The 55,125-nt window shown below is 58.5% G+C and carries 56 protein-coding genes, 2 tRNA genes and 1 pseudogene (2 of these 59 cut by a window edge); 29 read left to right on the top strand and 30 right to left on the bottom strand.

Going from position 1 to position 55,125, the window contains the following annotated elements; genetic code table 11:
* Positions 1-816 carry the 5' portion of a 4-hydroxyphenylpyruvate dioxygenase gene (gene hppD, locus ACYZUD_RS07765; protein WP_462023412.1) on the bottom strand. 261 nt of this gene lie to the left of the window's left edge, so only the first 816 of its 1,077 coding nucleotides appear in the window; it begins with the start codon at positions 814-816; the stop codon falls past the left edge of the window.
* 252 nt (positions 817-1,068) lie between these two features.
* The gene (locus ACYZUD_RS07770; RefSeq protein ID WP_462023413.1) at positions 1,069-2,007 is read right to left on the bottom strand and encodes a DMT family transporter; all 939 of its coding nucleotides are present in this window, start codon (positions 2,005-2,007) and stop codon (positions 1,069-1,071) included.
* Between the two features lie 77 nt (positions 2,008-2,084).
* Here ACYZUD_RS07770 and ACYZUD_RS07775 point away from each other — a divergent pair, with 77 nt between their 5' ends.
* The 3 genes from ACYZUD_RS07775 (at position 2,085) to ACYZUD_RS07785 (ending at position 5,206) form a co-directional block, all read left to right on the top strand.
* The gene (locus ACYZUD_RS07775) at positions 2,085-2,957 is read left to right on the top strand and encodes a LysR family transcriptional regulator (RefSeq protein WP_462023414.1); all 873 of its coding nucleotides are present in this window, start codon (positions 2,085-2,087) and stop codon (positions 2,955-2,957) included.
* 115 nt (positions 2,958-3,072) lie between these two features.
* Positions 3,073-4,608 carry an EAL domain-containing protein gene (locus ACYZUD_RS07780; protein ID WP_462023415.1) on the top strand — a complete coding sequence of 512 codons (1,536 nt, stop codon included), beginning with the start codon at positions 3,073-3,075 and terminating at the stop codon, positions 4,606-4,608.
* Between the two features lie 232 nt (positions 4,609-4,840).
* Positions 4,841-5,206 (top strand): histone-like nucleoid-structuring protein, MvaT/MvaU family, encoded by a 366-nt coding sequence (locus ACYZUD_RS07785; RefSeq protein ID WP_008075430.1) that lies wholly within the window; start codon positions 4,841-4,843, stop codon positions 5,204-5,206.
* A gap of 176 nt (positions 5,207-5,382) precedes the next feature.
* Here ACYZUD_RS07785 and ACYZUD_RS07790 read toward each other — a convergent pair whose 3' ends face one another.
* Complete coding sequence (locus ACYZUD_RS07790) at positions 5,383-5,907, bottom strand: DUF4946 domain-containing protein (protein WP_462023416.1); 525 nt, start codon at positions 5,905-5,907, stop codon at positions 5,383-5,385.
* Between the two features lie 145 nt (positions 5,908-6,052).
* On the opposite strand from ACYZUD_RS07790, the gene gloA reads away from it, so the two are divergent.
* The gene (gene gloA, locus ACYZUD_RS07795) at positions 6,053-6,574 is read left to right on the top strand and encodes a lactoylglutathione lyase (RefSeq protein ID WP_033055156.1); all 522 of its coding nucleotides are present in this window, start codon (positions 6,053-6,055) and stop codon (positions 6,572-6,574) included.
* Between the two features lie 149 nt (positions 6,575-6,723).
* Here the strand turns inward: gloA and ahpF are convergent, their stop codons facing one another.
* From ahpF to ACYZUD_RS07810, 3 genes are all read right to left on the bottom strand, one after another.
* The gene (ahpF, locus tag ACYZUD_RS07800; RefSeq protein WP_462023417.1) at positions 6,724-8,289 is read right to left on the bottom strand and encodes an alkyl hydroperoxide reductase subunit F; all 1,566 of its coding nucleotides are present in this window, start codon (positions 8,287-8,289) and stop codon (positions 6,724-6,726) included.
* A 123-nt stretch (positions 8,290-8,412) separates the two neighbouring features.
* Positions 8,413-8,976, bottom strand: a complete 564-nt coding sequence (gene ahpC / locus ACYZUD_RS07805; RefSeq protein ID WP_008155117.1) for an alkyl hydroperoxide reductase subunit C — start codon at positions 8,974-8,976, stop codon at positions 8,413-8,415.
* Between the two features lie 138 nt (positions 8,977-9,114).
* Positions 9,115-10,053 (bottom strand): site-specific integrase, encoded by a 939-nt coding sequence (locus ACYZUD_RS07810; RefSeq protein WP_462023418.1) that lies wholly within the window; start codon positions 10,051-10,053, stop codon positions 9,115-9,117.
* A 288-nt stretch (positions 10,054-10,341) separates the two neighbouring features.
* Between ACYZUD_RS07810 and ACYZUD_RS07815 the strand changes: the two genes are divergently transcribed.
* On the top strand, positions 10,342-11,352 hold the full coding sequence (locus tag ACYZUD_RS07815; RefSeq protein WP_462023419.1) for a DNA-binding protein: 1,011 nt from the start codon (positions 10,342-10,344) through the stop codon (positions 11,350-11,352).
* Here the strand turns inward: ACYZUD_RS07815 and gorA are convergent.
* Both gorA and galU read right to left on the bottom strand, forming a co-directional pair.
* Positions 11,349-12,707 (bottom strand): glutathione-disulfide reductase, encoded by a 1,359-nt coding sequence (gene gorA, locus ACYZUD_RS07820; RefSeq protein ID WP_462023420.1) that lies wholly within the window; start codon positions 12,705-12,707, stop codon positions 11,349-11,351. The genes ACYZUD_RS07815 and gorA overlap by 4 nt on opposite strands.
* 130 nt (positions 12,708-12,837) lie before the next feature.
* Entirely contained in the window at positions 12,838-13,677 is an 840-nt protein-coding gene (gene galU / locus ACYZUD_RS07825) for a UTP--glucose-1-phosphate uridylyltransferase GalU (RefSeq protein ID WP_010460715.1), read from the bottom strand.
* A gap of 270 nt (positions 13,678-13,947) precedes the next feature.
* On the opposite strand from galU, the gene ACYZUD_RS07830 reads away from it, so the two are divergent.
* Together ACYZUD_RS07830 and ACYZUD_RS07835 are read left to right on the top strand one after the other, a co-directional pair.
* Positions 13,948-14,136 carry a hypothetical protein gene (locus ACYZUD_RS07830; RefSeq protein WP_462023421.1) on the top strand — a complete coding sequence of 63 codons (189 nt, stop codon included), beginning with the start codon at positions 13,948-13,950 and terminating at the stop codon, positions 14,134-14,136.
* A 142-nt stretch (positions 14,137-14,278) separates the two neighbouring features.
* Positions 14,279-14,560, top strand: coding sequence for a hypothetical protein (locus ACYZUD_RS07835; protein ID WP_462023422.1), 282 nt, complete (start codon positions 14,279-14,281; stop codon positions 14,558-14,560).
* 11 nt (positions 14,561-14,571) lie between these two features.
* On the opposite strand, the gene ACYZUD_RS07840 is transcribed toward ACYZUD_RS07835, so the two are convergent.
* Together ACYZUD_RS07840 and ACYZUD_RS07845 are read right to left on the bottom strand one after the other, a co-directional pair.
* Entirely contained in the window at positions 14,572-14,802 is a 231-nt protein-coding gene (locus tag ACYZUD_RS07840; protein WP_462023423.1) for a hypothetical protein, read from the bottom strand.
* Between the two features lie 71 nt (positions 14,803-14,873).
* Complete coding sequence (locus ACYZUD_RS07845) at positions 14,874-15,233, bottom strand: hypothetical protein (protein WP_462023424.1); 360 nt, start codon at positions 15,231-15,233, stop codon at positions 14,874-14,876.
* A gap of 213 nt (positions 15,234-15,446) precedes the next feature.
* Here ACYZUD_RS07845 and ACYZUD_RS07850 point away from each other — a divergent pair, with 213 nt between their 5' ends.
* From ACYZUD_RS07850 to ada, 6 genes and pseudogenes are all read left to right on the top strand, one after another.
* Positions 15,447-15,749: a DUF1883 domain-containing protein gene (locus ACYZUD_RS07850; RefSeq protein ID WP_008065357.1), complete on the top strand. Its 303-nt coding sequence runs from the start codon at positions 15,447-15,449 to the stop codon at positions 15,747-15,749.
* Positions 15,750-15,785: 36 nt separating this feature from the next.
* Positions 15,786-15,956 (top strand): hypothetical protein, encoded by a 171-nt coding sequence (locus ACYZUD_RS07855; protein ID WP_462023425.1) that lies wholly within the window; start codon positions 15,786-15,788, stop codon positions 15,954-15,956.
* A gap of 126 nt (positions 15,957-16,082) precedes the next feature.
* Positions 16,083-16,589: a methylated-DNA--[protein]-cysteine S-methyltransferase gene (locus ACYZUD_RS07860; RefSeq protein WP_462023426.1), complete on the top strand. Its 507-nt coding sequence runs from the start codon at positions 16,083-16,085 to the stop codon at positions 16,587-16,589.
* Positions 16,586-17,290: a 2OG-Fe(II) oxygenase gene (locus ACYZUD_RS07865; RefSeq protein WP_462023427.1), complete on the top strand. Its 705-nt coding sequence runs from the start codon at positions 16,586-16,588 to the stop codon at positions 17,288-17,290. Before ACYZUD_RS07860 ends, ACYZUD_RS07865 begins: the two co-directional genes overlap by 4 nt.
* Positions 17,280-17,959, top strand: a pseudogene (gene alkB, locus ACYZUD_RS07870) (DNA oxidative demethylase AlkB). Before ACYZUD_RS07865 ends, alkB begins: the two are co-directional and overlap by 11 nt.
* Before the next feature lie 87 nt (positions 17,960-18,046).
* Complete coding sequence (gene ada / locus ACYZUD_RS07875; RefSeq protein WP_462023428.1) at positions 18,047-19,111, top strand: bifunctional DNA-binding transcriptional regulator/O6-methylguanine-DNA methyltransferase Ada; 1,065 nt, start codon at positions 18,047-18,049, stop codon at positions 19,109-19,111.
* Positions 19,112-19,194: 83 nt separating this feature from the next.
* On the opposite strand, the gene acuI is transcribed toward ada, so the two are convergent.
* Positions 19,195-20,178: an acrylyl-CoA reductase (NADPH) gene (gene acuI, locus ACYZUD_RS07880; protein WP_462023429.1), complete on the bottom strand. Its 984-nt coding sequence runs from the start codon at positions 20,176-20,178 to the stop codon at positions 19,195-19,197.
* A 296-nt stretch (positions 20,179-20,474) separates the two neighbouring features.
* Here acuI and ACYZUD_RS07885 point away from each other — a divergent pair, with 296 nt between their 5' ends.
* The 8 genes from ACYZUD_RS07885 to ACYZUD_RS07920 all read left to right on the top strand — a co-directional run bounded on the left by ACYZUD_RS07885 (position 20,475) and on the right by ACYZUD_RS07920 (position 26,704).
* A complete protein-coding gene (locus ACYZUD_RS07885) occupies positions 20,475-21,539 on the top strand; it encodes an NAD(P)H-dependent flavin oxidoreductase (RefSeq protein ID WP_462023430.1) in 1,065 nt (354 codons plus the stop codon).
* A 250-nt stretch (positions 21,540-21,789) separates the two neighbouring features.
* Positions 21,790-22,557 (top strand): molybdate ABC transporter substrate-binding protein, encoded by a 768-nt coding sequence (modA, locus tag ACYZUD_RS07890; RefSeq protein ID WP_462023431.1) that lies wholly within the window; start codon positions 21,790-21,792, stop codon positions 22,555-22,557.
* Positions 22,558-23,238 carry a molybdate ABC transporter permease subunit gene (gene modB, locus ACYZUD_RS07895; RefSeq protein ID WP_462023432.1) on the top strand — a complete coding sequence of 227 codons (681 nt, stop codon included), beginning with the start codon at positions 22,558-22,560 and terminating at the stop codon, positions 23,236-23,238.
* Positions 23,239-23,241: 3 nt separating this feature from the next.
* Positions 23,242-24,321, top strand: coding sequence for a molybdenum ABC transporter ATP-binding protein (modC, locus tag ACYZUD_RS07900; RefSeq protein ID WP_462023433.1), 1,080 nt, complete (start codon positions 23,242-23,244; stop codon positions 24,319-24,321).
* A 75-nt stretch (positions 24,322-24,396) separates the two neighbouring features.
* Positions 24,397-25,467, top strand: coding sequence for a DNA topoisomerase IB (locus ACYZUD_RS07905; protein WP_462023434.1), 1,071 nt, complete (start codon positions 24,397-24,399; stop codon positions 25,465-25,467).
* 72 nt (positions 25,468-25,539) lie between these two features.
* Entirely contained in the window at positions 25,540-25,761 is a 222-nt protein-coding gene (locus tag ACYZUD_RS07910; RefSeq protein ID WP_462023436.1) for a hypothetical protein, read from the top strand.
* A 115-nt stretch (positions 25,762-25,876) separates the two neighbouring features.
* Entirely contained in the window at positions 25,877-26,107 is a 231-nt protein-coding gene (locus ACYZUD_RS07915; protein WP_462023437.1) for a hypothetical protein, read from the top strand.
* Between the two features lie 312 nt (positions 26,108-26,419).
* Positions 26,420-26,704: a hypothetical protein gene (locus ACYZUD_RS07920; protein ID WP_462023438.1), complete on the top strand. Its 285-nt coding sequence runs from the start codon at positions 26,420-26,422 to the stop codon at positions 26,702-26,704.
* Here the strand turns inward: ACYZUD_RS07920 and ACYZUD_RS07925 are convergent.
* On the bottom strand, positions 26,682-27,392 hold the full coding sequence (locus ACYZUD_RS07925; protein ID WP_462023439.1) for a TetR/AcrR family transcriptional regulator: 711 nt from the start codon (positions 27,390-27,392) through the stop codon (positions 26,682-26,684). The genes ACYZUD_RS07920 and ACYZUD_RS07925 overlap by 23 nt on opposite strands.
* A gap of 154 nt (positions 27,393-27,546) precedes the next feature.
* On the opposite strand from ACYZUD_RS07925, the gene ACYZUD_RS07930 reads away from it, so the two are divergent.
* Positions 27,547-28,383 (top strand): NAD(P)H-binding protein, encoded by an 837-nt coding sequence (locus ACYZUD_RS07930; protein ID WP_462023440.1) that lies wholly within the window; start codon positions 27,547-27,549, stop codon positions 28,381-28,383.
* 54 nt (positions 28,384-28,437) lie between these two features.
* Here the strand turns inward: ACYZUD_RS07930 and ACYZUD_RS07935 are convergent, their stop codons facing one another.
* Positions 28,438-28,833 carry a hypothetical protein gene (locus ACYZUD_RS07935; RefSeq protein WP_462023441.1) on the bottom strand — a complete coding sequence of 132 codons (396 nt, stop codon included), beginning with the start codon at positions 28,831-28,833 and terminating at the stop codon, positions 28,438-28,440.
* Positions 28,834-29,058: 225 nt separating this feature from the next.
* Between ACYZUD_RS07935 and ACYZUD_RS07940 the strand changes: the two genes are divergently transcribed.
* Positions 29,059-29,268 carry a hypothetical protein gene (locus ACYZUD_RS07940; protein WP_462023442.1) on the top strand — a complete coding sequence of 70 codons (210 nt, stop codon included), beginning with the start codon at positions 29,059-29,061 and terminating at the stop codon, positions 29,266-29,268.
* Between the two features lie 392 nt (positions 29,269-29,660).
* On the opposite strand, the gene ACYZUD_RS07945 is transcribed toward ACYZUD_RS07940, so the two are convergent.
* Positions 29,661-30,263 carry a histidine phosphatase family protein gene (locus tag ACYZUD_RS07945; protein ID WP_462023443.1) on the bottom strand — a complete coding sequence of 201 codons (603 nt, stop codon included), beginning with the start codon at positions 30,261-30,263 and terminating at the stop codon, positions 29,661-29,663.
* A 323-nt stretch (positions 30,264-30,586) separates the two neighbouring features.
* Here ACYZUD_RS07945 and ACYZUD_RS07950 point away from each other — a divergent pair, with 323 nt between their 5' ends.
* Positions 30,587-32,038: a DUF4403 family protein gene (locus tag ACYZUD_RS07950; RefSeq protein WP_462023444.1), complete on the top strand. Its 1,452-nt coding sequence runs from the start codon at positions 30,587-30,589 to the stop codon at positions 32,036-32,038.
* Positions 32,039-32,162: 124 nt separating this feature from the next.
* Here ACYZUD_RS07950 and ACYZUD_RS07955 read toward each other — a convergent pair whose 3' ends face one another.
* The 4 genes from ACYZUD_RS07955 to ACYZUD_RS07970 all read right to left on the bottom strand — a co-directional run bounded on the left by ACYZUD_RS07955 (position 32,163) and on the right by ACYZUD_RS07970 (position 33,238).
* Positions 32,163-32,375: a hypothetical protein gene (locus tag ACYZUD_RS07955; RefSeq protein ID WP_462023445.1), complete on the bottom strand. Its 213-nt coding sequence runs from the start codon at positions 32,373-32,375 to the stop codon at positions 32,163-32,165.
* A gap of 82 nt (positions 32,376-32,457) precedes the next feature.
* Positions 32,458-32,544, bottom strand: a tRNA-Leu gene (locus ACYZUD_RS07960).
* 194 nt (positions 32,545-32,738) lie between these two features.
* A tRNA-Cys gene (locus tag ACYZUD_RS07965) sits at positions 32,739-32,812 on the bottom strand.
* Positions 32,813-33,016: 204 nt separating this feature from the next.
* Positions 33,017-33,238, bottom strand: a complete 222-nt coding sequence (locus ACYZUD_RS07970; protein WP_462023446.1) for a DUF3079 domain-containing protein — start codon at positions 33,236-33,238, stop codon at positions 33,017-33,019.
* A gap of 198 nt (positions 33,239-33,436) precedes the next feature.
* On the opposite strand from ACYZUD_RS07970, the gene ACYZUD_RS07975 reads away from it, so the two are divergent.
* Genes ACYZUD_RS07975 through ACYZUD_RS07990 form a run of 4 tightly spaced genes read left to right on the top strand, consistent with a single transcriptional unit; the run spans position 33,437 to position 36,544 of the window.
* Positions 33,437-33,967 carry an iron transporter gene (locus ACYZUD_RS07975; RefSeq protein WP_462023447.1) on the top strand — a complete coding sequence of 177 codons (531 nt, stop codon included), beginning with the start codon at positions 33,437-33,439 and terminating at the stop codon, positions 33,965-33,967.
* The gene (locus ACYZUD_RS07980; protein ID WP_462023448.1) at positions 33,968-34,300 is read left to right on the top strand and encodes a cupredoxin domain-containing protein; all 333 of its coding nucleotides are present in this window, start codon (positions 33,968-33,970) and stop codon (positions 34,298-34,300) included.
* A 22-nt stretch (positions 34,301-34,322) separates the two neighbouring features.
* Positions 34,323-35,177: an FTR1 family iron permease gene (locus ACYZUD_RS07985; protein WP_462023449.1), complete on the top strand. Its 855-nt coding sequence runs from the start codon at positions 34,323-34,325 to the stop codon at positions 35,175-35,177.
* Positions 35,165-36,544 (top strand): 4Fe-4S binding protein, encoded by a 1,380-nt coding sequence (locus ACYZUD_RS07990; RefSeq protein ID WP_462023450.1) that lies wholly within the window; start codon positions 35,165-35,167, stop codon positions 36,542-36,544. Before ACYZUD_RS07985 ends, ACYZUD_RS07990 begins: the two co-directional genes overlap by 13 nt.
* A gap of 34 nt (positions 36,545-36,578) precedes the next feature.
* Here ACYZUD_RS07990 and ACYZUD_RS07995 read toward each other — a convergent pair whose 3' ends face one another.
* The 12 genes from ACYZUD_RS07995 to ACYZUD_RS08050 form a co-directional block, all read right to left on the bottom strand.
* A complete protein-coding gene (locus tag ACYZUD_RS07995) occupies positions 36,579-38,198 on the bottom strand; it encodes a methyl-accepting chemotaxis protein (RefSeq protein ID WP_462023451.1) in 1,620 nt (539 codons plus the stop codon).
* A gap of 91 nt (positions 38,199-38,289) precedes the next feature.
* Complete coding sequence (locus ACYZUD_RS08000) at positions 38,290-38,985, bottom strand: anaerobic ribonucleoside-triphosphate reductase activating protein (protein WP_462023452.1); 696 nt, start codon at positions 38,983-38,985, stop codon at positions 38,290-38,292.
* Positions 38,982-39,152, bottom strand: coding sequence for an anaerobic ribonucleoside-triphosphate reductase (gene nrdD, locus ACYZUD_RS08005; protein ID WP_462023453.1), 171 nt, complete (start codon positions 39,150-39,152; stop codon positions 38,982-38,984). Before nrdD ends, ACYZUD_RS08000 begins: the two co-directional genes overlap by 4 nt.
* A 156-nt stretch (positions 39,153-39,308) precedes the next feature.
* Positions 39,309-41,324, bottom strand: coding sequence for a ribonucleoside triphosphate reductase (locus ACYZUD_RS08010; RefSeq protein WP_462023454.1), 2,016 nt, complete (start codon positions 41,322-41,324; stop codon positions 39,309-39,311).
* Positions 41,325-41,581: 257 nt separating this feature from the next.
* Positions 41,582-42,574 (bottom strand): GTP 3',8-cyclase MoaA, encoded by a 993-nt coding sequence (gene moaA / locus ACYZUD_RS08015; RefSeq protein ID WP_462023455.1) that lies wholly within the window; start codon positions 42,572-42,574, stop codon positions 41,582-41,584.
* Positions 42,575-42,599: 25 nt separating this feature from the next.
* Positions 42,600-43,559: a peptidylprolyl isomerase gene (locus ACYZUD_RS08020; RefSeq protein WP_462023456.1), complete on the bottom strand. Its 960-nt coding sequence runs from the start codon at positions 43,557-43,559 to the stop codon at positions 42,600-42,602.
* Positions 43,560-43,569: 10 nt separating this feature from the next.
* Positions 43,570-44,250 (bottom strand): respiratory nitrate reductase subunit gamma, encoded by a 681-nt coding sequence (gene narI, locus ACYZUD_RS08025; protein ID WP_462023457.1) that lies wholly within the window; start codon positions 44,248-44,250, stop codon positions 43,570-43,572.
* Entirely contained in the window at positions 44,243-44,998 is a 756-nt protein-coding gene (gene narJ / locus ACYZUD_RS08030) for a nitrate reductase molybdenum cofactor assembly chaperone (protein WP_462023458.1), read from the bottom strand. The genes narI and narJ overlap by 8 nt, the downstream gene beginning before the upstream one ends.
* A 2-nt stretch (positions 44,999-45,000) precedes the next feature.
* Entirely contained in the window at positions 45,001-46,539 is a 1,539-nt protein-coding gene (gene narH, locus ACYZUD_RS08035) for a nitrate reductase subunit beta (RefSeq protein ID WP_462023459.1), read from the bottom strand.
* A gap of 1 nt (position 46,540) precedes the next feature.
* The gene (locus ACYZUD_RS08040) at positions 46,541-50,314 is read right to left on the bottom strand and encodes a nitrate reductase subunit alpha (protein WP_462023460.1); all 3,774 of its coding nucleotides are present in this window, start codon (positions 50,312-50,314) and stop codon (positions 46,541-46,543) included.
* Between the two features lie 69 nt (positions 50,315-50,383).
* Complete coding sequence (locus tag ACYZUD_RS08045; RefSeq protein WP_462023461.1) at positions 50,384-51,781, bottom strand: NarK family nitrate/nitrite MFS transporter; 1,398 nt, start codon at positions 51,779-51,781, stop codon at positions 50,384-50,386.
* Entirely contained in the window at positions 51,759-53,063 is a 1,305-nt protein-coding gene (locus tag ACYZUD_RS08050) for an MFS transporter (RefSeq protein ID WP_462023462.1), read from the bottom strand. Before ACYZUD_RS08050 ends, ACYZUD_RS08045 begins: the two co-directional genes overlap by 23 nt.
* Before the next feature lie 304 nt (positions 53,064-53,367).
* Here ACYZUD_RS08050 and ACYZUD_RS08055 point away from each other — a divergent pair, with 304 nt between their 5' ends.
* Positions 53,368-55,125, top strand: the 5' portion of a protein-coding gene (locus ACYZUD_RS08055; protein ID WP_462023463.1) for a HAMP domain-containing protein. It continues 45 nt past the right edge of the window; the window shows 1,758 of its 1,803 coding nt (coding positions 1-1,758); the start codon lies at positions 53,368-53,370; the stop codon falls past the right edge of the window.

Genomic DNA, 55,125 nt, shown 5'->3' on the forward strand with positions numbered 1-55,125 from the left:
GTAGTAGGTTTCCGGCGGCGCCGTCATGAAGCGCATGCCGATGCTTTTCAGGTGATCCCAGGTCTTGATCAGGTCATCGCTGAGGAAGGCAACGTGCTGGATGCCCTCGCCGTTGAACTGCATCAGGAACTCTTCGATCTGACCGGCGCCCTTGGACGATTCTTCGTTCAACGGGATGCGGATCATGCCGTCCGGTGCGGTCATCGCCTTGGACGTCAGGCCGGTGTATTCGCCCTTGATGTCGAAGTAACGGATTTCGCGGAAGTTGAACAGCTTCTCGTAGAAGTTCGCCCAGTAGGCCATGCGTCCGCGATAAACGTTGTGGGTCAGGTGGTCGATGATTTTCAGGCCTGCCCCAACCGGGTTGCGGTCAACGCCTTCGATGAACACGAAGTCGATGTCGTAGATCGAACTGCCTTCGCCGAAACGGTCAATCAGGTACAGCGGCGCGCCGCCGATGCCTTTGATCGCCGGCAGGTTCAGCTCCATCGGGCCGGTCTCGATGTGGATCGGCTGGGCACCGAGTTCCAGGGCACGGGCAAACGCCTGTTGGGCGTTCTTGACGCGAAACGCCATGCCACACACCGACGGACCGTGCTCGGCCGCGAAGTACGAAGCGACGCTGTGCGGTTCGTTGTTGAGGATCAGGTTGATCTGGCCCTGACGATACAGGTGCACGTCTTTGGAGCGGTGGGTCGCAACCTTGGTGAAGCCCATGATCTCGAAGATCGGCTCCAGGGTATTGGGGGTCGGCGATGCGAACTCGATGAACTCAAAGCCCATCAGGCCCATTGGGTTTTCGTATAAATCTGCCATGGTTGGCGCCTCATCATTTTCTTGTCAATTAACGGATCGTTAGTTGCTAGCAATGCTGAGACCGGCGGGTGGCGCGCAGGAGATGCCCCGCACGCTGCGGGCGAGGAAGTCACCGTAGATCAATTGAAACCCAAATATCTTCATGGTCGACCCAAGGCTCTTGCGGGCGAGGCTTCTGCTGCCAGAAGACGATTATTCTTATATGCGTAACCCGATTCTACACAGCGTAAAACAGTTTGTCCGCCTTCTGTATCAAATCCCCTTTTTCCCTGCTCGCGCAAGGGGTTTGTTGCACAGGTAAATCCCCAGCAGAATCAGCCCGCCGCCCAGGCACATCGCCAGGGTCAACTGCTCGTCCAGCAGCAGTGCACCAAGGATCACCGCCGTCAGCGGGTTCAAGGCAATGAACACGCCGGAACGGGTCGCGCCGATTTTGCGAATGCCGTCGTAATAGGCGATGTAGGCCAGCGCCGAACCCAATACGCCGAGGTACATCAGGCTCAGCCATTGCTGCGGCCCTAAGCTGACGAGTGCCGCGACACTCAACTCTCCCCTGACAGCACTGGTCACCCAGAGCATCACCGTGCCCAGCAAAATCGAATACGTCACTGTTTGCACCGGCCCCAGGGTTTGATTCAAATCCTTGGAGAACAGTGAATAGATGCCCCAACCGAGTACGCAGCCGAAAATCAACAGATCGCCGATCCAGGCATCGGCATGACCTGCCAGCCACTGCGGGTTACGGCTGACGATCACCAGGCTCGCCCCGGCAATGCAGATTGCGATACCGATGACTTTCACCCGACTCAAGCGCTCCTTGAACAGTAGGCACGACGCCAACCCGATCACGGCCGGGTTCAGCGCCACAATCAATGACGCCCGTGACGCATTGATGTAATGCAGCCCGTAAAAAAAGCAGAGGTTGTAGAAAAAGATCCCGAAAAACCCCAGCAGCGCCAATTGCAGCCATTGCCTGGGACTGGGTCGGGCGAGAGGTACGCGGGCCAGCAGTAAAAACAGCAGCAGCGCCGCACTGGCCAGCAGGAATCGCAGGCTGGCGGCAAATAAAGGACTGAGGCTGTCAGCCAGAAACCGGCCAGCCACGAAGGTTCCGCCCCAAATCATCGTGACAGCGGCAAGTTTCAGGTAAACCGGCACATCCGATGAGGTCGTTTGTACATAGATAGTCATAGCTCGTCAGAACCGGAATCAGGCAGATGACGTATCATTTCACTAATGCCAGATCATCGTAAAATGAGTAATCACTCATGACCCTCACCCAACTGGAAATTTTCTCACTCGTGGCCGAGCTTCACGGCTTCACGGCGGCGGCCAATCGTTTGGGGATTTCTCAATCTGCGGTGTCTCACGCCCTCAAATCGCTGGAACAGGAATTGGGCGTTGAGTTACTGCACCGACATCAGTCCCACGTTGAACTCAGCGACATCGGCCAACAGCTGTTGCTGCGTGCCCGGGCGATGCTGGGACTGGCCAACACCTTGCGCCAGGAAGCGGCGGATGCTCGCGGAATGAAACGCGGCACGTTGCGCATCGGCTCGTTCGGCCCGACCTCGTCGATCAAGCTGCTGCCGATGATCCTGCAGCACTACCGGGCCGCTCACCCTGGCATTGAAGTGCACATTGACGAAGGTCCGGACCGGCAGGTGATCCAGTGGTTGGAGGAACGGCGTATCGATATCGGCTTCGTGGTGTTGCCCGAGGAACGCTTCGACACCTTTGCGCTGATCGAAGACCAGATGGTCGCGCTGCTGCCTATCGGTCATCCGCTGGCAGGTCGCGACAGCCTGAACTTGAGCGAGTTGTGCCACGACCCTTTTGTGCTGACCGAAGCCGGCTCCTCGGAACTGGTCTCACGGTTGTTCAATGCGGCGCGACTGACACCGAACATCCGCTATCGCTGCTCGCAGCTGCTGAGCACGCTGGATACCGTCGGCCGGGGCGACGCCTTGACCGTGGTCGCCGAAAGCTCGTTGCCTGACCACAGCGACAGCCGCTACGTGAAAAAACCGCTGTCGCCGCCGGTCACACGCCAGGTCGGCCTGGCGGTGCTCGACCAGCGCCAGTCTTCACCCGCCACACTGGCCTTTATCAAACTGGCCTCAAGTCTGGAATATCGGTGAGCGGCATAAGTATCGAAGGCCAACTATCATGGCCTCTGACTGAACTCTTTTTGGGAGGCGCGCTGTTGTCCTGCCAGCATTTGAGAGCCCTATTTCATCGTGACAGGTTTCGCGAATGCCACTGAACATCAAATCCCGCCGCAAACGCAGCCTCAGGATGACTGTCACCGTATTGAGCGGATTACTCCCGATGTTACTGGGGTTCGCCATTCTTTACATGCAGGCTGAACGTGCACTCAAACACAGCACCGAACAGACTGCCGAAGAGGCCATTCGCCAGTTCGAACTGATGCTCGACAACACCGCCCAGGCCGCGCGCGAATTGCTGCCGCTGGCCGGGCAAAGTTGTATCGACGTCAATCTGAAGTTGCGTGAACAGGTCACTCGTCGCCCCTTCGTGCGCTCGACCAACCTTGTGTGGGACAACACCATTTATTGCAGTTCGTTATTTGGCGACTATCACGAAAAAATCGTTTCGGGAGACTACACCCAAGGCCAGTTGTTGCTGATGAAAGGTAACCCGGTCACACCCGATACGGCGCTGTTGGTCTATCGGCTCAGCGAAGGCAAACAGGGAGCGATGAGTACCCTGGACGGCTATCACTTGAGCAACGCACTGCGCATGATCGGCCGCAAGACGTTGTTGGTATTGCAAGTCGGCCCCCACTGGCTGTCTGCCGATGGCAAGTTCCACGAAGACGCCCTACCGGTGTTCCCGGTGGCGCAAAGCGAACTGACTTCGTCACGCTATCCCTTTGCTGTCACGGCCGGCTTTCCCGAAGGAGCGACCTGGCGTTACATGACCAGCGAGTATCCGTCGTTGTTCAGTTTGCTGATCTTTTTTGGGGTGATTTCCGGTTCGATCGGTCATTTCCTGCAGAAGCGCTCTTCGTCGCCAAGCCATGAAATGCGGCGTGCGCTGGAAGCTGAAGAGTTCGTTCCGTATTTTCAACCGGTGGTCCATGGCGACACCAAGAGATGGTCCGGCATCGAGGTGCTGATGCGCTGGAATCACCCCAAGGAAGGCCTGGTACGCCCGGATCTGTTCATTCCGTTTGCCGAACATTCCGGACTGATTGTGCCGATGACCCGCTCATTGATGCGACAAACCGCAGCGTTACTGGCGCCCCAATCGGCGTTGTTCGATGAGCCGTTTCACGTCGGTATCAACATCACCGCCGGCCATTGCAAGGACCTGGAACTGGTTGCCGATTGCCGTGAGTTCCTCGGTGCCTTCGCCCCCGGCACCATTAACCTGGTGCTTGAGTTGACCGAGCGTCAACTCATCGAGCCTACGCCCGTCACCCACCAATTGTTCGAGCAGCTGCATGAACTCGGCGTGATGATCGCGATCGACGACTTTGGCACCGGTCACTCGAGCCTCGGTTATCTGCGCCAGTTCAATGTGGACTTCCTGAAAATCGACCAGAGCTTTGTGGCCATGATCGGTGTCGACGCCCTGTCCCGGCACATCCTGGACAGCATCATCGAGCTTTCGGCCAAACTCGATCTGAGTATTGTTGCCGAAGGTGTCGAAACCGTGGAGCAAAGTGATTATCTGACGGCCCACGGCGTGAACTTCCTGCAAGGTTATCTGTTCGGCCGGCCGATGCCCGGGGCAGACTTCATTAATGCATTAAGTCACCATTAACTAGCCGCTTTAAGCGACGAACCACGGCGCGGCGCACCAATTTGAATCAAAAGACTACTCTTGTTACATGAAGAAAAAGTCAGGATTTACTCTTGGCCAATTAACTACTACAATTTTTCATGCCTGTGCAAAATTGGCAGGTGAGCCACTATCACCGAGTCGCTTCAAGGCTCTTGGCTTATAGCTTTGTTTGCGGTTGGTATCAGCCAAACACACTATTGGAGTAAAGATATTGTCCAGACTCGCTGAATTTCGTGCAGCTGAAAAGGCCCTTCAAGAGCAGCTCAAGCAGCTGGAATCCCTGAAGAACGATGCCGGGCTCAAGAAAGAAATCGAATTCGAAGAAAAGCTCCAGGGGCTGATGAAAACCTACGGCAAGAGCCTGCGCGACATCATCGCCATTCTCGATCCGAACCCGGCAAAATCCGGCCTGCAACAGGCAGCGGCGCCTAAAACCCGCCGCGCTCGCGTGGTCAAGGTTTATCAGAATCCGCACACCGGTGAACTGATTGAAACCAAGGGTGGCAACCACCGTGGCCTGAAAGCCTGGAAGGAACAATACGGCGCTGCTACCGTTGATTCCTGGCTGCGCGGCTAATCACTCGCGGTGACAAAAAAAGCCCTGCCAATGCAGGGCTTTTTTCATGGATACCCTCTAAATGCAACGAATGGAATCGATCAACTCGCTACTTGTTGATTAACTTTGTGCTTAATCCCTTTGGGTATCTAAAGATTACGCAACGAGCTGAAATCGGCGACGGCGCAAACCTTCAACTAAAGTTTCAGGCTGTTACGAGCTGCCTCTATTTCAACCTGACTTGCCTTATAAACCTCGGCTTGCCCCGCGTACGAAAGAACATAGGCCTTATCGGCGTCCACGGCCGCGACCAATGTTTGAGAAAGCACATGCCGACCGTTCTGCGTGATCGTGCAGGTAGTTTCCAGCGCCGATAAGCGGCTCAAAGTGGTCGGGTGGATTTTGGTGCAGACACTTTGATAGCCGCCTTGAAAGAAGTCCTTCTGTACCGACTTGCGCATCTCCAGCAACACGCCTTGCAGATTCACCTGATGACCGCTTTGCACCTGAGTCATGGTCAACTCCATCACCATCACCGGCGTCCCGCCCTGATCGTTTTTCACCGCACGCTGGCGCGACACCTGGGTGTTGGCGTTATCTTGCGGAACGGCTTCGACCTCCCAGCCGTCGGGCCATGTCACGAGCGGTGCGTCTGCATGAGCACTGGTAACACCTGAAAGCACGCAGATCAGGACGAACATCGACTTACAGAATCGAATCATTGCAATGAATACTCGCGGATTGAACCGTAAAGTCTGAGCCTCGCCCGCCTGTCAGGCAATAGCAGACGGTTTTGGTTTGGTGATGCCTGCGCCCTTGCGTATCATTGTCGTCATTCGTTAGCCCCACTTATTTTCCGGAGGGCCCATGAGCCTGCACGAATTGAACACCTTCCCAGGCGTTACCGCCCAACCTGACACCGCCACCCAGAAGTTCGTCTTCAACCACACAATGCTGCGGGTCAAGGACATCACCAAGTCCCTGGATTTCTACACACGTATCCTGGGTTTCTCGTTGGTGGAAAAGCGCGACTTTCCGGAAGCCGAATTCAGCCTGTACTTCCTGGCGCTGGTCGATAAAAACCAGATCCCGGCCGACGCGGCCGCGCGCACCGAGTGGATGAAGTCGATCCCCGGCATTCTAGAACTGACCCACAACCACGGCACCGAGAACGACGCGGACTTCGCCTACCACAACGGCAATACCGACCCGCGAGGTTTCGGCCACATCTGCATCTCGGTGCCGGACATCGTCGCCGCGTGTGAGCGCTTCGAAGCCCTGGGCTGCGATTTCCAGAAACGCCTGAACGACGGCCGCATGAAGAGCCTGGCGTTCATCAAGGACCCGGATGCCTACTGGGTCGAGATCATTCAGCCAGCCCCGATGTAAATCAAAAAATCAAAAGATCGCAGCCTTCGGCAGCTCCTACAGGGTGTAAGTCATCCCAAGGTAGGAGCTGCCGAAGGCTGCGATCTTTTGATCCAGACACAAAAAACCCCATGATCACTCATGGGGTTTTGTGTTTTCAGCGTCCGGTTTTATGCGGGGGCCGATGTCCGGATCAAGTGATCGAACGCGCTCAGGGAAGCCTTGGCGCCCTCGCCCACCGCAATCACGATCTGCTTGTACGGCACGGTAGTCACATCACCGGCCGCGAACACGCCAGGCATCGAGGTTTCACCACGGGCATCGACGATGATCTCGCCACGCGGCGACAGCTCGATGGTGCCTTTGAGCCAGTCGGTGTTCGGCAGCAGACCGATCTGCACGAAGATGCCTTCGAGGTTGATCGTGTTGAACTCACCCGAATCGCGATCCTTGTACACCAGACCGCTCACCTTCTGGCCGTCGCCCTTCACTTCACTGGTCAGTGCGCTGGTGATGACATCGACGTTGGGCAGGCTGAACAACTTGCGTTGCAGCACCGCATCGGCGCGCAGCTTGCTGTCGAACTCCAGCAGCGTGACGTGGCTGACAATCCCCGCCAGATCGATAGCTGCCTCAACGCCGGAGTTACCGCCGCCAATCACCGCTACGCGCTTGCCTTTAAACAACGGACCGTCACAGTGCGGGCAGAAACACACGCCTTTGGCTTTGTATTCCTGCTCGCCTGGCACGCCCATTTCGCGCCAGCGGGCGCCAGTGGCGAGAATCAGCGCCTTGGTTTTCAGGGTGGCGCCGCTTTCGAAGCGAACTTCGTGCAGCTCGCCGGGGTTCTTCGCCGGAATCAGCGCAGTGGCCCGTTGCAAGTTCATGATATCGACGTCGTATTGCTTGACGTGCTCTTCGAGGGCACTGGCCAGTTTCGGCCCTTCGGTTTCCTGCACGGAGATGAAGTTCTCGATGGCCATGGTGTCCAGCACCTGCCCACCAAAACGCTCAGCCGCCACACCGGTGCGAATGCCTTTACGGGCAGCGTAGATCGCGGCCGAAGCACCGGCCGGGCCACCGCCGACGACCAACACGTCAAAAGCTTCTTTGGCGCTGATTTTCTCGGCTTGGCGTTCGGCGCCGCTGGTGTCGACCTTGGCGAGGATTTCTTCCAGGCCCATACGCCCCTGGCCGAAAATCTCGCCGTTCAAGTAAATGCTTGGCACCGCCATGATCTTGCGATCATCAACTTCGGCCTGGAACAGCGCGCCGTCAATCGCGACGTGGCGGATGTTCGGGTTCAGCACCGCCATCAGGTTCAACGCCTGGACCACGTCCGGGCAGTTCTGGCAGGACAGCGAGAAGTAAGTCTCGAAGCTGAACTCGCCTTTGAGCGAGCGGATCTGTTCGATCACTTCAACACTGGCTTTCGATGGATGGCCGCCGACTTGCAACAAGGCCAACACCAGGGATGTGAATTCGTGGCCCATCGGGATGCCGGCGAAACGCAGGCTGATATCGGCACCCGGGCGATTGATCGAGAACGATGGTTTACGTGCATCGTCACCGTTGTCGAGCAAAGTAATCTGACTGGAAAGACTGGCAACGTCTTGCAGGAGTTCGAGCATTTCCTGGGATTTCGCACCGTCGTCGAGGGATGCAACGATCTCGATCGGCTGGGTGACCCGTTCCAGGTACGATTTCAACTGGGCTTTAAGATTGGCGTCCAACATACGGGCGATTTCCTTTGTTCGTATCGAAAAAAAACGCCCGAGCGAATCTCGCCCGGGCGTTTTTGAGGGCGGTTGCAGCTTACTTAGGTGCGGAAACCCGCCCTGATGATGCTATTCACAGACTTAGATCTTGCCGACCAGGTCCAGGGACGGAGCCAGAGTAGCCTCGCCTTCTTTCCACTTGGCTGGGCAAACCTGGCCTGGGTGAGCAGCGACGTACTGGGCAGCCTTGATTTTGCGCAGCAGTTCGGAAGCGTCACGACCCACACCACCGTCGTTCAGCTCGACGATTTTGATCTGGCCTTCAGGGTTGATCACGAAGGTGCCACGGTCAGCCAGACCGGCTTCTTCGATCAGCACGTCGAAGTTGCGGGAGATAGCGTGAGTCGGGTCGCCGATCATGGTGTACTGGATTTTGCCGATGGCTGGCGAAGTGTTGTGCCAGGCAGCGTGGGCAAAGTGGGTATCGGTGGAAACGCTGTAGATCTCGACGCCCAGCTTCTGGAACGCGTCGTAGTTGTCAGCCAGGTCTTCCAGTTCGGTCGGGCAAACGAAGGTGAAATCGGCTGGGTAGAAGAACACGACAGACCACTTGCCTTTCAGGTCAGCGTCCGACACTTGTACGAAGTCGCCATTTTTGTAGGCGGTAGCTTTGAACGGTTTAACTTGGCTGTTGATGATAGGCATCGTTGACTCTCCGTCAGGGGTTAAGAAGTTGATGGAGTGAACTCTACCCACTCGACGGACGTATGGCTCATTGGCAAACCTCATGCTGCTGATTGGTTTTCGCTATTAGCGGACAGTATTAATAGAAGAAAACGGTCTCTAGAGCGTCAACGACTTCTCAGCGATGCGAGTCATCCCGAGAAACGGGCTGGCTTCCACATAGCGCATGGCCGACTTCATGTCCTTCCAGCCCACGTAACTCATCAACGACTTCAAATCCCAACCGCTCTGATGCGCCCAGGTGGCAAAGCCGCGCCGCAAGGAGTGGCTGGTGTAATGCTCGGCCGGGATGCCGGCGCGCTCCAGCGCCTGGCGCAACAACGGAATCACGCTGTTGGCGTGCAGGCCTTCCTCGCTCAAATTGCCCCAGCGATCGATACCACGAAACACCGGACCACGGACCAAGGCCGCTTCGGTGATCCAGGCGATGTACGCCTGCACCGGACACAAACGCTGCAGCGCTGGCGTCTGGTAAGTCTTACCGAGGTTTTCGCGATCGCTCTTGCTGCGTGGCAGGTAGAGCGTGATGCCCGAACCGGCGCTCGCTTGAACGTGTTCAATCTGTACGCGGCACAACTCATCGCTGCGAAAGCCGCGCCAGAAGCCCAGCAGGATCAGCGCCGTGTCGCGCCTTGCCCGCAGAAGAGCCGGTCGGTCATTTTCGGATTTTGCGGTTTGCGCTTCCTGCTCCAGCCAGGCCACCACTTGTTCGAGATGCTGAAGCTGCAACGGCTCGGCCTGTTTTTCCTGGGCCGGGTGCAACGCACGAATACCCTTGAAGACCTTGCGCACCACCGGTGCCTTGGTGGGATCGGCAAACCCCTGGCTGTTGTGCCATTGCGCCAGTGCAGACAGGCGCAACTTCAACGTGTTGATCGACAGCACGCCCGCATGCGCCACCAGATAGCGGGCGACGCTATCGCTGGTTGCCGGCAAAAAACCACCCCAACTGACTTCGAAATGCTCGATCGCCGCCCGATAGCTACGCCGGGTGTTGTCGCGCGTGGCAGCTTGCAGGTAACGATCCAGATCGCTCATGGGAAATGACCTTGCTGTGACTGTAGGAGCGGGCTTGCTCGCGATGAACGTAAACGATGGCGCTATCTGCCTGGGTGCACGCAGCGCCCTCAGGTTCTTCGCGAGCAAGCTCGCTCCTACAGGGTGTTGCGTACGGAAATGGCACGAGGAATACCTCGGAACCGTTTTGACACGGGGTAATACCAGTATATCCCGTATTACGATTTGAGAAATTTAAACTTACTTTTCAACGTGGTACACTATAAATATCAGTGGTACGTACCACAGTACGAAATCGTAGGAGAGAACATGGCTCGTGGCGGCATCAACAAAGCAGTGGTTCAAACGGCGCGTCTGGCAATCCTCGCCCGTGGCGAACACCCAAGCATCGATGCCGTACGGATCGAGATGGGCAATACCGGCTCTAAAACCACCATTCACCGGTACTTGAAGGAGCTGGATGATGGCGTCGAACCCACAGCCCCCTCTTCCGAGCCCATCGATGACGAGCTGGCAGGACTGGTTTCCCGCCTGGCTCAGCGCCTCAAGGAACAGGCGCAGAAACCCATCGACCTGGCACGCGAGCAGTACGAGCAACAACGAAAAGCGCTGGAAAGCCAGCTGACCGATGCTCAAGAAGCCAACAGCGAATTACAGCAGCAGTACGAAATCCAGAGCCTGGCGCTGGTGCAGGAATCTGACACCCTGCAAAACACCCTCTCCATGCTCCAGACCGAGCAAACCCGCAATGCCGGGCTGAACCAGGCGCTGGCCGACTTCGAATTACGCTTGCAAGACAAGGACGAGCAGATCCGCTCCCTCGAAGAAAAACACCTGCACGCCCGTGATGCCCTGGAGCACTACCGCAACGCCGTTAAAGAGCAGCGCGAGCAGGAGCAACGCCGCCACGAAGGCCAGGTGCAGCAGATTCAGATGGAGTTGCGCCAGGCCCAGCAAAGCGCCCTCGTACGTCAGGATGAAATCACCCAGTTGCATCGCGACAACGAGCGCCTGCTGACCGAAAACCGCGGCACGTTGCGGGAACTGGGCCTGATGCAGGAACAACTCAAGCAAACCCATATCCGTCAGGATCAACTGCTGGAACAGGTCAACCGGATCGATAGCGAACGCACCCTCCTCCAGGAACGCCTGCGCGCAGCACTGCTGGAAAGCCAGTCGCAGAAGCAGAACGTCGAGGAGCAGTCGCAGATCAATAAAGCGCTGGAAGTTGAATTACTGAAGACTCAGGCGAACCTGGAAGAAAGCGTGCGCCTGGCGGCTGTCATTGCAACAGCGCCAGACGCAGCCAAGGCCGATTAACCCGCCACCGGCGTACGCATGGTGACGAACTCCTCGGCGGCCGTCGGGTGCACGCCGATGGTTTCATCAAAGTCGCGCTTGGTGGCACCAGCCTTCAAGGCAATCGCCAGGCCCTGGACGATTTCGCCGGCATCCGGCCCAACCATGTGGCAACCCAGCACTTTGTCGGTCTTGGCATCCACCACCAGTTTCATCAGCGTGCGCTCCTGGCAATCGGTCAGGGTCAGCTTCATCGGGCGGAAACGGCTTTCGAAAATCTGCACGTCGTGGCCGGCTTCCCTGGCCTCTTCCTCGGTCAAACCGACAGTGCCGATATTCGGCAAGCTGAACACTGCCGTCGGGATCATTTTGTAATCCACCGGGCGATATTGCTCAGGCTTGAACAAACGACGCGCCACGGCCATGCCTTCTGCCAGCGCGACCGGTGTCAGTTGAACCCGGCCGATGACATCGCCAAGGGCCAGGATCGACGGCTCGGCGGTCTGGTACTGCGCGTCGACCTCGACGAAGCCTTTCTTGTCGAGTTTGACGCCGGTGTTTTCCAGCCCCAGGTTGTCCAGCATCGGACGTCGGCCAGTGGCGTAGAACACGCAGTCGGCCTCCAGCTCGCGACCATCTTTGAGCGTTGCTTTCAGGCTGCCGTCGGCCAGTTTTTCAATGCGCTCGATGTCGGCATTGAACTGCAGGCTCATGCCGCGCTTGGTCAACTCTTCCTGCAAATGCTTGCGCACTGCACCGTCGAAGCCGCGCAGGAACAGGTCACCGCGATACAGCAGCGTCGTCTCGGCACCCAGTCCATGGAAGATCCCGGCGAATTCGACCGCGATGTAACCGCCACCGACCACCAGAACACGCTTGGGCAGTTCTTTGAGGAAGAATGCCTGGTTGGAGCTGATCGCGTGCTCGTGCCCCGGAATCTCCGGAATCTGCGGCCAGCCGCCCGTAGCAATCAGGATGTTCTTGGCGGTAAAGCGTTCGCCATTAATCTCGACAGTATTTGGATCGACAATCCTGGCGTGACCTTCATGCAACGTCACACCGCTGTTGACCAGCAGGTTGCGATAGATGCCGTTCAGGCGGTTGATCTCGCGATCCTTGTTGGCGATCAGCGTCGCCCAATCGAACTTCGCCTCGCCCGGGATCCAGCCAAAACCGGAAGACTGCTCGAAGTCTTCGGCGAAGTGCGCGCCGTAGACCAGCAATTTTTTTGGTACACAGCCAACGTTCACACACGTACCACCCAAGTAGCGGCTCTCGGCCACGGCCACTTTGGCGCCAAACCCGGCAGCAAAACGCGCAGCCCGTACACCGCCAGAACCGGCGCCAACCACATAAAGGTCAAAATCGTAGGCCATTTTCAATCTCCTCGGCAGGCCACCAGCATACCCGCAGACGTCCGTTGGGCAAGCGCTGCACACTATCTGGGGGCAGAAAATGAAAAAGCCACCCGAAGGTGGCTTTTCAGTACAAGCAGGTCAGGCGCTATCAGTAAGCCTTGCCAGTCTTGTAGAAGTTCTCGAAGCAGAAGTTGGTCGCGTCGATGTAGCCTTCGGCGCCACCGCAGTCGAAACGCTTGCCTTTGAACTTGTAGGCCATGACGCAGCCGTTTTGAGCTTGCTTCATCAGGGCGTCGGTGATCTGGATTTCACCACCCTTGCCTGGCTCGGTCTGTTCGATCAGGTCGAAGATGTCCGGGGTCAGGATGTAGCGACCGATGATCGCCAGGTTCGATGGCGCATCTTCAGGCTTTGGCTTCTCGACCATGCTGTGAACGCGATAGATGTCGTCGCGGATCATCTCACCGGCAATCACGCCGTACTTGTGAGTTTCCTGCGGATCGACTTCCTGGATGGCGACGATCGAGCAACGGAACTGCTTGTACAGCTTGACCATTTGGGTCAGTACGCCGTCGCCTTCGAGGTTGACGCACAAGTCATCCGCCAGGACCACGGCGAAAGGTTCGTCGCCGATCAGCGGGCGGCCAGTCAGGATGGCGTGGCCCAAGCCTTTCATTTCGGTCTGACGGGTGTAGGAGAACGAGCAGTTGTCGAGCAGCTTGCGGATGCCGACCAGGTATTTTTCCTTGTCGGTGCCCTTGATCTGGTTTTCCAGCTCGTAGCTGATGTCGAAGTGGTCTTCCAGGGCGCGTTTGCCGCGACCGGTGACGATGGAGATTTCGGTCAACCCAGCGTCCAGTGCTTCTTCGACGCCGTACTGGATCAGTGGCTTGTTTACCACCGGCAGCATTTCTTTGGGCATGGCTTTAGTCGCTGGCAGGAAGCGAGTACCGTAACCGGCTGCTGGGAACAAGCATTTCTTGATCATATAAGTCCTTGAAAGGGCTGTGTGTACGAGTTTCGGCGCAGTCTAATCAGGCGGCGCGCACCTTACAATGCCCCGCACTGGCTAACCGATGCCATCATAGAGAAATATTCTCGCGGATAGTTCCGCTGGCTCTTATAGATAGCAGAGACCGGCAGACTTGCACGGCCTGTCAGCCGAACTGACAATCTGCACCACCATACGCCCATCGGCACCTTCTGCGTGCATTTGGCGCTATCATTACGCAATTGAACCAGTCAACGAGGCAGTTAGATGTCGGTAGCAAAAAGCGTCAACGGGTACCTGATCAATCAGGCGAAGGACGGCCAGTGGTGGGTAGACAGCGTCGGTGGCGAGAACATCGCCGGACCGTTCCCGACCGAGGCGATGGCGATTGAAGTGGCATCCGTATTGCAACTTGAACACCCAACCACCAAGCGCCGCGGCAAAGACAAGACTTGATCTGAACCTGTTTTTCTCGACCAAGCCCTGCCTCGCGCAGGGCTTTTTTGTGATTGACTGCAAAGAAGTGGCCTTTCGCTATAACCTTTTGCCACCAACGCTGTCACAGCCTTTGCCCCATCATCCTGACGACGACAACACCATGAATAAATTCTTACCGCTGTTTGCGGTACTGGCCCTGAGCGGCTGCGCCACTTCCGAAAAGACTTACCTGGACAACGGCGAAACAGGCCTGACCATCGACTGCTCGGGTGAAGCCAATTCCTGGGCCACCTGCTATGAAAAAGCCGATGCCTCCTGCGCCGGCACCGGCTATCGAATCGTGGGTACCGACGGAACGCCTTCGACCAAGGAAAGCGACAAGACCCTGGGCGTCGACGTCGGCAACTACAAGAACCGCAGCGTCGTGGTGGTCTGCAAGTAAGGCACCCTGCCCTACATGTGAATTTCGGCGAATTTGATACCCAGACCGCGCACGGTCTCGATCAAATCGTCGAGACGACTGAAGGACTCGACTTCATCGTTTTCATCTACCAGGAAGTAACTGCGCCCGGCGCTTTTCTTGAAAAACACAATCCATTCCTCCGGATCCGCCGGGTTCTGAATCACGTGGGTGGCAGAGATTTGACCCTCTGCATGGCGCTCCCGTACCTGCTCTCGCTTCATGCTCACTCCAGAAATGACAATGCCGTCAAAGCGCGGCTTTGACGGCATCGATGCTGACTGTCGGTATTCTATCAGCCGGAAATGCACGCCGTAGCGGCATTGCGGACATCCATCGGGCGCAACGGCACATTGGAGATGCGTTCATGCAGCTTGATGCTGCTGCCACTGGAGCGCTCCTCGATGTCGAAGACGGCGGCGGGCCCCGCGGAGAATTTCTGCGGCACGATAACCCGCACACCTTCCTTCTCCTGCGGCTCAACTTGCAGGGCACCACGGCTACTGGCCAGTTTTTCGGTCAGGCACTGCGCGTATTCATGGGGCTTCTTGCCTGAAATTACGTTCATGGTGGGCAGCGACTCATTGATTTCCGAGACACTCGCACAACCACTCATCGTCAACACCAGCGGCAAGACCCACACACCCCACTTCATACAAAACCTCCGATAAAGACCCTCCGACAGCACAAATGCCGTTTTTCTCCGAGGCTCGTTGCGTTTATCGCTCATAGAATTCCGAATAACTGTTTTTTATTGTCAAAGCGGACCTCGACGACCGGATAATAACCCCTTCGGGCTGATAAACTGCGCCAATCGCCCATGCTATCGTTTTGATTTTGTAGAAAAAGCCCTTCTGGAGGCGCCTTAATGAAATTTATCCACCAGCGCGAGCACCTCAACGAAGACGACATCGTCGTCATCCAGTGCTCCCAAACGTGCAACATCCGCTTGATGAACGACGCCAATTTCCGCAGCTTCAAGAATGGCGGCCGCCACACTTACCACGGTGGTGCATTCGACACCTTCCCGGCGCGGATTACTGCACCGAGCACCGGCTTCTGGAACATCACCATCGACACGGTCAACCGCCGGCCGATCAGCGTGACCCGCAAGCCGACCCTGACTCACTCGATCAAGATCATTCGCCGCTCCAGCTCGAAACTGAGCTGAGTGACGCTCCCACACGAATACAGGCAGGCATGACCCGTGGCCCAAACGACCAAGTACGTCATCAAATACAAACTCAACGGCGAGCGCCGCTTCGAATTTGCCCAGCTTGAAAACGGCACCGAAGAAGAAGCCAAAGCCGCGCTCGACGTCATTCATGGCCAGGGCGAAGACGTCATCAGCGAAATCAGCGTCAGCAAAGCGCTGTAACGGGATTCGGAGCGACAACATGGACGTCTGCTCCGGCCGTTGAAATTCGACCGCAAGCACCGGAGTGTTCGCGCAGGCACCGCTCCATAGACTGGCCACCTCAACCTTGGGTTAAGGAGTCAGAACATGTCTACTTCCTCGATTCACTACATCAGTGGTACTTCCAGCCTTGGCATCCTGCTGTTGGCCTTCAGCGACAAAGGGCTGTGCGCGTCGCTGCTCGGCGATGACCTGGCGACGCTGGAACTCGACCTCGCGCGGCGCTTCCCCGGCAAACCAGCGCCACAGCGCGATGAAAGCCTGGTGCCTGCGCTGGAGCAAACCCTGCACCACCTCGAAAACCCTCGCACCGCCCTCGACCTGCCGCTGGACCTGGCGGGCAGCGTTTTTCAACGGCGAGTCTGGGACGCCCTGCGACAAATACCGCTCGGTGAAACCGCCAGCTACCAGGACATTGCGCGGCAACTGGGTCAACCCAAAGCCTTTCGCGCGGTGGCCAATGCCTGCGGCGCGAACCCGCTGGCGGTGATCGTGCCTTGCCATCGGGTACTGCGTCAGGATGGCAGCCTCGGCGGCTACCGTTGGGGACTGGAACGCAAACGGCAATTGCTGGATTACGAGGCGCAGCAATGAGCGAGCAATCCCTCGATGAGCTGGACTGGGTCACGCTGGAACAGCAACTGGATCAGGATGGCTGCGCGATCATCAGGTCGCTTGTCAGCCGCGAGACCTGCGATGAAATCAGCGCCCTGTACGCCCGACCCGAGCCGTTTCGCTCGCAAGTGGTCATGGCTCGTCACGGTTTTGGCCGTGGCGAGTACAAATACTTCAGGTACCCGCTGCCGGATTTCGTCGCCCGTTTGCGCAGCGCGCTCTACCCTCGCCTGGTGCCGATTGCCAATCGCTGGTACGAGCGCATGGACCTGCCAACCCGCTTCCCCGAAACCCACGAAGCCTTTCTGGAACGCTGCCATGCCGCCGGTCAGGAACGCCCAACGCCGTTATTGCTGCAATATGGACCTCAGGACTACAACTGCCTTCATCAGGATCTGTACGGCGAACATGTATTCCCGCTGCAAGTGGCGATTCTTCTGTCAGAACCTGAAGCAGATTTCACCGGCGGCGAGTTCGTGCTGACCGAACAGCGCCCACGGATGCAGTCGCGTCCGCAGGTGATCGGTCTGAAGAAAGGCGACGGGCTGATCTTTGCCGTCAACCAACGACCGGTCAAAGGTGTCCGGGGCTACTATCGCGTGACCCTGCGCCACGGCGTGAGTCGCCTGCACAGCGGAAAACGGCATACCCTTGGAATCATCTTTCACGATGCGTTATGAGCCCATGAGCCCGACCACCTTCGATCTGTTTGCCGACGCGGAACCCGAACAACAGCCTCGGCGCGAGCAAATTGGCGAACAGTCCTACGTATTGCGAGGCTTTGCCCTCCCTGGCTGGATCAGTTGCTGCCCGCACTGGAAGCGGTTCTGGTGGCTGCGCCGTTTCGGCAGATGATCACGCCGGGCGGCTTCACCATGTCGGTGGCTTTGAGCAGTTGCGGGACGTTGGGCTGGACCACCGATCGCAGCGGCTACCGCTACACTCGCCATGATCCGCAGACGGGCCAACCCTGGCCGAAGATGCCCGGGGTGTTTTTCGAATTGGCACAAGCGGCGGCGCGGGAAGCAGGGTTTATGGATTTCGTGCCTGATTCCTGCCTGATCAACCGTTATGTCCCCGGCGCAAAGATGTCATTGCACCAGGACAAGAACGAAGGTTCCTACGCAGCGCCGATTGTTTCGGTATCCCTGGGGTTGCCGGCGATGTTCCTGTTCGGTGGTTTTGCGCGCAGTGATAAAAGCCAACGGGTACCGCTGTTACATGGCGACATCGTGGTCTGGGGTGGCGTCGATCGCTTGCGTTATCACGGGGTCTTGCCGATCAAGGAGGGCCAGCACCCACGCCTGGGCGAACAACGGATCAACTTCACCTTTCGTACCGCGGGATGACGCCCTCGAATTTGACCGCAAGACCCGGAGTGCAGCGACCCTGTCGGCTGGTTAATCTGAATCAAACGGGTCAACGGACATGAAGCCATGACAAACCACACGACAAAGATCGCGACCGAGAACGATCCCCGCTGGGCCGCGGTCGTCGCGCGGGATTCCCGGGCAGACGGGCAGTTTGTGTATGCGGTGAAAACCACCGGCATCTACTGCCGCCCCAGCAGTCTGGCGCGTTTGCCGAAGCCGCAGAATGTCGAATTCTTTGACACCGCCGAGCAAGCCCAGGCAGCAGGTTACCGCCCGAGTAAACGAGCCGCGAAAGATCAAAGTGACGTCGCCGCGCAACACGCCGCGACCGTGGCCGCCGCTTGCCGCCAGATAGAAACCGCCGAGCATCTGCCCGCGCTGAGCGAGCTGGCCGTTGCTGCGGGCCTCAGCAGTTTTCACTTTCATCGCGTATTCAAAACCGTGACCGGACTGACGCCCAAGGGCTATGCCACGGCCCACCGTTCACGCAAGGTTCGTGAGCGGTTGACCGATGGAGGCTCGGTGACCGACGCGCTGTATGACGCCGGTTTCAACTCCAACAGCCGCTTCTACGAGTCGGCGGATCAGCTACTGGGCATGAAACCCGGTGACTACCGTGCAGCCGGTCAAAACAACGACATCCGGTTTGCCGTTGGCCAGTGTTCCCTCGGGGCGATTCTGGTAGCGCAAAGTGAACGCGGGGTTTGTGCGATCCTGCTGGGGGATGATCCGCATCAACTGGTCTGCGATCTGCAAGACAAGTTTAGGCGGGCCAATCTGATTGGCGCTGATCACGAATTCGAGCAGTTGATCGCCAAGGTTGTCGGCTTTATCGAAGCCCCGGCCATCGGCCTGGATTTGCCCCTGGATGTGCGCGGCACGGCGTTTCAGGAACGGGTCTGGCAAGCGTTGCGGGAGATTCCCGCAGGCAGCACCGCCAGCTACGCCGATATCGCCCAGCGCATCGGCTCGCCGAAAGCCGTGCGCGCCGTGGCCCAGGCCTGCGGCGCGAACAGCCTCGCGGTGGCGATTCCCTGTCACCGCGTGGTGCGCAGCGACGGCAACCTGTCGGGGTATCGCTGGGGTGTGGAACGCAAACGGCAGTTGCTGGAGCGGGAAAGCCATTAGATCAAAAGATCGCAGCCTTCGGCAGCGCCTACAGGGGAATGCATTCTTTTGTAGGAGTTGCCGACGGCTGCGATCTTTGCTTTTTAGCGATTCACATCCACCACAACGCGGCCGCGCAATTGTCCGGCGAGTAACCTTGGCGCAGCGTCAATGGCTTCGCTCAAACCGATTTCGTGGCTGATCAATGGCAGCAAGGCGAAGTCCAGATCCTTGGCCAGACGGTTCCAGGCCAGTACCCGCTTGGCTTTGGGTTGCGTCACGCTGTTGATACCGGCCAGGGTCACGCCACGTAAAATGAACGGTGCGACGGAGGCCGGAAAGTCCATGCCTTGCGCCAGACCACACGCCGCCACGGTGCCGTTGGCCTTCGTACTGGCACAGGCGTTGGCCAGGGTGTGGCTGCCGACCGAGTCAATGACCGCCGCCCAACGCTCCTTGGCCAGAGGTTTGCCCGGTTCGGACAACGTCGCGCGGTCAATGATTTCGCTGGCCCCCAACTGCTTGAGGTAATCGTGCTCGGAGGTACGGCCAGTGGACGCGACCACCCTGAACCCAAGCTTGCTCAACAAGGCGATGGCGAAACTGCCTACACCGCCGTTGGCGCCCGTTACCAGGACTTCGCCCTGCTCCGGTGTCACGCCGTTATGTTCCAGCGCCAGGATGCTCAGCATCGCCGTGTATCCCGCCGTGCCAATGGCCATCGCCTGGGCGGCAGTGAATTCCCGGGGCAGCGGAATCAGCCAGTTGCCGTTCAAGCGGGCTTTCTGCGCCAATCCGCCCCAATGCCCTTCGCCAACACCCCAGCCGTTGAGTACGACCTGATCACCAACCTTGTAGTCCGGATGCCCGCTGACTTCGACAGTGCCTGCCAGATCGATCCCCGGCACCATCGGGAATTTACGCACCACCGGGCTGCTGCCGGTGATCGCCAGGCCATCCTTGAAGTTCAGCGTGCTGTACGCCACACGCACTGTCACATCGCCCTCGGGCAGTTGATCGTCATTGATCTCTTGCAGTGTGGCCCGGTAACCGCTGTCGTCTTTGTCGATCAAAATGCCTTTGAACATCGCTGCCTCCTCATGGATTCAATCAGTTGTCATGCCGTTGAAATAGCACACCGCAACATTTTGCCGTACCCGACTTTAAGCCAATCCGGGCGCGTCCATCACCGGCGACCAGACTTTTTTCTCGGTCCTGAAAGGCCTCTGGAAATATTACCGTCGAGGGTCGGTGGCAGAATGCATCGGCATTAACGAACGGGACGCACCCCATTCAAAAACTCGATTGGTCTTGCGCCCGTCTTTGCTGATACAAATCCCGCTCTACCGACCCTGCCCTGTTTTGACGCCGGAGAACCTTTCAAATGAGCCAATGGCCAGACACCCGAATTCTTGATCTGCTTGGAATCGAACTGCCGATCATCCAGGCCCCGATGGCCGGTGCCACCGGCTCGGCCATGGTGATCGCAGCGAGCAACGCCGGCGGCCTGGGTTCGATGCCCGCTGCCATGCTGAGCACCGAGCAGTTGCGCGAGGAGCTGAAAACGATTCGCCAACACAGCCAGCGCCCGATCAACGTCAACTTTTTCTGCCATCAACCTCCCGCCGCCGATGAGCAACGCGCTCGGGACTGGAAGCATCTGCTGGAGCCCTATTACCGTGAACTGGGCGTCGACTTTGATGCACCGACGCCAATATCCAATCGCGCGCCGTTCGATAATGCGACCTGCGAAGTGATCGAAGAGCTTCGCCCCGAAGTCGTGAGTTTCCACTTCGGCCTCCCGGAAAAATCCCTGATGGATCGCGTGAAAGCGACCGGGGCAAAAGTGCTGTCTTCGGCGACCACCGTCGAAGAAGCCGTCTGGCTTGAACAACATGGCTGCGATGCGATCATCGCCATGGGTTACGAGGCGGGTGGGCATCGGGGCATGTTCCTCAGCGACGACTTGAGCAGCCAGGTAGGGATTTTCGCCCTGGTGCCCCAGATCGTCGACGCGGTGAAAGTGCCGGTCATTGCGGCAGGTGGCATTGCCGATGCAAGAGGCGTGGCGGCGGCTTTTCTGTTGGGTGCTTCGGCGGTGCAAGTGGGCACGGCGTACTTGTTCACGCCAGAGGCCAAGGTCAGCGCGTCTCATCACAAGGCGTTGCGCACGGCCAAGGAAAGCGAGACCGCCGTCACCAACATTTTCACCGGACGCCCGGCGCGCGGGATTCTCAATCGGGTGATGCGTGAACTCGGCCCCATGAGCGATAAAGCGCCGGCCTTTCCGTTGGCGGGTGGGGCGTTGATGCCGTTGCGCGCCAAAGGGGAAGCGGATTTCAGCAACCTCTGGGCCGGGCAGGCGTTCACGCTGGGTGTTGAAATGACCACGGCGGAACTGACGCGGCGGCTGGCCGAGGAAGGTCTGGCGAAACTGACTCGCCGCTGAACCACCTTCGGCCAGTGAAAACCTGTGACGAGGGGGCTTGCCCCCGTTCGACTGCAAAGCAGTCGCAAAATTGACTACAAACCCGCTGTTGCAGGGTTCAGGGCCGCTTCGCGCCCCAACGGGGGCAAGCCTCCTCGCCACCGTTCAATGCATTCCAGTTCCAACACATTCCGTTTGCAGGCAATTCGCTATATATTCCGCTATATAGCGTTTACCCCCTCGCTGCATTTGCCTATGACGGAGCCGTTTCATGACCATTCGTGCCTCACGTTTTGCCCTCACAAGCCTTGCCAGCCTGCTCGCTGTGTTCGCCCTCGGGTCTGCCCAGGCGGATGAAGTCCAGGTCGCAGTAGCCGCCAACTTCACCGCACCGATCCAGGCCATCGCTGCCGATTTCGAGAAAGACACCGGGCACAAACTGGTCACCTCCTTTGGTGCAACCGGCCAGTTCTACACCCAGATCAAGAATGGCGCGCCGTTCGAAGTGTTCCTCTCGGCGGACGACACCACACCGCAAAAACTCGAAACCGAAGGCGATACCGTCAAGGGTTCGCGTTTCACTTACGCCGTTGGCACCCTGGCACTCTGGTCGGCCAAGGAAGGTTATGTCGATGCCAAAGGCAAGGTGCTGAGCGACAACAAGTATCAGCATCTGTCCATCGCCAACCCGAAAGCCGCGCCTTATGGCCTGGCCGCGACTCAAGTGCTGGCCAAGCTGGGCCTGACCGATAAGGTCAAAGACAAGATCGTCGAAGGCCAGAACATCACCCAGGCTTACCAATTCGTCTCCACAGGCAATGCCGAAATCGGCTTTGTGGCCTTGTCGCAGATCTACAAAGACGGCAAAGTCACCGGCGGTTCGGCGTGGATCGTTCCGGCCGACATGCACGACCCGATCAAACAAGACGCGGTGATCCTCAACAAAGGCAAGGACAACCCGGCCGCCAAGGCGCTGGTTGACTACCTCAAAGGTCCGAAAGCCGCGGCCGTCATCAAGTCCTACGGTTACCAACTCTAAATGACGTTAACGAGTGCCGATTTTTCCGCCATCTGGCTAACCCTGAAACTCGCGTCGCTGACGACGGTGATCCTGCTGGTGATCGGCACTCCGATTGCGTTATGGCTCTCGCGCACCCAATCCTGGCTGCGCGGCCCGGTCGGTGCGATCGTCGCCCTGCCCCTGGTACTGCCGCCCACGGTGATTGGTTTTTATCTGTTGCTGGCGCTCGGCCCCAACGGGTTTGTCGGCCACTTCACGCAGTCGCTGGGGCTCGGCACCCTCACCTTCAGTTTTGCAGGGTTGGTCATTGGCTCGGTGCTCTACTCGATGCCGTTTGTAGTGCAGCCACTGCAAAATGCTTTTTCCGCCATTGGCACCCGCCCATTGGAAGTGGCCGCGACCTTGCGCGCCAATCCCTGGGACACATTCTTCAGCGTGATCCTGCCGCTGGCCCGACCGGGGTTCATTACGGCGGCGATTCTCGGCTTCGCCCACACCGTCGGTGAATTCGGCGTGGTGCTGATGATCGGTGGCAACATTCCCGACAAGACCCGCGTGGTGTCGGTGCAGATCTACGATCACGTCGAAGCCATGGAATACGCCCAGGCCCATTGGCTGGCCGGGGCGATGCTGGTGTTCTCGTTTACCGTGTTGCTGGCGCTCTACTCCAGCCGCAAAACCAAAGCGGGCTGGAGCTGATCAATGATCCATACGCGCATGAAACTGAAGTATTCGGGGTTCGCCCTGGATGTGGACCTGCAATTGCCCGGTCGCGGCATCACCGCACTGTACGGACACTCCGGTTCAGGCAAAACCACCTGCCTGCGCTGCATTGCGGGCCTGGAACGGGCCGAACAGGGTTTTATCCAGGTCAACGATGAGGTCTGGCAGGACAGCGACAAGAAGATTTTCGTCCCGCCGCACAAACGCGCGTTGGGTTACGTCTTTCAGGAAGCCAGCCTGTTTGCGCATCTTTCGGTGCTGGCCAACCTGGAATTCGGCCTCAAGCGCATCCCGAAACAACAGCGCCGGGTGGACATGACCCACGCGACTGAACTGCTCGGGATCGGCCATTTGCTGGATCGCCACCCGCAGCACCTTTCGGGCGGTGAACGGCAGCGCGTCGGCATCGCCCGCGCGTTGCTGACCAGTCCGAAACTGTTGCTGATGGACGAACCGCTGGCCGCGCTGGACGCTCAACGCAAAAGCGAAATCCTGCCCTACCTGCAACGACTGCACGATGAACTGGACATCCCGGTGCTGTACGTCAGCCACTCCCAGGATGAAGTCGCGCGGCTGGCCGACCACATCGTCCTGCTCAGCGACGGCAAGGCACTGGCCAGCGGCCCGATCGGCGAAACCCTGGCGCGGCTCGACCTGCCGCTGGCGCTGGGCGATGACGCGGGCGTGGTGATCGAGGGTCACGTGAGTGCCTATGACGCCGACTATCAATTGCTGACCCTGCAACTGCCCGATACGGCCCTGAACATTCGTGTGGCGCACACGCCGATGGACGCCGGCCAGGCGCTTCGCTGCAAGGTCCAGGCGCGGGATGTCAGCCTGAGCCTGCAAAGCGTCGAGCAAAGCAGCATCCTCAATCGCCTGCCGGTGACCGTGATCAGTGAGATGGGCGCGGACAACGCCGCCCACGTGCTGATTCGTCTGGATGCTGCCGGTACACCGCTGCTGGCACGGATCACCCGCTACTCCCGAGACCAGTTGGGCGTGCACCCCGGGCAGCAACTCTGGGCGCAGATCAAAGCGGTGGCGGTGCTGGCGTAAATCCGCTGGCACGACTGCATCGGTGCGCGGTCAATGGCTGTAATGGCCCCTGATTCGTCGCCAAGGACTACCGCCATGCCCGATACCGCGCTGCTTGATGTGCTGCCGCCTGACCTGCATTACGTCGATGACACCGTGCCCGGCATCACCCGTAAAAAACTGCGCGGCAAGTTCTGCTATTTCGATCCGAAGGGCCAGCGCATCACTGACCCGGACGAGATCAAACGCATCAACGCGCTGGCCGTGCCCCCGGCCTACACCGATGTATGGATCTGCGCCGACCCGCGCGGTCATCTGCAAGCCACCGGCCGCGATGCTCGGGGTCGCAAGCAATACCGTTATCACCCGCGCTGGCGAGAGGTGCGCGATGCCGACAAATACTCGCGCCTGCGGGATTTCGGACTCGCCTTGCCGAAGTTGCGCAAACAACTGGAAGCCCTGCTGGCGGCCCCCGGCTTCAGCCGTGACAAGGTCATGGCCACAGTCATCACCTTGCTCGATGCGACGCTAATCCGTGTCGGCAACACCCAGTATGCCCGGGACAACCGTTCCTACGGCCTGACCACCCTGCGCAGCCGTCACGTCGAGGTCAACGGCAGCGCGATCCTGTTCCAGTTTCGCGGCAAGAGCGGCGTCGAACATCAGATCACCGTGAAAGACCGTCGCCTGGCGCGGATCATCAAGCGCTGCCTGGAGATTCCGGGGCAAAACCTGTTTCAGTATCTGGATGAAAACGGTGAGCGGCACACCGTCAGCTCCTCCGACGTTAACGCCTATCTACAAACCCTCACCGGCGCAGACTTTACCGCCAAGGACTACCGCACCTGGGCCGGCAGTGCCCTGGCGCTGTCGGTATTGCGCGAATTGCAGTGGGAGCCGGAGTCGGACGCGAAGCGGCATGTGGTGGAGATGGTCAAGAACGTCGCCAGGCAACTGGGCAACACCCCGGCGGTCTGCCGCAAGTGTTACATCCACCCGGCGGTGCTGGATGGTTTTCTCCTGGGTGCGTTGGCCGAGTTGCCACGCCCGAGAACACGCAAAGGGCTGAGGGCCGAGGAAGTCGGATTGGCGATGTTTTTAGAGAAAATGGTCGAGTCGACTGAGGCGTCGCCAGCGCCTGGCGCAGTGGTTGAACCGACGAACTGACCTGTCCATTTTTTGCACGATCGCAAATGGCTTCTATAGTTGATGTGAACATGAATCAGCTGCGGTGATGCCATGGAAGACATTTTCGTCGTTAAGCGCTGCAACAAGATCATCATTCATGGCCGTCGAGCCGGGGAAGTCAGTCACCAGCCTCCCGACGCCGCTGTCTGGTATCGCATCGCCGATACTCGCACTCGCGGCTTCATCGGAGACGGTTTTGATTTTGAGGAAGACGCCCAGCGAGCCTGCCTGCAGCTCAATGCCAGATCACAAGTGACGGCCCGACAAGGCTGAAGTCAGGGTCTATACTGAAAGCAGCTGAAGGACCAGCGACCCCATCGGCAGAAAGCTCGCTCCAAGCGGGCTTTTTGTTGCCATCTGCCAGGTTTCTTGAACGGAGGTGTTTGCCATGTCCGAAAAAGAGTCCATCACCACCCTGCTCACCCTGCTTGACTCTCGCCAGGCTCGCTTGGCTGCGGCGTGCAAGGAAATCGCCGACTGGGTCGATCATCAAGGCGGACATCCGACCGCCCTCAGAATTCGTGATCGATTGAACGACATCGAGAAGGACGCGCCACTGATTCGCAATACGTTGTCGTCGCTCAAACCTGTCGACCCGCCCCTGCCAAAGTTCAGATGATTCGACCTGGACTCCGGACTCAAGAGCACGGCCTGATTCAGGACGCATGAACGGCGACATTTCGTCACCGGGTGCGTCCTTGCCTGATCGCCTCCAACTACTTCCCTGACCCGGCCTGGCGCTGGGCTTTTTCGTTGCTGCCTGCCCACATTTCACACAGCCTTCACATCTCAGGCCCTACAGTGGACCTACTCCTAATGAAGAATCCCTTGGCCCGCCCGCATGCGGGCCTTTTTTTGTCCGCTGTAAAGGTAACGAACGTCACTGGCCGCTGGAGGTCAAACGATCATACGTCACCAAGGAGACGTTCCAATGGTCACTCACTTCAAAGTCGGCGGGCATCTGGCCTGTGGTCACAAAGGCAGCAAACTCACCTCAACCAGCGAACTTACCCGGGTGAAATGCAGAAGCTGCCGTAATACCGATGCATTCAAGGACGCGCGTAAAGACCAGCGCAACGCTGCTCGTCGCGCCGCACGCAAAGCCAAGGTCACCCATACCGCCAATGATTGGCGGGCCGCCTGGGTTCAGCGTCTTACCGCCATGGACGGGCTGCAAAGATTGCCTCGTGGTTTCACCGGTCAACCGTTCGTTTAACCGACACGTCGGCGGCTGGCTCGAGTTCATTGGGTCCAGCCGCTGAAGCGGACGCCATGATCTCGCGTAACGACAGGCGCTTGAAGGACTCGACCAAGCTTCGCCCCTCCTCAGGCGGGCACGAGATGGCCAACCGCATGGTCGCTTCGCCCAGATGCCAGATCAGAAACGCAGACGCCTGAACCTGCTGCGCATCGCTGCCGGGGTACACCCGAAGCATCGCGTCGGCCAATAACCCGCCAGCAACACGACTTTCCTTCAGTTCCAACGCCATGAGCTGCTTGTCTGCCTGCATGCCGGACCAGATATCCCGCATCGCCGGCGATTCAAGAACGATCTCGTAATACTGATCGAGCAGCTCCGAATAGGCTGCTTGCAACCCCGGCGCATCCTCGACTGCCCCCAACGCCTCTTCGATACAGCGACGGCTTTGCGCGTTGTAGCGCTCGGCCAACGTGCGGATGACCGAACTCTTGTCGGGGAAATACTGATAAAGAGACCCGATGGAAATCTCGGAGCGCTCGGCGATTTCACTCATTTTTGTCTGATCGCTGCCCTTGGTCGCGATCAATTGAGTGGCCGCCGCCAGAATCCGCTCCTGACGCTCACGGCTACGCTGTTGCGTGGGGTTACGTCGGGTCGGCTCTGAAGTCGGCCGCTCGGGTTGTTCGGTGGTTTTCCTGGGCACTGGCGTGCTTCCCGATCAATAACATGACATAGGCTCACCTTAGCACTGCCCGTACGTCGGTTTCATCGGTTCTGTTGGTTGACGACAAAATGTGAGCGTTTATCATCTTTTAAACATGAGCATCACTCACATTAACCCGATAGAGATGAACGCGATGAAAACCACTCAAGAGCCCCTCCTCATTCTCGGCGCGACAGGCAAAACCGGGCGGCGGATCACGCAACGACTTCAAGCGGCTGGCGTGCCGGTTCGCCTGGGCAGTCGCGGGGCGAACCCGCCCTTCGACTGGGAGGATCGAACCACTTGGGAAGCCGCGCTGGATGGAATACGCGCGGTCTACATCTCCTTTCAACCGGACCTCGCGGTCCCCGGCGCGCTCGAGACAGTCGAGGCGTTCACCGATCAGGCGGTCAAAAGCGGCGTCCGCAAACTGGTGCTGCTATCGGGACGCGGAGAGGTCGAAGCGGAACAAGCCGAACACGTGGTTCAGAACAGTGGAGTCGACTGGACTATCCTGCGGGCCAGTTGGTTCTGCCAGAACTTCAGCGAGGCGCACTTTCTGGAGCCGATTCTGCTGGGAGAACTGGCCCTCCCCGTCGGCAACATCGCCGAGCCCTTCGTCGATGCAGAAGACATCGCCGAAATCGCAGTCGAAGCGCTGACCAAACCCGGACATTCAGGCCAACTCTATGAACTGACGGGCCCGCGAGCGCTGACCTTTGCCGAGGCCGTCAGTGAAATCGCCCGCGAGATCAAACGCGATATAGGTTTCGTGGCCGTGCCGCCGGACGCCTATCACCAGGTGCTGGAACAGGCACAGTTACCAAGAGAATTGATCGACCTGGTGCTGTATCTCTTTACCACCGTGCTCGATGGCCGCAATACACCGGTGGCCGATGGCGTCCAGCGCGCACTGGGTCGGCCGGCGCGGGACTTTACCGACTATGTTCGGCGCACGGCGGCTACGGGAATCTGGACACGCGAAGGTTGATCGGCGTTCCCGTCCAATTGAGCAAGGGGTGTGCGTTAGTTGGACAACTCCAAACTAATGCACACTGAACTTATTGTTCGTTGTCTTTTTCGTCTGATCGACAAACCAGACTGAAGTACCATCACTGTGTGCAGTACTACATTCCTTTCCATACTTTTGATAGTTGACGCAGATGACGTCGCCAGCCACTGCCCAATTCCCTTTTTCAACAGCATCACCTTTAATCTGGAGGCTCGCAGTCCCGTCAGGATTCAGGGTTTCCCAGAAAGTGTGCCCCGACTCCGTGGCGCTGGTGAGCTTTCGACCCACCAACGTCTGCTGTATCTCATCTCCACTTAATTGCTTCGCGCCTGGGGGTACGGGGGTATGGGCATCATTGGGAGTCTGGTGGCCAGAAGAACATCCAGCCAACAATAGCGCTACGGCCATGGCAGTCAATAACTTGCTCATAACTTCCACCTCTGATTGTTTTTATACTTCAACAACGTAGCTATTCAGATTAGATAAGTCCGAATCATGCAATATATTGTTTAACTATAAATTTATTAGCTGCGCCTAGCGCTTGCGGCCCCTTTGCCCTCTCGTCGGTGGCGACAAACAGCTTCCTGGACTAGGGTTCTATCGCATCGAACTGCGCCACCTTCATTGGTGCGCGCCTGATCAAGGAGGAGACAGATGACACCCATTCTTATGGCCGAGAAAACCTATCGAGCCTGGTCCAGCCCTATCTTGCTTGAGCTCAAGGAGAGAGAGCATCAGCTAGACCCATCAGCCCGCCAGGCTCTTCAAAATATCTTGGTAGAGAGGAGGCTCGTAGATACCGGCAATCCTTCCGGCATCGATCGACGGGACGCTGGCTCGGCTACTGACGACAGACACGAATAACACCCCGCCAAAGCAAACATGACCGACCAGAAACAAAACAAGGGCTTGCATTGGCTTTCGCCTGCAAGCCCTTGGCTTTAGATGGCACCCAACGCCCGAATCGACCCGCAACCGAACGTCTACTGCGCAAACACTCTAAAAAATCCCCGTTAAACTGATATCGATACTCGTCCTGTCACAGACGAGCATCCAAGATCATGTGCCGATTCGGTCTGCTGCAATAAAGCGCGAGGTGATGCCATGCTCCTGAAAGCCATATTCATCTACTGGCCGCTATTGTCGATCGTCATCGTGGCAGTCCTGTGCAGGCTCATCCATAACGCCAAGGTTGCCGACCGGATGTTGGAGAAACAACCTGCCCTGCGCCGCTTGCCACATAGATAGCAGCCACCTCATCGCAAAAACGGCAGTGAAATTCTTAAAATATCAGTATCAAGCGTCGGAATTTCGCAGTTTTCCAAGACCAGCATGTTGCCGTTTGATAGCTGCCAGTCGTAGAAGTCTGAAAAGTCGTCTTTGGCCAACGCGCGGATTGTCTTTGCAACAAAGCCGTGTGCAACTAGCAAAACAGTTTTCGAGGGGTATCTTGATTTCAGCTCAACCAAACCGTCTCGTACCCGCTCCACAACGTCGACAATTGACTCACCACCGGTTGGCCCGACATCCCAGCGACGAGTAATATTTTGCGACCAAAGCTGCGGATATCGCTCTCTTGCGTCAGGTTGGGTCAACCCCTCGAAAACCCCGACATCACGCTCTCGAAAGCAGTCCATGATCTCGACCGGAAGGTTTAGCCTTTCGTTAAGAATATTGGCGGTTTCTCTGGCCCTTAGACGTGGGGAAACGACAAGTACATCCAGGTTTTTGGGCAAATGCGCCTCAAGCGCTTGAGCTTGCTCACACCCACGTTCGGTAAGCTCTGGATCAAGCGATCCGAGGTAACGCTGTTCGGCATTGGCCCAGGTTTCCCCATGCCGCACGACATATAAATGCATGAAATCCATCTCAGCGAGTTAAAGAGTAGGAATTGTATCAATTCGAGATCACCTGGAGCTGGTGAGACTGAATCAGTGGGCCTACATGCCTTCGCCAGACGCTTACATCAAAACGCTGAAAACTTCATGGCCTCCCGCCACAATTAATTAGCAAGCTATGTTAAGTCGTGTCGCACTAATGCCTTTTTTCTTCCAACCCCAATTCATCGTCTATGATTCGCAAGGGACAAACTTTTGGAGTTCGATGGAGTTGAAGCACCTGCCTTCTGATTACTCCTTAGTCCCCCAACCCAAGGTATGCAACTGTTCACGGAGCGAAAACGATGAAGCTAAAAATCCTGACACTTTTGTTCTCACTTACGTTGTTTGGCTGTCACCTGAACACCCGAATGCCAGAAACACTTTCCCATGATGTTCCGATAGACATTAAAGAGTCGTCTATAGCGCTGCCGATCTCAATACCTGTCGATCAAATCAAAAACCTGCTCCAGCAAGCGATCAACGAAAATAGCGCGCAAGGTTACCTTTTCATGCAGGGTGGGATCAGCATAGCACCGGCAACAGACCTTCAAATCATTCTGAAAAATTCTGCGCCTGTTAGTGCTTCTGCAAAGAACGACTCAATAGAGCTTTCCATCCCCCTGCGGGCTGATCTTTATGTAAGCTGGAAGACCTGTTCTGGATGGCCGATCAAAATATGCGTTGGTCACCACGTTGATTCCGCGCCCGAATTTACCGTATTCGTTAACATGAAGCCGGGGCTAACACCTGACTATAAATTTCAACCTAATATAAATTTAACCTACAGCCTCGACAAACCAGTCAGCTTCCCGTTAGGCCCGTTCACTGTAAATCTGGTCTCTCAAACTAATAATGCAATCAATAAGCAGCTCACGTCCCTGCAAGCCAAACTTAACAATGAGTTGGCCGCCAAAGTGGATGCGCGTAAAGCTGCTCAGCAAGCGTGGGCAACAGCGACGAAGCCTATCTCGATATCGAAAGAAAACAACCTGTGGCTTGTCGGAGACGTCACACGCCTTTACTCTGCACCGTTCACCACAGTAAATAACTCTGCATTAATCAACGTAGGGATAGATGGGAAATTTTCTGCGGTTTTGGGCGATCCCCCATCCGCTCAAACCGAAGGGCCTTTGCCACCTCTCGCCATCCAGGCACCTAATCCGGGGTTTGTACTGAATCTCCCCCTGACAATTCAATATTCCGAACTAGAGAACCAGATTCGCAAGAACACCGATAAACTGATGTTTGACTATAAGGGCAACACGATTCAAGTCAAAGACGTGAAGATCAGCAGCACCGCGTCCGGTGAACTTTCCACTGGCTTCTACGTCACCTTGAAATCATCAGGGGAATGGCTCGGCAAGTCTGGATGGCTGTATTTGGTCGGCACACCTGTTTATGACCCTTCCTCCAGAATTGTATCTATCAAGAATCTGAGCTATGACACCCAAACTCAATCTGTGCTTGTAGACACCGCTGCCTGGGCTATCGAACCATTGGTGACTGCGAAATTTGAGGAGAAGCTGGCTGTCTCTATCGGTGACTATATAGATGCGACCACGGTAAAACTCAATGCTTTTGCAACGTCAATTCCGATCGAAGGTATTGGAGAGCTGAATGGGAAACTGGACGCGCTTGATGTCAATGCCATTATCGTTCAGACAAAGAGTTTAACTGTCCTGACTCACGCAAAAGGGGCGATGTCTATGAACTTGGAAAACGTCTCCATGCAAACAGCAGTTGCTAAAAAGTAGATGCGCACACGAAGTGCCGGTGCACTTCAAGATAACTATCATACAAGCCACATGATGGGGTGTCCGAACGCCATCCCATCAGCGGCCGAATGATAAAGAGCTCCAGGAAGCACCTAATTGAGGATCAGTTTTTGGATGAAGACCTGGACGAGCGATAAAAGAACCACAATCGATTGACCAGGACGAAGAGCACGACCGGGCCAACCATGACCACCGTTAAACCAAAGCCTTCAACAGCCCCGGCCCCCTCAAGCCTTGCCCCGACCACGATGGATAAAAAGGTCACGACAACCAGCCAAATCGCAGCCCTGCCTCGAATGATGAAAGCGTCCTTCATAGCGTTATTTCAAATCCTTTTGAATCAGCAGAAACAAACAAGGGTTTGCATCAGCTTTCGCCCGCAAACCCTTGATTTTAGATGGTGCCCGAAGCCGGAATCGAACCGGCACGCCCTTACGAGCGGGGGATTTTAAGTCCCATGCGTCTACCAGTTTCGCCATTCGGGCGGTAGCGCGGTGAAGCGGTCTGAACACTGCAAACAACAAACTGGCAGCGCTGACGCTTGTGCAACAGAGGGGGAAATATATACACCCCGCCCCGGTGAAGCAAGTTCGCAGATGCCCTTTTCAAGACTAAATTTTGCAAGGCAGTGCAAATAAAAAAGCTCCGTAAATCATAGATCTACGGAGCTTGTTTAAAGTGGAGGCCGAGGTCGGAATCGAACCGGCGTAGGTGGATTTGCAATCCACTGCATAACCATTTTGCTACTCGGCCTCAAACATCTGATGTCATGTAGCACAACATCAAACGCGTACAAACTTGGAGTGAGATTCTAGATCTAACCCCTTGAAAACATTGAGCTTTTTCAGCGGTCAGTGCTTTCGATGGCGTGAATTATGTACTGATTTCCCGAGGCTGGCAACCCCTTGATTTCAAAAAAAATTCTGCCTGGTGGATTCAGGGTTTTGAGCCAGCCGCTCAGCCCTGCGGTTTGGGGTCTTCCGGTATTTGTACTACCGCAATCACCGGTTCCATGCCCCAGTCCCCATGCAGATACCAGTCGTCTCCGATCATTTCGGCCGGATGCATCGTCCTGTCGGAACCATTGCCGCACGCCAGGGAGTTGGCCGGACAGTATCTGTCGCAGCCCCAGCAAATGCGTTCGGGATGTTTGGGGCTGATGGGAAAGTTCTTGGCCATGTCGATTCCCGGTATGCAACTAGGATGTGCTTCCAACCTACCGCCCCCACGCCAAAATGCCCTTGATACGGATCAAGGACCAACATCGAAAGCGTCCGGGCATGGCGTTAATCGCTCAAAACTTGATAACAATCATTATTATTCGCAAGAAAGCTTCCTACACTCGGGCTCCTACTTATCACTGCCCAGGAAGACATCATGCGTACGACCTTTTCGCTGTCACTCGCCCTGCTCATGCTCGCACCACTGGCTCAGGCCAAGGAATACCCGATCGGGGAACCACAGCTGTGTCCGGGACTGGAAGTCGGGGCGGTGTATTTGCAGCCGATCGAAATGGCGCCTGCCGGGATGATGCGTGCCACCGCGGATTCCGATGTGCATCTGGAAGCCGACATCCGGGCCACTGCGGACAATCGCCAGGGCTTTCAGGAAGGCAGTTTCGTGCCGTACCTCAACGTGTCCTTCAACCTGAAAAAACATGGCAGCGACCCGGAACTCAAAGGCGATTTCCACGCCATGGTCGCCAATGACGGTCCGCACTATGGCGACAATGTAAAGCTGCTGGGCCCTGGCAAATATCAGCTGACGTTCACCATCCTGCCACCCAGCGGTCATGGCTCCCTTGGGCGTCACACAGACAAGGAGACCGGTGTAGCGCCTTGGTTCGAACGCTGTGAACTGCACTATGAATTCATCTACGCCGGCATCGGTAAAAAAGGCGGCTACTGAATGAAACGTCTGCAGATTGCCTGGCTGATGTTGGCCGGAGCAGTTGCGCCGTTGTCGGCCCATGCCGAATTGCCGACCTATGAACTCAGCCTTCGCGATGGTCACTTCACGCCCGCCGTGCTGGAGGTGCCGGCCGGACAACGCTTCAAGATCGTCCTGAAAAACATCGGGCAAGGGCCTGCCGAGTTCGAGAGCACGCCGTTGCGGGTGGAAAAAGTGCTGTCGCCGGGCGTGACGACCTTCGTGGTCATTCACCCCCTCAGGCCCGGTCACTACCCCTTCTTCGACGAGTTCAATCCGCAATTGCCCGAGGGCGACATCCTCGCGAAATAACCTGTCAGCACACGGAGTTTTCATGAATCTATCGATGTTCATCGTCTGGCGCGAAAGCGTCGAGGCGTTGCTGGTGATCGGCATTCTCCAGGCCTGGGTCAGCCAGCAGGGCCAGGGTAATCGCCTGGTCAAATACCTGTGGGCCGGTGTGGTGCTGGGGTTGATGCTCTCGGGCCTGCTGGCGGTGCTGATTCTGTTTGCCGGTGAGGCCATGAGCGGGTCGGCCAGTGAATGGTTCCAGGCCGCACTCGCACTGGTGGCCAGCCTGTTGATCGTGCAGATGGTGGGCTGGATGCACCGCCACGGGCGCACCCTCAAGCAGGATTTGCACCACCACGCCGATAGCCATCTGGCCCGGCAAGGCGGCTTGGGGTTGTTGCTGTTGGCGATGCTCGCGGTCAGCCGTGAAGGCAGCGAAACGGTGGTGTTTCTCTATGGCGCCGGAGCTCAACTACGAGGCCCGCAACTCGGTCTGTTCGCCGTTGGCGGCGTGTTAGGGCTGGTGCTGTCGGCGCTGACCATTACCCTGCTGCACAGCAGCCGCCGGTTCATTTCGTGGCAACGATTCTTTGCCATCAGTGAGGTCATCCTGCTCATGCTCGGCGCGGCGTTGCTGGTCAGCGGCACCGAGCGGATCGGCGGCCAACTGCTCGCCCTGGATGTGCCGGAAGTGGTTTACAGCATCGCTGGCGACGCGCTGTGGGACAGCAGCGCATTGCTGAGCGACAGCCATGGATTGGGCGGTTTCCTGGCTGGTTTTGCCGGTTATCGGGCGACGCCCAGCGGCATGACCTTGCTGGTGTGGATCGGTTACTGGCTGGCCGTCGGCGGATGGCTACGGCAACGGACGGCGGAAAAAGTCCCATGCCTGAGCTGAGTTGGCGCAATCGATGGCTCCAGCGCCTGGGTGACGGGATGCGTCGTCATGCGCCCGTCATTCGTGCCGTGCAGTGGGTGGTTGTATTGTTTTACGCGTTGCTGCTGGTGGTCCCGGCGTTGTTGCCGCTGCCGGACAGCCAGGCGCGGATGCTCGACAACCTGACCTTGCTCGCGCAGTTTCTGTTCTGGGGGATCTGGTGGCCGTTCGTGCTGCTGTCGATCGTGATGTTCGGTCGACTCTGGTGTGGCGTGCTGTGCCCGGAAGGTTCGCTCAGCGAATGGGCCAGCCATTACGGTAAAGGCATGGGTGTGCCGCGCTGGTTGCGCTGGGGCGGCTGGCCAACCTTGGCGTTCTGCCTGACGACCCTCTACGGCCAGTTGATCAGCGTCTACGACTACGCTCAGGCGGCGTTGCTGATTCTGGGTGGTTCGACGGTCGCGGCGGTAGTCGTTGGGTTGTTGTTCGCCCGGGGCAAGCGGGTCTGGTGCCGTTACCTGTGCCCGGTCAGCGGCGTCTTCGCCTTGCTCGCCCGGCTCGCGCCGGTGCATTTTCAGGTCGATGAACAGCGCTGGATAGAGAACGCCGCACCGCGCCTGCCACCGCCCAACTGCGCACCGCTGCTCGATATCCGCCGCCTGCAAGGCGCCAGTGACTGCCACGCCTGCGGGCGATGCAGCGGACAACGCGGCGCCGTCCAACTGATCGCCCGTTCCAGCAATCAAGAGATTCTTCACGCGACAGCGCAGACGCTGTCCCGCTGGGATGCACGCTTGCTGTTGTTTGGTGTGATCGGCCTGGCGATGGGCGCGTTTCAGTGGACCGTCAGCCCATGGTTCGTCGCCCTCAAACAAACCCTCGCCCAATGGCTGGTCGAACACGACCAGTTTTGGGCCTTCGAGGACAACGCGCCCTGGTGGCTGCTCACCCATTACCCGCAGCTCAACGACAGCTTCAGTTGGCTCGACGGTTTTAGCATCGTCGCTTACCTGAGTTTGAGTTCGATGATGCTCGGCACCGCGTTGATGATTCTCCTGCGCCTGACCGCCCGTCTGGCAGGTGATCGCGCACTGTATTGGCCCCTGGCGCTCACGCTCACGCCCCTCGGTGGTGCCGGACTGTTTCTCGGGTTGTCGGCAACCACCGTGAAATTGTTGCGCTATGAAGGTCTGTTGCTGGAATGGGTACAACCGGCCAGGGCCTGGCTGTTGGTCGCGGCGATGGGCTGGAGTGTGCTGCTGGGATGGAAACGGCTGAACGGCGAAAGCCTGTCCCTGGCACGACGCGCGTCTGGCAACGCGTGTCTGTTACTGGCCAACGGCTTGATCGGGTTTGGCTGGTGGTTGCAGTTCTGGGGCTGGTCCTGAAGCGCCCTCATCCACAACCACCCTCCCGGATTACCTAGACTTTGAAGCGCGCCACTGTCTGGTGCAGCGCCCCCGCCATCTGCGCCAATTCGTGGCCAGCGGTGTCGGTATGCTGCGCACCGAGCAAGACCTGCTCGGACAAGTTGCGAATACCCACCAGATTGCGATCCACCTCACGCGCCACCAACGCCTGCTCCTCCGTGGCACTGGCAATCATCAGGTTGCGCTCATTGATCTGCGAGATGGACCGGGTGATCTCATCCAGTGCGTCCCCCGAGCGTTGCGCCACTTCCAGAGTGGCCCAAACCAGGTTGCTGCTGCTTTGCATGGCCGTCACGGCATGGCCGGTGTCCTGGCGAATGTTGCCGATCATCTGCTCGATTTCCTGGGTGGACTCCTGCGTCCGATGGGCCAACGCACGCACTTCATCGGCGACCACCGCAAAGCCGCGTCCGGCATCCCCGGCCCGCGCCGCTTCAATTGCCGCGTTGAGGGCCAGCAGATTGGTCTGCTCGGCGATGCTGCGAATCACGTCCAGAACCTTGCTGATGTCCTGCACCCGGCCGGCCAATTGTTCGATGCGCTGCGAGGTGTCGGTGACGCCGTCGGCCAGTTCGCCGATAGAAACCACGGTTTCCTGAACCTGTTCACGGCCGCGCTGGGCGGTTTGCTCGGACTGCTTCGAGGCCTCGGAAGTGCTGACCGCGTTGCGCGCCACTTCATCGACCGCCGCGGTCATCTGGTTCACCGCCGCCGCTGCCTGCTCGATCTCCAGCCCCTGCAATTGCAGGTTGCTGGCGGTCTGGCTGCTGACAGCGCTCAGCTCTTCGGAGGAACTGGCCACCCGGCCCACCGAATTCGCGATGTGCTTGACCATGGCATTCAGGCTTTGCTGCATCTGGTGCATGTTCATCATCACGCTGCCACCGACACTGGAACTCACCGGCACCTGAATCGTCAGGTCGCCCTCGGCGATTTGACTCAAGTAGCGTGCGGCATCGTCCGGCTCACCACCCAGCGGCCGGGTCACACTGCGCGTGACGACGACTGCGGCGGCAATGACCAGCGCCACGCAGAACAGGAACAACCCGAGCATGTTGCGCCGGGCATCGCTGTACAGCTCTTGCGCCGACTGCTCACGGTCGACGAAAATTTTTCCTTGCAGCGCCATCAACTCATCCAGGCTTCGGTACACCTCGGCTTCGGCCGGCACGACCTTTTGCTTGAGCTGCGCCATGGCGTCATCGAAGGCCCCTTGCCTGATCAACACCTGCACTTGGGTGAACGCGGCGACATAGGCTTCGCGATTCTTTTTCAGGGCCACATAAGCAGCTTTACCCTCTGGCAGATAGAACAACGGCTCAAGCGTTTCGAGCGCCTGAGTGATGCGTTTTTTGGTGGTGTCGATGGACTGCTGAACTTGTTGATTGTCTTTATTGATCAGCAGGTCCCGGGTGTTCCTGGCGTTATCGCGCACGCCGGTGGCAATGACCATGATCGGTTCGATCTTCGGCCAGTCCTGTTTGACGATAACCACTGCCTGTTCCTTGAGCGTTGCCAGATCGTGCAACGCGTAAAACGCCATGCCCATCAGTGCCAGCGGCGCGATTGCAAAGCCGATGACGATACGTTGTGCGGTCGTTAATTTAGCCATATCAAATGCTCCCCGTTTGATACCTGCCTGATTGGCAGCGCATTTGAAATTCATGGCGGATGTCACTGCTGAACATTGATCCCAGGTTCGGTTACCCCCGTAGCACGAACGCTGGAAACAACTCGCGCATTGCTTCCCACAGATCGGGTAGCAAGGCTTGTGCCGAAACACTCGGCAACAGCGGATCGAACATCCGCTCGGTGCGCACCAGTTGCACGGCGAAGCGCTTGACGCCGCGCTCGCTCAATCGCTGCGCCAGGGTCAACAGCCGTGCCGGTTCGAAGAGATGCCAATGCACGGTGGTGCGACATTCGTAGTCGACACCGCTGGCCAGCAGATGATCGAGGCTGCGCCAGTTGGCGGTTCCACTACCCTCGACCCGAGTGATGGCCTGGCAATCTTCGGGCAACGCCTTGACGTCGAATCCGACCCAATCGGCCCCGGTCAGTGCCTTGGCAAACGCGGCCGGCTTGATGCCGGCGCTGTGCAAGCCGATGCGAAAACCCATCGCCCGTACTTCATCCATGGCGTCGCGCAAGCCGTCCTGCAAGGTCGGCTCACCGCCGCTGAACACCACAGCATCGAGCAGGTCCTGACGACGTTGCAGAAACGCCAATACCCGCCGCCAATCCACTTCCTCAGTGCCACGAGGCGGAATCAGTTGCGGGTTATGACAGTAGCGACAACGCCAGGCGCACCCCTGGCAAAACAGCACGCAGGCGAGCTGTCCCGGATAGTCGATAGTGGTCAGGGGCACCATGCCCCCGACCCGAAGCGTTCGACTCATTGGCGCCCGGCCACTGCCGCGCTTTTTTCAGTGAAGTGCACCCGCTCGCGGTGCTCGGACTGTTTGCCCGGATTGAACGCCGACACAGGACGGTGATAGCCCATCACCCGGGTCCAGACTTCGCAGCGTTGACGTTGAGCCTGGGGCAGTGCTTGCGATGCATTCATGGTGAAGCTCCTTGCGGTTGAGTGGATCGAAATCATTGAACGGTCATCACTGTAGGAGCGAGCGCGCTCGCGATGAACTCAAGAGCGGCGCGTTCATTCAGAAAACGCGCGTTATCGTTAACGTCCATCGCGAGCGAGCTCGCTCCTACAGGGGCACTAGTGAACGGTGCCGGTTTGCTGTTCTTTGAGCAGCAGAACCTCGTCGCATTTGGGGCAGAACTCGTGCTCGCCATCGAGGTAGCCGTGCACCGGGCAGATTGAGAATGTCGGGGTCACGGTCAGGTATGGCAGGCGGAAGCGTCCGAGGGCCTTGCGCACCAGTTGCTTGCAGGCTTCGGTCGAGGAAATCCGCTCGGCCATGTACAGATGCAAGACCGTGCCGCCGGTGTATTTGCATTGCAGTTCGTCTTGAAGCTCCAGGGCCTCGAAGGGGTCTTCGGTGTAGCCCACGGGCAGTTGCGAGGAGTTGGTGTAATACGGCGCCAGAGTGCTGCCGGCCTGGAGAATGTCGGGGTAGCGCTTGAGGTCTTCCTTGGCGAAGCGGTAGGTGGTGCCCTCCGCCGGAGTCGCTTCCAGGTTGTACATGTGGCCGGTTTCTTCCTGGAAACGCAGCAACGTGGCGCGCACATGATCGAGCAGGTTCAGGGCAAACTGACGGCCATGCTCGGTATGCATGCCCTCCTCGTCGCCGGTGAAATTGCGCAGCATTTCATGCATGCCGTTGAGGCCGATGGTGGAGAAATGGTTGCGCAGGGTTCCCAGGTATCGCTTGGTGTACGGGTACAAACCGGCATCCATGTGGTGCTGGATGACTTTGCGCTTGACCTCCAGGCTCTCCATCGCCAGCTCCATCAGCGTGTCCAGACGCTTGAGCAAGCCGCTGGTATCGCCCTTGAACACATAGCCCAGGCGCGCGCAGTTGATGGTCACCACGCCGAGCGATCCGGTCTGCTCCGCCGAGCCGAACAAACCGCCACCGCGCTTGAGCAACTCGCGCACATCCAGCTGCAAGCGGCAGCACATCGAGCGCACCTGATTGGGTTGCATGTCCGAATTGAGGAAGTTCTGGAAGTACGGCAAGCCGTAACGCGCGGTCATCTCGAACAGACGGTCGGCGTTTTCACTGTCCCATGGAAAGTCATGGGTGATGTTGTAGGTCGGGATCGGAAAGGTGAACACCCGCCCTTTCGCATCGCCGGCCTGCATCACCTCGATATAGGCACGGTTGAGCAAGTCCATTTCGACTTGCAGGTCGCCATAGGCAAACGGCATTTCCTCACCGCCGATGACGGGGATTTGTTCGCGCAAATCCTGCGGGCAAACCCAGTCGAAGGTCAGGTTGGTAAAGGGTGTTTGAGTACCCCAGCGCGACGGCACGTTGAGGTTGTAGATGAACTCCTGGATCGCCTGGCGCACCTCCTGAAAACTCAGCTGGTCCTTGCGCACGTAGGGTGCCAGGTAGGTGTCGAACGAGCTGAACGCCTGGGCACCGGCCCATTCGTTTTGCAGGGTGCCGAGGAAATTCACCATTTGCCCCAGGGCACTGCTCAAATGCTTCGGCGGACCGGCTTCAACACGCCCCGGCACACCGTTGAGCCCTTCGTGCAACAGGGTGCGCAGTGACCATCCGGCGCAGTAGCCGGCGAGCATGTCGAGGTCGTGCACATGCAAATCCGCTTCGCGGTGAGCCTGGCCGATGGCTTCGCTGTACACCTCGTCCAGCCAGTAGTTGGCGGTGACCTTGCCCGACACGTTCAGCACCAGCCCGCCCAGGGAATACCCCTGATTGGCGTTGGCCTGGACCCGCCAGTCTTCGCGGTCCAGGTACTCGTTCATCGAGGTCGCCACCTCGACCATGGTCCGGCGGTCGCGGCGCAAACGCCCGTGCTGTTCGCGGTAGACGATATAGGCGCGCATGGCGAAGAAATAACCGGCATCCATCAGCACCCGTTCGACACGATCCTGGATCTGCTCGACATGCAGTCTTGGCAGTCCCTCCAATCGGGCGAGGACTGCTTCGAGCAAGCCTTCGACTTCAACGTCGGTGTACTCCCCGGTGGCCTTGCCGGCAGCGATCAACGCCTGACGGATCTTGTCGGCATCGAAGGCAACCAGATCGCCATTGCGTTTGTGCAAACGGTTACATCCTACTGAGATCAGCGTGCTCTGCATTCGGCCTCCAAACACTACATATAGATTTTTTACAACTAAAAAACACAACATGCAGTGAAGACTACGGACAAAAAACGGATCTGCAATTGATCGATATCAAGATTTACCGGTGAAAAAATACGTTGGCCAGCGAGGATCCAATGTGGGAGCGAGCCTGCTCGCGATAGCGATAGAACATTCAATATTGATGTTGAATGTGCTGCCGTCATCGCGAGCAGGCTCGCTCCCACATTGGGTTTCTGTGTTTTCAGGTCAATTCAACCGCCGCTCATGTTCATGAACCGCACAATCTGTACCTCTCCGTCGGGGGTGAAATCATGGCGTAGCGGTTTGCCACGCAGTGCTTTCTGCACCGCGTTGATCACGGGCTGGTCATCCAGCGGATAACGTCGTAGTAATCCGCGCAAATCAAGGGCATCGTCCTGGCCCAAACACAGCAACAACTTCCCTTCAACCGTCATCCGTACCCGATTGCAGCTGCCACAGAAGTTGTGACTGTTGGGTGAGATGAAACCGATCCGGGTATCGGGATGGCGCTCCAGGCGCACATAGCGCGCCGGCCCGCCGCTGTTTTCCGTGCTGTCGAGCAACCGATGCCGGGTGGCGATCAGTGCCCGCACTTCGTCGCTGGAACAGAACGACTCGCCCCGGGAACGGCCGACGTCGCCCAAGGGCATTTCTTCGATAAAACTGATATCGATGCGCTGGTCGATGGCGTACTGCACCAACGCCGGGACTTCATCGAAGTTGCGTCCCTTCATCACCACGCAGTTCAGTTTGACCCGCTCGAACCCCGCGTCCCGCGCCGCTTCAATGCCGCCCAGCACCTGATCGAGATCGCCGTTACGGGTGATTGCGCGAAATTTCTGCCCGTCGAGACTGTCGAGGCTGATGTTCATCCGCTTCACGCCGGCCTCGACCAACGGCCGCGCCAGCCGGCCCAGTTGCGAGCCGTTGCTGGTCATGACCAGTTCACGTAAACCGGGCAACGCGGCGATGTTGCGACACAGTCCGACAATGCCCGGACGAATCAGCGGCTCGCCGCCGGTGAGGCGGATCTTGCGTACGCCCAACCCGACGAACAACGTTGCCAGGCGCTGCAATTCTTCCAGCGTGAGCACCTGCTGGCGCGGCAGGAAGGTCATGTTTTTCGCCATGCAATACACACAACGAAAATCACACCGGTCCGTGACCGACATCCGCAGATAATCGATCTGCCGCCCAAAACCATCCTGCATCACAGCGTTCATCACATCTCCCGGTTTGCCTCGATGCTCACTGCACCAGCGGTGAGTCGGCGCCCTGCAAGTGGATGCCACGAATATCCGCCGCACCGATCAGGGTTTGCAGGTACTGCACCAGCGCTTTCTGCCAGACAGCCTGCTGCAACTGCGTGCGAATCGCCGTCGACACCACTTCATAAGGCAACGGCATGCCTTCGATCCGCTGATCGACACTGACCACATGCCAGCCGTAACGACTTTCCAGCGGTTTGCTGGCCAGCCCCGGCGCCAGGGTGAACAGCTGACGCTCCAGTTCAGGCACGGTCTGGCCCTTGCTGATCTGCCCCAGAGAACCGCCTTGAGCCTTCGACGGGCAGGCCGAATATTTCACGGCCAGCTCGGCGAAACTGCCGGGGAACTCTTCCAGGCGCTGCAACAGGATTTCCGCCTGAACATGCGCCAGCTCGCGGGCCTCGACATCGTCCGGCGCGCATTCGAGCAGGATGTGCCGCACCGCCAGCAACGGCGCGCTGTGAAAGCGCCCGCGATTGTTTTCGTAGTAGCGAAGACTGGTTTCCTCGTCGCACTGCGGCACGTGCACCTCACGTTCGAGCAACAAACGCGTGGCGGCCTCTTCTTCGTTCTCCCCGGCGCCGATCTCCAGCGACACGCCAAGTTCGGCAATGCGCTGCTGCAACAGCTCGCGGATCACCAGCGCCCTGGCAGCCAGATAGACCGCCTCTTCGCGGCTTTCGGCCGGGTGATATTGCAGCTCCAGGGCCATCGCTTCCGGGGTGATCAACACCTCGTTGACGCTGACGATCGGCCACTCCTGTTCGCTGCTGGCGATCAACTGCGACGGCGCATCACCGGCCACCGCGGGTTCAACCGGGAGTGCTTCAAACTGCTCTGCTCCGGCCGGTGCAATGTCGAGAACTTCCTCCGCTTTTTTTGAAGAACCGCAGCCACCGCTGCCCCCGTTACCGCCGCCACATCCACATCCACCTGACATGATTGTCTCCTCAGAATTTCTGCCGAACGATTTGATAACGGCGTCCCAGGTACCAGATCGGTGCGCTGACCATGTGTACGAGACGGGTGAAGGGGAACAGCACAAACAGGGTCAAGCCGAGAAACACGTGCAACTTGTAGGTCAGCCCGACCGGGGCAATCGACGCTGCCGCTTCCATTGGCCGCAACAGCACGGTGTTCTGCGCCCAGTCGGCGAGCATCACCATCACCGAGCCATCCATGTGCGCGGTGGACGCAACGATCGTCAGCAGGCCAAGCAGCAATTGCGCCAGCAGCACCAGCAGAATCAGGATGTCCGAAGGGCTGGAGGTGGCACGTACCCGAGGGTCGGTCAGGCGCCGCTTGACCAGCATCAACAGGCCGATCAGGCACAACAGGCCGAAGAACCCGCCGGACACCATCGCCAGCAACTGCTTGTTCTCAGTGCTGATCACGTGGTGATAAATCGACGCGGGGGTCAGCAGGCCGACGAAATGCCCGGCCAGCACGAACAACACACCGATGTGGAAGAAGTTGCTCGCCACGCGCATACCGCGCTGGTTGAGCATCTGGCTCGAACCGGCCTTCCAGCTGTATTGCGACAGGTCGAAGCGTGCCCAACTGCCGATCAGGCAGATCGCCAACGCGACATAGGGATAGATCCCGAACAACAACAGATTCCATTTAGACATTGCCTACCTCCTTGGCTGGCACGGCGGCCAGCCCTTCATGCTGAAAATCCACCCAGTGCAACGGCACCGCGCTTTCTTCCCGGGCCTTGCCCGGTGCGCTTGGCAGTGAACTGCAACGGTCCTGCTGCTCGGCCTGGAGGAAGTCCACGGCCTCCTCTTCCCAGATCTTGTCGAGGGCTTCGAGGGAGTCATCGCGCGGCTCCGCGGCGACCTGCGCACGCAGGTCGGCGACCGCCTGATGAGGCTCGGCCCCGGCAATCTGCAGCAGTGCCCGGAAGCAACTGGCATAAGCGCTTTCACGCTCTTCCAGACGCGCCGCGAGCAAGGCCAGTAAATGCGACACATCCGCCAGGCCCTCGCGGGCCTCGATGTCTTCACGGGTGGACAGGAACTCCAGGTACAACGGGATATAGTCCGGCAGCTCTTTGACGCCGATGGCGAAACCGGCCTCTTCGTATTGCGCCATCATGTCGACCATGGCCTGGCCACGGTCGCGGGACTCGCCGTGCACATGCTCGAACAACAGCAGCGACAGCGAGCGCCCCCGACCGAACAGCGCACCGTAGTGCTCCTGCCCGTCCATCAGGTCATTGGCGCAGATCAACTCCAGCAGTTCGAACAACGCACCACGCTGTTTCGGGCTGATTTCCCGGGACTGGAGGATCGCCTGTTCCAGTTCGTCGCGACCGCTAACCAGCGTTTCAGTCGGGTAATCGAGCAGCAGCGAAATCACTTTGAGAATTTGCATGCTCATTCCTCCCACAACTGGACGGTTTTCAGAACGTCGCGACGGTTGGCTTTCTTGGCGCCGAACATGTTGGTGTCGGAGCTGCCGCTGCAGCCGCTGCCGAAGCTGAAACCACAACCGGAACGCTCGGCAAAGGCGTCGCTCATGGCATCTTCACGGTGGGCGCTCGGTACCACGAAGCGGTCTTCATAGTTGGCGATCGCCAGGTAGCGATACATCTCCTCGACCTGGGCCACGCTCAAGCCGACATCCGCCAGCACTTGCAGGTCCTGAACGCCATCGACCTGCTCGGAACGCTTGTAGGCGCGCATCGCCAGCAAGCGTTTCAGCGCACGCTTCACCGGTTTTTCATCGCCGGCGGTCAGCAGGTTGGCCAGGTACTTCAGCGGAATACGCAGGCTGTCGACGTCCGGGATCACCCCGTTCATACCGACGGTGCCAGCGGTTGCGGCGTTTTGAATCGGCGACAGCGGCGGTACGTACCAGACCATCGGCAAGGTGCGGTATTCCGGGTGCAGCGGCAGTGCGAGTTTCCAGTCCACGGCCATCTTGTAGACCGGCGAACGCTGGGCAGAATCGATTACCGACTGCGGCACGCCATCAGCCAAAGCCTGGCGAATCACCGCCGGGTCATTTGGATCAAGGAAGATCTCCAGTTGTTTCTCGTACAGATCCTGCTCATTGGCGGTGCTCGCCACTTCGCTGATGCGGTCGGCGTCATACAGCAGCACACCGAGGTAACGGATACGCCCGACACAGGTTTCGGCGCAAACGGTCGGCATCCCGGCTTCGATACGCGGGTAGCAGAAAATGCACTTCTCGGATTTGCCGCTTTTCCAGTTGAAGTAGATTTTCTTGTACGGGCAGCCGCTGATGCACATGCGCCAGCCACGGCATTTTTCCTGGTCGATCAGGACGATGCCGTCTTCTTCACGCTTGTAGATCGCCCCGCTCGGGCACGATGCGGCGCACGTCGGGTTGAGGCAGTGCTCGCACAGGCGCGGCAAATACATCATGAAGGTGTTTTCGTACTCGCCGTAAATGTCCGCCTGGATCTTGTCGAAGTTCTTGTCCTTGCGGCGCTTGGCGAATTCGGTGCCGAGGATTTCTTCCCAGTTCGGGCCCCACTCGATTTTTTCCATGCGCTTGCCGGAGATCAGCGAACGCGGGCGCGCAGTCGGCTGATGCTCGCCCAGCGGCGCGGTGTGCAAGTGCTGGTAATCGAAGTCGAACGGCTCGTAGTAGTCGTCGAGGCTCGGCAGGTCCGGGTTGGCAAAGATGTTCGCCAACACGCGGAACTTGCCGCCGATGCGCGGGTTGATCGTGCCGTTGGCATTGCGGATCCAGCCGCCCTTCCACTTGTCCTGGTTTTCCCATTCTTTCGGGTAGCCGATCCCGGGTTTGCTTTCGACGTTGTTGAACCACGCGTATTCCATGCCTTCGCGGCTGGTCCAGACGTTTTTGCAGGTGATCGAACAAGTGTGGCAACCGATGCATTTGTCCAGGTTCAGAACCATGCCGATTTGTGAGCGAATCTTCATCTCAGTTCTCCTCGATATCGGTCGGAAGCGGACGTGGCAGGTCATCGCCACTTGAACCATCGAGCCAGTCGACTTTGGACATTTTGCGCACCACGACGAATTCATCGCGGTTGCAACCGACGGTGCCGTAATAGTTGAAACCGTAGGCCTGCTGGGCATAGCCACCGATCATGTGGGTCGGCTTGAGCACGACGCGGGTGACCGAGTTGTGGTGGCCGCCACGGGTCTTGGTGGTTTCCGAGCCGGGCACGTTCACGATCCGTTCCTGGGCGTGGTACATCATCACCATGCCGTCCTTGACCCGTTGACTGACCACCGCACGGGCGGTCAGCGCACCGTTGACGTTGAAGCACTCGATCCAGTCGTTGTCCTCGATGCCGGCGCTTTTCGCGTCGTTCTCCGAGAGCCAGACAATCGGCCCGCCACGGCTGAGGGTGAGCATCAGCAGGTTGTCGCTGTAGGTGCTGTGGATGCCCCACTTCTGGTGCGGGGTGATCCAGTTCAGGACGATTTCCTTGTGGCCGTTGCTGCGCTTGCCTTTCACCCCTTCGATGGTGCGGGTGTTGACCGGCGGGCGATAACTCATCAGTTGCTCGCCGAACGCCTGCATCCACGGGTGATCCTGGTAGAACTGCTGGCGACCGGTGATGGTGCGCCATGGGATCCCTTCATGAACGTTGGTGTAGCCGGCGTTGTAGCTGACGTGATCGTCTTCGAGCCCTGACCAGGTCGGGCTGGAAATGATCTTGCGCGGCTGGGCCTGAATGTCGCGGAAGCGAATCGCCTCGTGGGCCTTGGACAGCGCCAAGTGGCTGTGGTCGATGCCGGTGAATTCCGACAGCGCGGCCCAGGCTTTCACAGCAACCTGGCCGTTGGTTTCCGGGGCCAGGGACAGGATCACTTCAGCGGCGTCGATGGCCGTGTCGATTTTCGGACGACCCTGGCTGATGCCGGCATCCCGTTCGTGATGATTGAGTTCACCGAGGAATTTCACCTCGTCTTCGGTGTTCCAGTTAATGCCCTTGCCGCCGTTGCCGTGTTTTTCCAGCAATGGCCCGAGGGACGAGAACTGCTTGTAGATGTTCGGGTAGTCACGCTCCACCACATGCAGGTTCGGTGCGTTCTTGCCCGGCACCGGTGCCACGCCGTCGCTTTTCCAGTCGGTGCCGCCAAACGGCTGGGCCAGTTCGCCGACGCTGTCGTGCATCAACGGGATGGTCACCAGATCCTTTTCAACGCCCAGGTGCCCTTCGGACATGCTGGAAAACGCCTTGGCGATGCCTTTGTAGATTTCCCAGTCGGAACGCGATTCCCACGCCGGGTCGATGGCAGCCGACAACGGGTGAATGAACGGGTGCATGTCCGAAGTGTTCATGTCGTCTTTTTCGTACCAGGTCGCGGTCGGCAAGACGATGTCGGAATAGACGCAGGTCGAGGACATGCGGAAGTCCAGCGTGGTGACCAGATCGAGCTTGCCGATGGCGCCCTCGTCCACCCATTCGGCTTCTTCAGGCTTGCAGTCGCCGACCTGGCCGATGTCTTCGTTCATCACCCCGTTCTTGGTGCCGAGCAGGTACTTGAGCATGTACTCGTGGCCCTTGCCCGAGGAGCCCAGCAGGTTGGAGCGCCAGATGAACATGTTGCGCGGGAAGTTGACCGGGCTGTCCGGTTGCTCGCAGGAGAAACGCAGCGAACCGTCCTGCAGCGACTTGACCACGTAGTCTTTCGGGTCCATGCCGGCGGCGGCAGCGTCGCGGCAGATGTGCAGCGGGTTGGTGTTGAGTTGCGGTGCGCTGGGCAACCAGCCGGCGCGCTCGGCGCGGATGTTGTAGTCCAGGGCATGCTCGGGGAATTGCGATTTATCGGCCAATGGCGAGAGCACGTCGTGCATGCTCATCTTCTCGTGGCGCCATTGCGAGCTGTGGGCGTAGAAGAAGCTGGTGCCGTTCATTTGACGTGGCGGACGGTTCCAGTCCAGGCCGAACGCGAGTGGCAGCCAGCCGCATTGCGGACGGAGTTTTTCCTGGCCGACGTAGTGCGCCCAACCGCCACCGGTCTGGCCGACACACCCGCAGAGCATGAGCATATTGATCAGCCCGCGGTAGTTCATGTCCATGTGGTACCAGTGGTTCATCGCCGCGCCGACGATGATCATCGAGCGGCCCTTGGTCTTGTCGGCGTTATCCGCGAACTCACGGGCAATCTGGATCGCTTTCTCACGGCTGACGCCGGTGATCTGTTCCTGCCAGGCTGGGGTGCCAGGCACTGAGGCGTCGTTGTAATCCTTGGCGACGTTGGCGCCACCCAAACCGCGATCGATCGCCAGGTTGGCGGCTGACAGGTCAAACACGGTGGCGACTTTGGCCACGCTGCCGTCGGCCAGAACAACGTTGTGTACCGGCACGCGGCGGTATTGCACGGCATCGCCAGCTACGTGCTGGAAGTGTTCCTGGGACTCACCGGCAAAATACGGGAACGCCACTTCGGCAACGTCATCACCGATCAGGCTCAGCTTCAGATCGATCTCACGACCTTCACCACCTTCACGCGGGAGAATGTTCCACTTGCCCTTCTCGCCCCAGCGATAACCGATGGAGCCCTGAGGGGACACCAGTTCACCGCTGACATCCAGGGCGATGGTTTTCCATTCCGGGTTGTTTTCCTGGCCGAGGTTGTCGGTCAGGTCACTGGCACGCAGGAAGCGGTCCGGCTGATAACCGGCGCCCGGTGCCTTGTCGGCCATTTGCTTGAGCAGTACCAGTACCGGCAAATCGGTGAAGCGCTTGGCGTAGTCAGTGAAATAGGCGCTCGGTTTGTCCAGGTGGAATTCTTTGAAGATCACATGGTTGAATGCCTGGGCCAGCGCCGCATCGGTGCCTTGTTTAGGGTTCAGCCACAGGTCGGTGAGCTTGGCAACTTCCGAGTAGTCCGGGGTAATCGCCACAGTCTTGGTGCCCTTGTAGCGGACTTCGGTGAAGAAGTGCGCATCCGGGGTACGGGTCTGTGGAACGTTGGAGCCCCAGGCAATGATGTAGTTGGAGTTGTACCAGTCGGCCGATTCCGGCACGTCAGTCTGCTCGCCCCAGACCATCGGCGAGGCCGGTGGCAAGTCGCAGTACCAGTCGTAGAAACTCAGGCACGCGCCGCCGATCAGCGACAGGTAACGCGAACCCGCGGCGTAGCTGACCATCGACATGGCCGGGATCGGCGAGAAACCGACGATCCGGTCGGGGCCGTATTGCTTGACGGTGTAGACGTTGGCCGCGGCAATGATCTCGTTGACTTCTTCCCAGTTGGAACGAATGAAGCCACCCATGCCGCGCTTGCTTTTATAGGAGTCGGCCTTGACCTTGTCCTCGACGATGCTGGCCCAGGCTTCGACCGGCGCCATGGTTTGCCGCGCATCGCGCCAGAGCTTGAGCAATGGCTTGCGGATTTTCGGGTACTTGAGCCGGTTGGCGCTGTAGATGTACCAGCTGTAACTGGCGCCACGCGGGCAGCCACGGGGTTCATGGTTGGGCAGATCGTTGCGGGTACGCGGGTAATCGGTCTGCTGGGTTTCCCAGGTGATCAGGCCATTCTTGACGTAGATTTTCCACGAGCACGAGCCGGTGCAGTTCACCCCGTGGGTGGACCGTACGATCTTGTCGTACTGCCAGCGCGAACGGTAGACGTTCTCCCAGTCGCGAGACTCTTTGCGGGTCTCGCCATGACCGTCGGAAAACTCGTTTTGCTTGCGATTGAAAAACCGCAATTGATCCAGTAAATGACTCACGGTGTAGTCCTCTCAGGCTTGCTGCGGGGTTCTGTGCCCCGCCCACGCAATGGTTGGATTCGGGTTTTCTCAGCAGGGTGTCGCGGCGCCTTTGCGCGCGTACCACCACCAGGTCACCACGATGCAGCTCAGGTAAAAGCCGACGAACATGTAGAAGGCCATCTCCGGACCGCCGGTCTGGGCCATCGAAGTACCGAAGGATTTGGGAATGAAGAACGCACCGAAGGCGCCCATGGCCGAACTGAAGCCCAGGACCGCGGCCGACTCTTTGCCGGCATCCTTGAGCGCTTGTTCGCGCACGGCGGGTGGTTTTCCGGCCGAGGCTTTTTCATGCTGGGTGCGGAAGATCACCGGGATCATGCGGAAGGTGGAGCCGTTGCCGACACCGGTGGTGATGAACAGCAGCATGAACATGCCGAGGAAGCCGTAGAAGTTGCCGCCCGAACCGTGCTGCGGCAGGAAGTGCAATACGCCGAAGACCATCACGATCATCAGGACGAAGTTCCACAAGGTCACTTTCGCGCCGCCGAGCTTGTCCGCCAGCCAGCCGCCCAATGGGCGTACCAGCGCGCCAACCAACGGACCGAGGAAGGCGAATTTCAAGGCAATGACGTCAGGAAAGGAGGTTTTGATCAGCAGTGGAAACGCGGCAGAAAAACCGATGAACGAACCGAAGGTCGCCAGGTACAACCAGCACATCAGCCAGTTGTGCTTGCGCTTGAAGATCACCGCTTGCTCGCTGAACGAGGCCCGCGCACTGGACAGGTCATTCATGCCGAACCAGGCCAGCACCGTCACCAGGACAATGAACGGCACCCAGATGAACCCGGCGTTCTGCAGCCACAACTGGCCGCCGTCCGGCAGGATCTGCGGATTGCCGCCCATGAAGCCGAACACGCCAAAGGTAATCACCAGCGGCACACAGAACTGCATCACCGAAACGCCCAGGTTACCCAACCCGGCGTTGAGGCCAAGGGCTGTGCCCTGCTGGGACTTGGGATAGAAGAAACTGATGTTGGACATGCTCGATGCAAAGTTGCCGCCACCAAAACCGCAGAGCAAGGCAATCAATACGAACACGCTGTACGAGGTGCTCGGGTCCTGCACGGCGAAGCCCATCCAGATCGATGGCAACAGCAGCGACGCGGTGCTCAGGGCGGTCCAGCGACGGCCACCGAAGATCGGCACCATAAAGGAATAGAAGACGCGCAAGGTCGCGCCGGACAGCCCCGGCAACGCCGCCAGCCAGAACAACTGGTCGGTGGTGAAGGTGAAGCCGATGGCGTTCAGACGCACGATCACCGTGCTCCAGACCATCCACACCGCAAAGGCCAACAGCAGCGCGGGAATGGAGATCCACAGGTTGCGCGTGGCGGTCTGTTTGCCGCTACTTCCCCAGAACGCTGGGTCCTCGGGGCGCCAGTCATGAATGACCGGGCCTTTGTCAGGCTTTTGCAGAACGGACATGTTCTTCTCCTTGGGCAATGCTGGAAATCGGGGACGGGGTCAGCGGCGGTTCTTTACCAAGCACCGGGCTTTTGCGTATTTCGCTGAAATACATCCAGGTGAGGGAGACCCAGACCACGCCGTACATCAACATGAAGCAGGAAGAGCGCACGCCGGTGAGGTCCACCAGGGCGCCAAACATGATCGGCAGCACGAAGCCACCCAGGCCGCCCGCCAGACCGACGATGCCGGACACCGCACCCATGTTTTGCGGGTAGTCATTGGCGATGTATTTGAAGACCGAGGCCTTGCCGAACGCGAAGGCGATGCCCATGACGAACAGCAGCACGGTGAACAGCGCGGGATTGAGGCCGATGTGGAAATCCACGGCGCCGTTGATGGTCTGCACTTGCAGTTGGGTTTGTGGGTACGACAGCAGGAACAGGCAGATCCAGCTGACCCACAACACCCACCAGGTCACGCTTTGCGCGCCCCAGCGATCCGACATCCAGCCGCCGACGGCACGCAGCACGCCACCGGGCAGTGAGAAACAGGCCGCCAGCAGCGCCGCGCTTTGCAGGCTGAAGCCGTATTCCTGCACGTAGTACTTGGTCATCCACAGTGCGAGGGCTACATAGCCGCCGAAAACGATCGAGTAGTACTGGCAGTAGCGCCACACCGCAGGATCTTTCAGCGAGCGCAGTTGCTCACGCAACGTGGCGCCCGAGGCACTGCGGTGGTCCTTGTTTTCGGCACTGAGGAACCAGAACAACAGCGCGGTGATGAAGAGGATCGCGCTGAAGACTTTCGGCACCAGTTGCCAGCTGCCGGCAGCGATCAGCGCCGGGGCGAGAAACTTGGTCACCGCAGCCCCGGCGTTGCCGGCACCGAAGATGCCCATGGCGAAGCCCTGGTTCTCCTTGTCGAACCATTTGGCGACGTAGGCAATCCCGACCGAGAACGAGCCGCCGGCCAGGCCGACGAACAAGCCCAGCACCAAAAACTGCCAGTAGGCGGTGGCGTGGCTGATCAGGTACAGGGGGGCGACGCAGGACAGCATCAGCAGGAAGAACACGCTGCGCCCGCCGAAGCGGTCGGTCAGCAGGCCCAGTGGCAAACGCACCAGCGAACCGGTCAATACCGGGGTGGCGGCCAGCAGGCCGAATTGGGTTTCGTTGAGCTGGAGAAGGTCCTTGATCGGCACCCCGAGCACGGCAAACATCATCCAGACCATGAAACAGACAGTGAAGGCCAGCGTGCTCATGCCCAGCACCAAGCCTTGTCGTACACGCGGTTGGTTCACAAATGCTCTCCAGTCAGTTAGCCATGGCGGCAGACTAGAGAGGCCAACCCCGCAAAAACTTGATCCACGTCAACGAAGCCCAAGGGGACACAGGCCTATGCTTGTGCTGCCTACCTCTAAGGAGGTAGTACAGAGAAAGCCTAAAACCCTTTGTTTATCAGAGTTTTAGATTTTTCTACCCCGTATTCTGTCGACAAGGAGCCGTCGACAACTCTTTAGAGGTAGCGCCCCCGGGATCGGTGGCCAACCTCACTCTGGAGCGGTGCATGCTCTGCTTTCCTGTCTTTTCTACGGACCTGCGCTGATGATTCGCTGGTTGCGCAGCTCCCTGCCCGCGCGCGCCGGGCTGGCGGTGATCCTGATCGCCGTGCTCGCCCTCGCCAGCTCATTGAGCGCCGGGCTGATCGCCTGGTTCAGCCAGGGTGATGCCGCCGCCATCAACACCGCGGGCTCGGTGCGTATGGAGACCTACCACCTGAGCTGGAAACTCGCCGCCGGTGCCACCGATGAGGAAATCAGCGGCATCACCGACAGCCTGCAGCGTCGCCTCAACAGCCAGTCACTCAAAGCCGTGCTGGAAGACGGCCCGACCACCGCGTTGCAAATCAGCTATGGGCAAATCCAGCAACAGTGGAAAGAGGCGTTGCGCCCGGCACTGGTACGCGGCGATCCCGTGGCGTTTCAAGCCCAGGCCCAGCCGTTCGTTGAGCAACTGAACCAGTTCGTCAACCTGTTACAGCGCCAGAGCGAACAAAAGCAAGGCTGGCAACAGGTGATCCAGGGCATGGCCTTGTTCACCACCATGATTGTCCTGCTGATCGGGTTGTACGAGTTGCAGTACGGTGTCGTCACGCCTCTCAAGGAATTGGTGGACGCAACCCAGCGTTTTCGGCGCGGCGATTTCAAGGTCCGGGTCAACCATCAGTCCCAGGACGAACTGGGCCAGTTGGCCATGAGCTTCAACGCCATGGCCGAGACGATCGAAGACTCCCATCGCACGCTGGAGAGTCAGGTCCAGCAAAAAACCCTGAACCTGCAACAGGCCAATGCCGCCCTGGAGCTGCTGTATCAAAGCAGTCGGAGCCTTGCCACACGCCTGGCCAATGCCGAAGGGCTGGATGAGTTGATCCGGCGCTTCCAGCAACGCCTGCCCGGCTTGCGTCTGTCGCTGTGCCTGCAAGGCCAGACGCAGGCGCCCGCCCAACAGTTGATCGCCCTGCATGGCGCGAACATCCGTGAAGTTTGCGCCAGCAGCGATTGCGCCACGTGCCAGAAACACCACGAAGCGAAGCCGCAGACCTTCAGCATCAGCAACCAGGGCAGTGAGTTGGGCGAACTCAAGGCGCATTTTGTCGACGGCCACCCCACGCAAGCCTGGGAAACCCAGCTGATCCAGGCCCTGGCCAACCTGATCGGCACCTCGCTCTCGCTCAAGCGCCAACGGGAACAGGATCATCGCCTGCTGCTACTCGAAGAACGCACGATCATCGCCCGCGAGCTGCACGACTCATTGGCCCAGGCCCTGTCCTACATGAAGCTGCAAGTCAGTCGCATGCAGACCCTGATGCGCCGGGGCGAACCGGTCCAGACCCTGGAAAACGTCACCGCCGAACTGCGCGAAGGCCTGAACAATGCCTATCGCCAACTTCGCGAACTGCTGACCACCTTTCGCTTGCAGATCCACGATGCGGGCCTGGTGCAGGAACTCAAGGACACCGCCGAGGAGTTCTCCCGTCGCGGGGAATTTCAGGTGCACCTGCACGTCGACGCACTGGCCTTTCAGCTCTCGGCCAGCGAGCAAATCCACATTCTGCAAATCACCCGCGAGGCGCTCTCCAACTGCCTGCGCCACGCCCATGCGCAAAACGCCTGGCTGGAACTGCGCCAGGACGGCGAAACCGTCAGGCTCTCGGTCGAAGACGACGGGCGCGGCTTCAGCGGCAACGTCGACCAGCGTGAACACCATGGCCTGAACATCATGGATGAGCGGGCACGCAGCTTGCGCGGCCAGCTACAGATATTTTCCAGGGAACCGCAAGGCACCCTCGTCCAACTGGAATTC

Source organism: Pseudomonas sp. XS1P51 (assembly GCF_054897845.1).

Coding starts and splice junctions, on each gene's coding strand:
- ACYZUD_RS07865 (WP_462023427.1), top strand. CDS start 16,586: ATGAGCGAGCAATCCCTCGATGAGCTGGACTGGGTCACGCTGGAACAG.
- ACYZUD_RS07810 (WP_462023418.1), bottom strand. CDS start 10,053: ATGAGCGATCTGGATCGTTACCTGCAAGCTGCCACGCGCGACAACACC.
- ACYZUD_RS07835 (WP_462023422.1), top strand. CDS start 14,279: ATGAATAAATTCTTACCGCTGTTTGCGGTACTGGCCCTGAGCGGCTGC.
- ACYZUD_RS07975 (WP_462023447.1), top strand. CDS start 33,437: ATGCGTACGACCTTTTCGCTGTCACTCGCCCTGCTCATGCTCGCACCA.
- modA (WP_462023431.1), top strand. CDS start 21,790: ATGACCATTCGTGCCTCACGTTTTGCCCTCACAAGCCTTGCCAGCCTG.
- ACYZUD_RS07840 (WP_462023423.1), bottom strand. CDS start 14,802: ATGAAGCGAGAGCAGGTACGGGAGCGCCATGCAGAGGGTCAAATCTCT.
- acuI (WP_462023429.1), bottom strand. CDS start 20,178: ATGTTCAAAGGCATTTTGATCGACAAAGACGACAGCGGTTACCGGGCC.
- ACYZUD_RS07930 (WP_462023440.1), top strand. CDS start 27,547: ATGAAAACCACTCAAGAGCCCCTCCTCATTCTCGGCGCGACAGGCAAA.
- ACYZUD_RS08010 (WP_462023454.1), bottom strand. CDS start 41,324: ATGCAGAGCACGCTGATCTCAGTAGGATGTAACCGTTTGCACAAACGC.
- ACYZUD_RS07815 (WP_462023419.1), top strand. CDS start 10,342: ATGGCTCGTGGCGGCATCAACAAAGCAGTGGTTCAAACGGCGCGTCTG.
- ACYZUD_RS07850 (WP_008065357.1), top strand. CDS start 15,447: ATGAAATTTATCCACCAGCGCGAGCACCTCAACGAAGACGACATCGTC.
- gorA (WP_462023420.1), bottom strand. CDS start 12,707: ATGGCCTACGATTTTGACCTTTATGTGGTTGGCGCCGGTTCTGGCGGT.
- ACYZUD_RS07885 (WP_462023430.1), top strand. CDS start 20,475: ATGAGCCAATGGCCAGACACCCGAATTCTTGATCTGCTTGGAATCGAA.
- ACYZUD_RS07920 (WP_462023438.1), top strand. CDS start 26,420: ATGGTCACTCACTTCAAAGTCGGCGGGCATCTGGCCTGTGGTCACAAA.
- moaA (WP_462023455.1), bottom strand. CDS start 42,574: ATGAACGCTGTGATGCAGGATGGTTTTGGGCGGCAGATCGATTATCTG.
- ACYZUD_RS07990 (WP_462023450.1), top strand. CDS start 35,165: ATGCCTGAGCTGAGTTGGCGCAATCGATGGCTCCAGCGCCTGGGTGAC.
- ACYZUD_RS07905 (WP_462023434.1), top strand. CDS start 24,397: ATGCCCGATACCGCGCTGCTTGATGTGCTGCCGCCTGACCTGCATTAC.
- ACYZUD_RS07790 (WP_462023416.1), bottom strand. CDS start 5,907: ATGATTCGATTCTGTAAGTCGATGTTCGTCCTGATCTGCGTGCTTTCA.
- ahpC (WP_008155117.1), bottom strand. CDS start 8,976: ATGCCTATCATCAACAGCCAAGTTAAACCGTTCAAAGCTACCGCCTAC.
- ACYZUD_RS07945 (WP_462023443.1), bottom strand. CDS start 30,263: ATGCATTTATATGTCGTGCGGCATGGGGAAACCTGGGCCAATGCCGAA.
- ada (WP_462023428.1), top strand. CDS start 18,047: ATGACAAACCACACGACAAAGATCGCGACCGAGAACGATCCCCGCTGG.
- nrdD (WP_462023453.1), bottom strand. CDS start 39,152: ATGAATGCATCGCAAGCACTGCCCCAGGCTCAACGTCAACGCTGCGAA.
- ACYZUD_RS07915 (WP_462023437.1), top strand. CDS start 25,877: ATGTCCGAAAAAGAGTCCATCACCACCCTGCTCACCCTGCTTGACTCT.
- ACYZUD_RS07780 (WP_462023415.1), top strand. CDS start 3,073: ATGCCACTGAACATCAAATCCCGCCGCAAACGCAGCCTCAGGATGACT.
- ACYZUD_RS07860 (WP_462023426.1), top strand. CDS start 16,083: ATGTCTACTTCCTCGATTCACTACATCAGTGGTACTTCCAGCCTTGGC.
- ACYZUD_RS08020 (WP_462023456.1), bottom strand. CDS start 43,559: ATGTCAGGTGGATGTGGATGTGGCGGCGGTAACGGGGGCAGCGGTGGC.
- ahpF (WP_462023417.1), bottom strand. CDS start 8,289: ATGTTGGACGCCAATCTTAAAGCCCAGTTGAAATCGTACCTGGAACGG.
- ACYZUD_RS07845 (WP_462023424.1), bottom strand. CDS start 15,233: ATGAAGTGGGGTGTGTGGGTCTTGCCGCTGGTGTTGACGATGAGTGGT.
- ACYZUD_RS07955 (WP_462023445.1), bottom strand. CDS start 32,375: ATGAAGGACGCTTTCATCATTCGAGGCAGGGCTGCGATTTGGCTGGTT.
- ACYZUD_RS07985 (WP_462023449.1), top strand. CDS start 34,323: ATGAATCTATCGATGTTCATCGTCTGGCGCGAAAGCGTCGAGGCGTTG.
- ACYZUD_RS07770 (WP_462023413.1), bottom strand. CDS start 2,007: ATGACTATCTATGTACAAACGACCTCATCGGATGTGCCGGTTTACCTG.
- modC (WP_462023433.1), top strand. CDS start 23,242: ATGATCCATACGCGCATGAAACTGAAGTATTCGGGGTTCGCCCTGGAT.
- modB (WP_462023432.1), top strand. CDS start 22,558: ATGACGTTAACGAGTGCCGATTTTTCCGCCATCTGGCTAACCCTGAAA.
- ACYZUD_RS07950 (WP_462023444.1), top strand. CDS start 30,587: ATGAAGCTAAAAATCCTGACACTTTTGTTCTCACTTACGTTGTTTGGC.
- ACYZUD_RS07980 (WP_462023448.1), top strand. CDS start 33,968: ATGAAACGTCTGCAGATTGCCTGGCTGATGTTGGCCGGAGCAGTTGCG.
- ACYZUD_RS07830 (WP_462023421.1), top strand. CDS start 13,948: ATGTCGGTAGCAAAAAGCGTCAACGGGTACCTGATCAATCAGGCGAAG.
- ACYZUD_RS07995 (WP_462023451.1), bottom strand. CDS start 38,198: ATGGCTAAATTAACGACCGCACAACGTATCGTCATCGGCTTTGCAATC.
- ACYZUD_RS08045 (WP_462023461.1), bottom strand. CDS start 51,781: ATGTCCGTTCTGCAAAAGCCTGACAAAGGCCCGGTCATTCATGACTGG.
- ACYZUD_RS07775 (WP_462023414.1), top strand. CDS start 2,085: ATGACCCTCACCCAACTGGAAATTTTCTCACTCGTGGCCGAGCTTCAC.
- gloA (WP_033055156.1), top strand. CDS start 6,053: ATGAGCCTGCACGAATTGAACACCTTCCCAGGCGTTACCGCCCAACCT.
- ACYZUD_RS08000 (WP_462023452.1), bottom strand. CDS start 38,985: ATGAGTCGAACGCTTCGGGTCGGGGGCATGGTGCCCCTGACCACTATC.
- narJ (WP_462023458.1), bottom strand. CDS start 44,998: ATGCAAATTCTCAAAGTGATTTCGCTGCTGCTCGATTACCCGACTGAA.
- narH (WP_462023459.1), bottom strand. CDS start 46,539: ATGAAGATTCGCTCACAAATCGGCATGGTTCTGAACCTGGACAAATGC.
- ACYZUD_RS07940 (WP_462023442.1), top strand. CDS start 29,059: ATGACACCCATTCTTATGGCCGAGAAAACCTATCGAGCCTGGTCCAGC.
- galU (WP_010460715.1), bottom strand. CDS start 13,677: ATGATCAAGAAATGCTTGTTCCCAGCAGCCGGTTACGGTACTCGCTTC.
- narI (WP_462023457.1), bottom strand. CDS start 44,250: ATGTCTAAATGGAATCTGTTGTTGTTCGGGATCTATCCCTATGTCGCG.
- ACYZUD_RS07910 (WP_462023436.1), top strand. CDS start 25,540: ATGGAAGACATTTTCGTCGTTAAGCGCTGCAACAAGATCATCATTCAT.
- ACYZUD_RS07970 (WP_462023446.1), bottom strand. CDS start 33,238: ATGGCCAAGAACTTTCCCATCAGCCCCAAACATCCCGAACGCATTTGC.
- ACYZUD_RS07935 (WP_462023441.1), bottom strand. CDS start 28,833: ATGAGCAAGTTATTGACTGCCATGGCCGTAGCGCTATTGTTGGCTGGA.